This is a genomic window from Methylovorus menthalis, assembly GCF_020523625.1.
Lineage (GTDB): Bacteria > Pseudomonadota > Gammaproteobacteria > Burkholderiales > Methylophilaceae > Methylovorus > Methylovorus menthalis.
On sequence record NZ_JAJAQH010000006.1, the window covers coordinates 1,643,086 to 1,700,756 of the forward strand.

At 55.2% G+C, this 57,671-nt stretch carries 53 protein-coding genes and 1 tRNA gene (2 of these 54 only partly in view); 8 read left to right on the plus strand and 46 right to left on the minus strand.

Translation table 11 applies throughout. The features are described from left to right. From LG204_RS13635 to LG204_RS13690, 12 genes are all read right to left on the minus strand, one after another. Positions 1-560, minus strand: the beginning of a protein-coding gene (locus tag LG204_RS13635; RefSeq protein ID WP_230337785.1) for a sensor histidine kinase. Its footprint begins 889 nt before the window's first position; the window shows 560 of its 1,449 coding nt (coding positions 1-560); its start codon is at positions 558-560; the stop codon falls past the left edge of the window. A gap of 341 nt (positions 561-901) precedes the next feature. Beyond that, positions 902-1,432 carry an SRPBCC family protein gene (locus tag LG204_RS13640; RefSeq protein ID WP_230337786.1) on the minus strand — a complete coding sequence of 177 codons (531 nt, stop codon included), beginning with the start codon at positions 1,430-1,432 and terminating at the stop codon, positions 902-904. Next, positions 1,429-2,406, minus strand: a complete 978-nt coding sequence (locus LG204_RS13645) for a vWA domain-containing protein (protein ID WP_230337787.1) — start codon at positions 2,404-2,406, stop codon at positions 1,429-1,431. Before LG204_RS13645 ends, LG204_RS13640 begins: the two co-directional genes overlap by 4 nt. Beyond that, positions 2,403-2,990, minus strand: coding sequence for a tetratricopeptide repeat protein (locus tag LG204_RS13650; RefSeq protein WP_230337788.1), 588 nt, complete (start codon positions 2,988-2,990; stop codon positions 2,403-2,405). The genes LG204_RS13645 and LG204_RS13650 overlap by 4 nt, the downstream gene beginning before the upstream one ends. Beyond that, positions 2,978-3,967 carry a vWA domain-containing protein gene (locus LG204_RS13655; protein WP_230337789.1) on the minus strand — a complete coding sequence of 330 codons (990 nt, stop codon included), beginning with the start codon at positions 3,965-3,967 and terminating at the stop codon, positions 2,978-2,980. The genes LG204_RS13650 and LG204_RS13655 overlap by 13 nt, the downstream gene beginning before the upstream one ends. 20 nt (positions 3,968-3,987) lie before the next feature. Further along, positions 3,988-4,926: a hypothetical protein gene (locus LG204_RS13660; RefSeq protein ID WP_230337790.1), complete on the minus strand. Its 939-nt coding sequence runs from the start codon at positions 4,924-4,926 to the stop codon at positions 3,988-3,990. Continuing rightward, complete coding sequence (locus LG204_RS13665) at positions 4,923-5,867, minus strand: DUF58 domain-containing protein (RefSeq protein WP_230337791.1); 945 nt, start codon at positions 5,865-5,867, stop codon at positions 4,923-4,925. Before LG204_RS13665 ends, LG204_RS13660 begins: the two co-directional genes overlap by 4 nt. After that, complete coding sequence (locus LG204_RS13670) at positions 5,864-6,886, minus strand: AAA family ATPase (RefSeq protein WP_230337792.1); 1,023 nt, start codon at positions 6,884-6,886, stop codon at positions 5,864-5,866. Before LG204_RS13670 ends, LG204_RS13665 begins: the two co-directional genes overlap by 4 nt. Positions 6,887-7,009: 123 nt before the next feature. Beyond that, positions 7,010-7,294: a methanol dehydrogenase [cytochrome c] subunit gene (locus LG204_RS13675; RefSeq protein ID WP_015829568.1), complete on the minus strand. Its 285-nt coding sequence runs from the start codon at positions 7,292-7,294 to the stop codon at positions 7,010-7,012. Positions 7,295-7,376: 82 nt separating this feature from the next. Next, positions 7,377-7,850 (minus strand): cytochrome c(L), periplasmic, encoded by a 474-nt coding sequence (moxG, locus tag LG204_RS13680; RefSeq protein WP_230337793.1) that lies wholly within the window; start codon positions 7,848-7,850, stop codon positions 7,377-7,379. Positions 7,851-7,907: 57 nt separating this feature from the next. Next, positions 7,908-8,774: a methanol oxidation system protein MoxJ gene (moxJ, locus tag LG204_RS13685; RefSeq protein WP_230337794.1), complete on the minus strand. Its 867-nt coding sequence runs from the start codon at positions 8,772-8,774 to the stop codon at positions 7,908-7,910. Between the two features lie 121 nt (positions 8,775-8,895). Next, entirely contained in the window at positions 8,896-10,635 is a 1,740-nt protein-coding gene (locus tag LG204_RS13690; protein WP_328441965.1) for a methanol/ethanol family PQQ-dependent dehydrogenase, read from the minus strand. Between the two features lie 308 nt (positions 10,636-10,943). On the opposite strand from LG204_RS13690, the gene LG204_RS13695 reads away from it, so the two are divergent. Together LG204_RS13695 and LG204_RS13700 are read left to right on the plus strand one after the other, a co-directional pair. Next, on the plus strand, positions 10,944-12,284 hold the full coding sequence (locus LG204_RS13695) for an ATP-binding protein (protein ID WP_230337796.1): 1,341 nt from the start codon (positions 10,944-10,946) through the stop codon (positions 12,282-12,284). After that, positions 12,284-12,919: a response regulator gene (locus tag LG204_RS13700; protein WP_230337797.1), complete on the plus strand. Its 636-nt coding sequence runs from the start codon at positions 12,284-12,286 to the stop codon at positions 12,917-12,919. The genes LG204_RS13695 and LG204_RS13700 overlap by 1 nt, the downstream gene beginning before the upstream one ends. A gap of 185 nt (positions 12,920-13,104) precedes the next feature. Here LG204_RS13700 and LG204_RS13705 read toward each other — a convergent pair whose 3' ends face one another. Together LG204_RS13705 and LG204_RS13710 are read right to left on the minus strand one after the other, a co-directional pair. Continuing rightward, entirely contained in the window at positions 13,105-13,749 is a 645-nt protein-coding gene (locus LG204_RS13705; RefSeq protein WP_230337798.1) for a response regulator, read from the minus strand. After that, positions 13,742-15,094: an ATP-binding protein gene (locus LG204_RS13710; RefSeq protein WP_230337799.1), complete on the minus strand. Its 1,353-nt coding sequence runs from the start codon at positions 15,092-15,094 to the stop codon at positions 13,742-13,744. The genes LG204_RS13705 and LG204_RS13710 overlap by 8 nt, the downstream gene beginning before the upstream one ends. Positions 15,095-15,343: 249 nt before the next feature. Here LG204_RS13710 and LG204_RS13715 point away from each other — a divergent pair, with 249 nt between their 5' ends. Further along, positions 15,344-16,531, plus strand: coding sequence for a multidrug effflux MFS transporter (locus tag LG204_RS13715; protein ID WP_230337800.1), 1,188 nt, complete (start codon positions 15,344-15,346; stop codon positions 16,529-16,531). Between the two features lie 144 nt (positions 16,532-16,675). Next, entirely contained in the window at positions 16,676-19,129 is a 2,454-nt protein-coding gene (locus LG204_RS13720; RefSeq protein WP_230337801.1) for a GspE/PulE family protein, read from the plus strand. A gap of 116 nt (positions 19,130-19,245) precedes the next feature. Here the strand turns inward: LG204_RS13720 and LG204_RS13725 are convergent, their stop codons facing one another. Both LG204_RS13725 and LG204_RS13730 read right to left on the minus strand, forming a co-directional pair. Then, complete coding sequence (locus LG204_RS13725) at positions 19,246-20,754, minus strand: helicase-related protein (RefSeq protein ID WP_407664209.1); 1,509 nt, start codon at positions 20,752-20,754, stop codon at positions 19,246-19,248. A 115-nt stretch (positions 20,755-20,869) separates the two neighbouring features. Then, complete coding sequence (locus LG204_RS13730; protein ID WP_230337802.1) at positions 20,870-22,975, minus strand: TonB-dependent siderophore receptor; 2,106 nt, start codon at positions 22,973-22,975, stop codon at positions 20,870-20,872. Between the two features lie 170 nt (positions 22,976-23,145). Between LG204_RS13730 and LG204_RS13735 the strand changes: the two genes are divergently transcribed. Then, a complete protein-coding gene (locus LG204_RS13735; protein WP_230337803.1) occupies positions 23,146-24,315 on the plus strand; it encodes a PepSY-associated TM helix domain-containing protein in 1,170 nt (389 codons plus the stop codon). Between the two features lie 66 nt (positions 24,316-24,381). Here the strand turns inward: LG204_RS13735 and LG204_RS13740 are convergent, their stop codons facing one another. The 10 genes from LG204_RS13740 to thrS form a co-directional block, all read right to left on the minus strand. Beyond that, entirely contained in the window at positions 24,382-26,667 is a 2,286-nt protein-coding gene (locus LG204_RS13740; protein WP_230337804.1) for a TonB-dependent receptor, read from the minus strand. Between the two features lie 238 nt (positions 26,668-26,905). Beyond that, a tRNA-Pro gene (locus LG204_RS13745) sits at positions 26,906-26,982 on the minus strand. A 69-nt stretch (positions 26,983-27,051) separates the two neighbouring features. Continuing rightward, the gene (locus LG204_RS13750; RefSeq protein ID WP_230337805.1) at positions 27,052-27,462 is read right to left on the minus strand and encodes a MerR family transcriptional regulator; all 411 of its coding nucleotides are present in this window, start codon (positions 27,460-27,462) and stop codon (positions 27,052-27,054) included. After that, positions 27,443-27,745 carry an integration host factor subunit alpha gene (locus tag LG204_RS13755; protein ID WP_013441555.1) on the minus strand — a complete coding sequence of 101 codons (303 nt, stop codon included), beginning with the start codon at positions 27,743-27,745 and terminating at the stop codon, positions 27,443-27,445. Before LG204_RS13755 ends, LG204_RS13750 begins: the two co-directional genes overlap by 20 nt. A gap of 77 nt (positions 27,746-27,822) precedes the next feature. Then, complete coding sequence (gene pheT / locus LG204_RS13760) at positions 27,823-30,177, minus strand: phenylalanine--tRNA ligase subunit beta (RefSeq protein ID WP_230337806.1); 2,355 nt, start codon at positions 30,175-30,177, stop codon at positions 27,823-27,825. 5 nt (positions 30,178-30,182) lie between these two features. Then, positions 30,183-31,169 carry a phenylalanine--tRNA ligase subunit alpha gene (gene pheS / locus LG204_RS13765; RefSeq protein ID WP_230337807.1) on the minus strand — a complete coding sequence of 329 codons (987 nt, stop codon included), beginning with the start codon at positions 31,167-31,169 and terminating at the stop codon, positions 30,183-30,185. 161 nt (positions 31,170-31,330) lie between these two features. Continuing rightward, positions 31,331-31,693, minus strand: a complete 363-nt coding sequence (rplT, locus tag LG204_RS13770) for a 50S ribosomal protein L20 (RefSeq protein WP_067268088.1) — start codon at positions 31,691-31,693, stop codon at positions 31,331-31,333. Positions 31,694-31,704: 11 nt separating this feature from the next. Further along, complete coding sequence (rpmI, locus tag LG204_RS13775; RefSeq protein ID WP_013441551.1) at positions 31,705-31,902, minus strand: 50S ribosomal protein L35; 198 nt, start codon at positions 31,900-31,902, stop codon at positions 31,705-31,707. A 153-nt stretch (positions 31,903-32,055) separates the two neighbouring features. Next, positions 32,056-32,580 (minus strand): translation initiation factor IF-3, encoded by a 525-nt coding sequence (gene infC, locus LG204_RS13780; protein ID WP_015829557.1) that lies wholly within the window; start codon positions 32,578-32,580, stop codon positions 32,056-32,058. 42 nt (positions 32,581-32,622) lie between these two features. After that, on the minus strand, positions 32,623-34,545 hold the full coding sequence (thrS, locus tag LG204_RS13785; protein ID WP_230337808.1) for a threonine--tRNA ligase: 1,923 nt from the start codon (positions 34,543-34,545) through the stop codon (positions 32,623-32,625). A gap of 307 nt (positions 34,546-34,852) precedes the next feature. On the opposite strand from thrS, the gene LG204_RS13790 reads away from it, so the two are divergent. From LG204_RS13790 to LG204_RS13800, 3 genes are all read left to right on the plus strand, one after another. Then, entirely contained in the window at positions 34,853-35,464 is a 612-nt protein-coding gene (locus LG204_RS13790) for a DNA-3-methyladenine glycosylase family protein (RefSeq protein ID WP_328441979.1), read from the plus strand. Next, the gene (locus LG204_RS13795; RefSeq protein ID WP_230337810.1) at positions 35,461-35,715 is read left to right on the plus strand and encodes a hypothetical protein; all 255 of its coding nucleotides are present in this window, start codon (positions 35,461-35,463) and stop codon (positions 35,713-35,715) included. Before LG204_RS13790 ends, LG204_RS13795 begins: the two co-directional genes overlap by 4 nt. 247 nt (positions 35,716-35,962) lie before the next feature. Continuing rightward, on the plus strand, positions 35,963-36,214 hold the full coding sequence (locus tag LG204_RS13800) for a hypothetical protein (protein ID WP_013441546.1): 252 nt from the start codon (positions 35,963-35,965) through the stop codon (positions 36,212-36,214). A gap of 59 nt (positions 36,215-36,273) precedes the next feature. Here LG204_RS13800 and LG204_RS13805 read toward each other — a convergent pair whose 3' ends face one another. The 20 genes from LG204_RS13805 to LG204_RS13900 all read right to left on the minus strand — a co-directional run. Beyond that, complete coding sequence (locus LG204_RS13805) at positions 36,274-36,534, minus strand: DUF2789 domain-containing protein (protein WP_230337811.1); 261 nt, start codon at positions 36,532-36,534, stop codon at positions 36,274-36,276. Between the two features lie 62 nt (positions 36,535-36,596). Continuing rightward, a complete protein-coding gene (locus LG204_RS13810) occupies positions 36,597-38,954 on the minus strand; it encodes a serine/threonine protein kinase (RefSeq protein ID WP_230337812.1) in 2,358 nt (785 codons plus the stop codon). A gap of 124 nt (positions 38,955-39,078) precedes the next feature. Further along, the gene (locus tag LG204_RS13815; RefSeq protein ID WP_230337813.1) at positions 39,079-40,023 is read right to left on the minus strand and encodes a response regulator transcription factor; all 945 of its coding nucleotides are present in this window, start codon (positions 40,021-40,023) and stop codon (positions 39,079-39,081) included. After that, positions 40,007-43,462, minus strand: a complete 3,456-nt coding sequence (locus tag LG204_RS13820) for a hybrid sensor histidine kinase/response regulator (protein WP_230337814.1) — start codon at positions 43,460-43,462, stop codon at positions 40,007-40,009. The genes LG204_RS13815 and LG204_RS13820 overlap by 17 nt, the downstream gene beginning before the upstream one ends. A gap of 306 nt (positions 43,463-43,768) precedes the next feature. Beyond that, a complete protein-coding gene (locus LG204_RS13825; RefSeq protein WP_230337815.1) occupies positions 43,769-44,347 on the minus strand; it encodes a HupE/UreJ family protein in 579 nt (192 codons plus the stop codon). A 37-nt stretch (positions 44,348-44,384) separates the two neighbouring features. Beyond that, a complete protein-coding gene (gene ureG, locus LG204_RS13830; protein WP_230337816.1) occupies positions 44,385-45,011 on the minus strand; it encodes an urease accessory protein UreG in 627 nt (208 codons plus the stop codon). A 59-nt stretch (positions 45,012-45,070) separates the two neighbouring features. Beyond that, entirely contained in the window at positions 45,071-45,757 is a 687-nt protein-coding gene (locus LG204_RS13835; RefSeq protein ID WP_230337817.1) for an urease accessory protein UreF, read from the minus strand. Then, positions 45,747-46,244, minus strand: a complete 498-nt coding sequence (gene ureE / locus LG204_RS13840) for an urease accessory protein UreE (RefSeq protein ID WP_230337818.1) — start codon at positions 46,242-46,244, stop codon at positions 45,747-45,749. Before ureE ends, LG204_RS13835 begins: the two co-directional genes overlap by 11 nt. 61 nt (positions 46,245-46,305) lie before the next feature. Continuing rightward, positions 46,306-48,009, minus strand: a complete 1,704-nt coding sequence (gene ureC / locus LG204_RS13845; protein WP_230337819.1) for an urease subunit alpha — start codon at positions 48,007-48,009, stop codon at positions 46,306-46,308. After that, positions 48,006-48,314 carry an urease subunit beta gene (locus LG204_RS13850; protein ID WP_230337820.1) on the minus strand — a complete coding sequence of 103 codons (309 nt, stop codon included), beginning with the start codon at positions 48,312-48,314 and terminating at the stop codon, positions 48,006-48,008. Before LG204_RS13850 ends, ureC begins: the two co-directional genes overlap by 4 nt. A 51-nt stretch (positions 48,315-48,365) precedes the next feature. Then, on the minus strand, positions 48,366-48,668 hold the full coding sequence (ureA, locus tag LG204_RS13855; protein ID WP_230337821.1) for an urease subunit gamma: 303 nt from the start codon (positions 48,666-48,668) through the stop codon (positions 48,366-48,368). Between the two features lie 146 nt (positions 48,669-48,814). Beyond that, a complete protein-coding gene (locus tag LG204_RS13860; RefSeq protein WP_230337822.1) occupies positions 48,815-49,684 on the minus strand; it encodes an urease accessory protein UreD in 870 nt (289 codons plus the stop codon). A 96-nt stretch (positions 49,685-49,780) separates the two neighbouring features. Beyond that, complete coding sequence (gene urtE, locus LG204_RS13865; protein ID WP_013441533.1) at positions 49,781-50,470, minus strand: urea ABC transporter ATP-binding subunit UrtE; 690 nt, start codon at positions 50,468-50,470, stop codon at positions 49,781-49,783. A 32-nt stretch (positions 50,471-50,502) separates the two neighbouring features. Then, positions 50,503-51,246, minus strand: a complete 744-nt coding sequence (gene urtD / locus LG204_RS13870; RefSeq protein WP_230337823.1) for an urea ABC transporter ATP-binding protein UrtD — start codon at positions 51,244-51,246, stop codon at positions 50,503-50,505. Continuing rightward, positions 51,243-52,409: an urea ABC transporter permease subunit UrtC gene (gene urtC / locus LG204_RS13875; protein ID WP_230337824.1), complete on the minus strand. Its 1,167-nt coding sequence runs from the start codon at positions 52,407-52,409 to the stop codon at positions 51,243-51,245. The genes urtD and urtC overlap by 4 nt, the downstream gene beginning before the upstream one ends. Positions 52,410-52,420: 11 nt before the next feature. Next, a complete protein-coding gene (gene urtB, locus LG204_RS13880) occupies positions 52,421-53,338 on the minus strand; it encodes an urea ABC transporter permease subunit UrtB (protein WP_013441530.1) in 918 nt (305 codons plus the stop codon). Positions 53,339-53,469: 131 nt separating this feature from the next. Beyond that, the gene (gene urtA / locus LG204_RS13885) at positions 53,470-54,720 is read right to left on the minus strand and encodes an urea ABC transporter substrate-binding protein (protein WP_230337826.1); all 1,251 of its coding nucleotides are present in this window, start codon (positions 54,718-54,720) and stop codon (positions 53,470-53,472) included. An 80-nt stretch (positions 54,721-54,800) separates the two neighbouring features. After that, positions 54,801-55,148 (minus strand): FmdB family zinc ribbon protein, encoded by a 348-nt coding sequence (locus tag LG204_RS13890; RefSeq protein WP_230337827.1) that lies wholly within the window; start codon positions 55,146-55,148, stop codon positions 54,801-54,803. A gap of 41 nt (positions 55,149-55,189) precedes the next feature. Continuing rightward, the gene (gene fmdA, locus LG204_RS13895; protein WP_230337828.1) at positions 55,190-56,413 is read right to left on the minus strand and encodes a formamidase; all 1,224 of its coding nucleotides are present in this window, start codon (positions 56,411-56,413) and stop codon (positions 55,190-55,192) included. Positions 56,414-56,536: 123 nt separating this feature from the next. Continuing rightward, positions 56,537-57,671 carry the 3' portion of an OprO/OprP family phosphate-selective porin gene (locus tag LG204_RS13900; protein WP_230337829.1) on the minus strand. The gene runs 11 nt beyond the window's last position, so 1,135 of the gene's 1,146 nt are visible here — the last part of the coding sequence; the start codon falls outside the window, past its right edge; the stop codon is at positions 56,537-56,539.

Below are 57,671 nucleotides of genomic sequence, written 5' to 3' on the forward strand. Positions count from 1 at the left end.
TAAAACTGCGATGGCGTCTTGGTCAGCTCGGCTTCGGTAATGCCCAGCACGGCGTAACACGCCTCGCTCAAATAGATAAAGCCCAGCCGCCCCGGCCCCAGCAAACGAAACTGGAACACAAGGCCCGGCGTATTGGTCACAATCGCCTGAAAGCGCGACTCGCTGTCATCCAGCGCCTGCATGGCAGAGCGACTGACGCTGTTTTTCATGACCAGCATCCATGGCCGCCCTTCCGCCTCAAAAAACGACACTTTGATACTATCGCCCGCGCGGCGGGCTTTTTCACCATCCGCCTTGGGCAAGAATAAGGTGGCCACTGGCATTCCCTGCGGCTGCTCAATGCATTGCGCGCGCCATTGCGTCAGCTCATCTTCCGGCATTCCCAGCACCACATGCAGGGGCATTGCATGCAGTTGTGCCGCGGTGCATTGATAGCTGACCAGCGCCTGCGTACTGACGCAGGCCAGCTTCATGCTCTGCGCATCGACCAGATAGGCTTCATCCGACATACCCGACATCAGTGCGGAAAAAAATGGATTGGCTACCGTTGCCTCTAGCAAGACATCACCTGTTGTTTATGGATTGGTTTTTATGGGGATCGAGCCGCTTGCAGCGCAGTCAGCACAAGGCGTGCAAGCGATTTTAAGATAATCGCATCCACACAATTTCACAAGCGTTAATTGCGGAGGCGATAAGATAGACCGACGAGTGGCAAAAAAAAACCAGACCTGGAGAGCAAGTCTGGTTGAATTTCTATGGAGTATGCCTGAACATTGTGCGACACGCGAACCGTCATTACTGACATTTCAATTGCACTAGAGCATGTGTTGCATACTAAAGGTCGCCGCGCATTGTCACTACACTGGGCATCCCGAAAAACATCGGGAATTTTTCCCGAATGCTACTTGCCGCCCTCCACAAGTTGCTTCAGGCTATCGAGACCTTGACGGAAATAACTGCTCACGCCTTCCACTGCAGTCGCATCGTCCTGACCGGCAGGTGGCTCATTACCGGTAAAGGCACGGTAGAAACGGGCTTTCCAGGTAACAACGGTTTTTCCGTCCTTGCCTGGGGTCACTTCCAGGCGGCCATTCAACGAGCTGACCGGCAAGGCCTTGATATCCATGTCGCGGCCCATGCGGTAGGCATAGCGCATTTCGGCATCCGAGTAATCATCCAGCTCCTCTTCCAGCACACCGCCGCTCTTGAATGTCAGCGTGCGTTTGGCACCTGAAGCATTACCACCTTCGGAGGTGACTTTCTCCAGAGAGGGATTCCAGGCAGCCAGCGCGCCGAAGTCCTTGATCTTGGCCCAGACGGCGGCAGGTGCCGCGTTGATTTCCACCGTCTCCTCAGCCTTCTGCGGGGTGGGGCCATGCGCCCACGCCGCCAAGGGTAATACCAACAACAGTCCTGCAATCCATGATTTCATGGTTTTCCTTTCTTGAACAATGATGAAATAAAAGCGGGGAAATACGAGGCCAGCAGCAGGAGCAAGGCCAGCCCGGCAAATACGGGCCGGATATCGCTGGCAACCCACTGCCGGTGCAAGGTGTTCTGCCGCAGGGCATCCGCCAGCTGCGCTTTGTCCTGCAGATGCAGATAGTGCAGGCCGGTAATCTTGGCGAGTTCCTGCAGGCCTTTTTCATCCAGGGCCGACATATGCTCGGTATACGAACCTTCGGGGTGTGCGCCATGTGGCGCATTGCGTCCGTGATAGCCTTCCATTTCCAGCACGGACTGCACGTGGGACATGCCGAAAGTCGCAAATTGCATGGCATCTTCCGGTACCCAGTAGCCCGTAATGTTGTCGTTTTCATCGAGCTTGGGGATCGCTTGCCGCTGCAGACCGCCAACGCCGGCAATAATGCCGCTCACCTCGCCAGGTTTGCCGTCAAACACCGGCATGTAGCGCGGATTGGCAGGCGGTGCCTGCTGACCATCGGTCAGAAACACCAGTGTATCGAGCTTGAGCTTGCGGGTTTCTTCAATACCGCGATACAGACCGTGCGTGATGAAGGAATCCGCCGCCCAAGCCATGCGCCAGTCGAGCCGCTCCACCGCTTCATCCAGCACACTGAAATGCGCGCAGACTTCCATGGGCTTGAACAGCATGGAAACATCGCGCTCGGTAAACATGCCGATGCTGACCAGTGAGCCACAGGGCAGATGACGCAAGGCATCGCGCACCGATTGCCGGGCGAATGCCAGGCGGGCAACGCCACCGGGGCCACCATCGCGCACGTTCATGCTCTGCGTAATATCAATGACAAACCCCACCGAAAACACCTTACGTGGCAAAGGCAGCTGTGGATGCAGAAACACCGGCAGCATCAAGATACAGGCCGCCAGCAGCAGCGCCCGGCCAGGTGCCTCGGCAATACGCAAACGCCAGCCTTGCTTCACGGCATGCCCTTGGGGAAACCAGGAATGGTCGGCCAGGCACGCTCGGTGGTGGTCTTCAGCTCGGTTTCTTCCTGCGATTGCTCATTGCGGATGCCGGGCGTCAGGTCGGGGCTGGCACGCTGCGCCAGCTCCATGTTGTGCCGGGCATCCCACAGCTGCGGATCATGGCGCAGGGCATCGCGGTAGGCATCCTTGGCCATCGCCAGCAGGGGGGCGGCCTGGTTATAAGCCAGCGCACCCTCTTCACTCAACGCGCCTAGCGCTGTCGACAAATAAGCATTGCCCATGTTGTATTTAGCGCGTGCCTGCAACGTAGCAGAGAGGCGCGGATCCAGCCGGCCATACAGCTCCAGCGCATGCGTGCTATCGCCACGCCGGGTCAGCTGCCAGGCTTGCAGCATTTGCCCCTCGGGGGTCTGGCTTAGCCATGGGGCCTGCTTCTCGAGCGGCTCCTTGGGGTTAGCCAGCACCTGATTCACCTGGCTGGCCTGCAGCCATTGCCAGCCTTGCCAACCAGTGAGCCCCAGACCGGCCGCGAGCAGGCTCCAGGCCAGTGTCTCGCGCCACAAGATCATGCGTGCCATTGCGATATCTCCATTCGTTTTGCGCCATAGAGCAATGCCAGCAACAGCAGGGCTGCGGCATAGCAAATCCCTGCCAGATCGCGGCGTGGCTGTTTTTCAAAGTAATGCGAAGGCAGGTTGTGCATCTTGCCTACGTCACGCAAGGCGGCCTCCAGTGCGCGCGGGTTTTCCGCTTCGTAAGCCTGATAGGGCACACCCAGGGTCTTGAAATACTCATGCAGGAAATACTCGGGCGCGCTGGCGGCATCGTCGCCCTCCCCCGGCTGGACAAAAATGCTGGGGGAATTGGTACCGCGGATATAAATCCATGCGAGCGCTGCGTGCTCACTGGCAAACCAGCTGCGTATGCGATCCTGAGTCTGGCTGTCGATATGGGCGCCACCATCGGATACCAGCAGGATCAGCCGTGCGCCTGTCACCGGCTTGCCCTTGAAGTAATCAAGTGCCATGCCGAGGCCACGCGCTACCGCGGTAAACCCCATGCCTTGCGCTTCGGCACTATCCAGGGCCGCCTTGAGCGCGACCTGATCATGTGTCAGCGGCAGCACAAATACCGGCGAGGTGCTGAAGGTAATCAGGCCCACCAGATCCTGCTGGCGGCTCTCGATAAACTTGGCGAGCACTTCGCGGGCGGCTTTGAGTTTTGAGGGACTCTGGACCGCGTCGGTCGCCTGAATATATTTGCCAGCAAAGTCATCGTTCATGCTGGCACTGCGATCCAGCACCACCATGATATGGGCGCCATGCCCCACGCGCTCGATCTCGGACTGGCGCAGATGCAATCCCGCCATGCCCAGCACCAGCGCCACCACACAGAGCATGCCGATCAGCCGCAAAGCCCATGACAAGGCGCGCGACCAGCGATCTTCCGGCATCAAGAGCATGGCCGGATGGCGCAATACCGACTGGCCATGACGCCACAACGGCAGCAAGCCCAGCAACAGCAGCCATAGCACGGCTGGTGTATCAAACCCCATAGCATCAAACCCCAGCCCACTCACGGTTTGCGGCCTCGCTCCAGTGCGCGACAGGCGGCCAGCAATGTCTTGATCGCCGCCACATCCTCCGCACTCGCGGCATTGGGCGCCTCGGCAAAAAACACGCGGGCGGAGCGTGCATAAAACGCTTCAATCTCGGGACGCAAGCGCGCAAGCTCGGGGCGCAGTTTCAGCAAGATAGGCACATCGCTGGCAAACACCGTACGGCCCGCCGCCTGGTTAAATGCGTGATGCGCCACGGCAAAGCTTTGCGTCAGACTGAGCTTGCGGCCTTGGCGGCCACGCAGACGACGGCAAGCCGCCGTGAAGGGCCCGGCTGCCGCCCAGCGGAAAGGTGGTTTGTCGTGACGCCATAACAGCCAGAGCGCGGCTGAGAGCGTCAGCGCCAGTGCGAGCACGGTATGGCGCATGGGCCTCAAGGTGTCGCGTAATGGTGGCAGGCTATCGGGGCGCAAGCTGGTCTGGCTGGTATCGAGAATGACCGGCAGCAAAGGCGACACCATGACCTGCCGCTCGTGGATTTTGACCGGCAACACGGTCTGGCGATGGCGCAGGTTAACGGTAAAGGCAGGCAAGGGAATCGTGCGCGTCTCGCGCAGGGCCTTGAACAACTGCCAGCGCAGATGCAGCTTGAAACGGCCCTGCTCCGGGGCGTTTTCCTGCACATCCACCTCACGCAGCTCTATCCACTGTCCATCGCCGCTGCGCGGCAGGGTTTCTTCCACCAGCGTGGCGCCGGGCGGGGCGGTAATATCCACCACCTCATCAATCACGTCGCCTATAAAGTATCCGGCCTCGCGATAATGGCTTTCGACATGCACATCATTGGCGGCGTAGGCGCCAGCCGCCGAAAAAGCCCACATGGCCTGGCCGAACATCGCCAGCCATCCCATGCGGCGCCATCTGCTGAGAGACCACGGCTTGCATACAGGCATCATCGTGCCGACTCCATAAAATAATGTGTCAACGCCCGCGCTTGCAGGCGGTCGCTGATAAAAAACGGCAGGCGTCCCCATTGCGCACAGACTTCGGCAATGGCCTCACGGCGCGCTTCATAGGCGGCATTGATTTTTTGCTGCAGACGGGGACGACACCAGAGCAGGCGCTCCTGCCGCGTCTCGGCATCGCGAAAGCGGGCAAAGCCCCAGCGTGGCAAGGCACTGTGTTCGGCGCTGTTCCATAGCACCACGGGCACCACGTCATGCCCGCTCAGGCTTTGCAGCACCTTTTGCAGTTCAGGCAAGGGGTAATGGGCATCGGTCACCAGAAATACCAGTGCACGCTCGCGGCCGATCTCGGCGGCAGCAGAGGCCAGGCCATGAGCTCCACCTTGTGGGGCTGCCGCTTGCGCCAGTCGCTGGCGAATGGCACTGCCCTGCAGACGGCTGCACCGCGCGGGAATTTGCAGCTCGCGCACGATGCCATCGTTGCAGGCTATGAACCCCAGCCGGTCTGCCATACGCCAGGTAGACCAGGCCAGTTGCTCGCACAGGTCGGCAATCACCTCTATCTTGTTTGCGTCACCGTGATCAGAAGGCTTGGAACTACTCAAAGAATTTCCAGCGGAATGCTCACCCAGCGCATGGCTTGCCCCCTGCTCGCCCTGAAACGCCATGGAGGCCGACCAGTCGGCCACTACCCACACTGGCAGCGACACATTTTGCTGGTACATCTTCACCAGCAAGCGGCGGTAAGGATCACGGGCGGTGGCGCGCACATCAATACGGCGCGGATCCGGGTTATCCAGCAAGGGACCGTGCCCGCGAAAGCGGCTGCCGGAACCAGCAATACGGCCGACATGGGCACCAGCACGCAAGCCGTTGGCGCGCCATTTCACATAGTAGTGAATCAGCTCGGGGATAGAGGACAACAGACTCACGGTGCCGCCACTTGTGCCAATACGGCTTCCATCAAGGCCGGTGCAATCACATCGCGGTGCAGCTCGTGCACCGGCTGCAGAAACACGCGGTGCGCAATAATGTCGTAGAACACTTCGCGTATGTCTTCCGGCATCAGGTAATCGCGTCCGGCCAGCCACGCTACCACGCGCGCACCACGCATCAGCATGCCCATGCCGCGCGGGCTGGCACCCGCCAGCACCAGGCTGCCAACGTCAATACCGGATAACTGCACACCCACATCCTGTGGCTTGGCAGTCGCCTGCCACAGGGCGAGCGCATAATTCTGCAGCGCAGGGCTGGCCTGCACGTGCTTTTGAATGCTGGCGGCCACATCGTTCAGCTGGTCATACGGCAGGATGGCCGCAGGCACACTCTCGATAAGCTTGTCGGTATCCTGAAAGCGGGTATCAAACATCAGTTGCTTGCGAATTTCGTCGTCGTCTGGCGATTTCACCAGCACTTCCATGAAGAAGCGGTCGCGCGCGGCGCCCGGCAACTCGAAGGTTTCTTCTTTTTCCACGCGGTTGCGGTCAGCAAACAAGATGAAATGCGGGAAATAATATTCGCGGTTAAATGCCGTCACGCTGCGCTCGGCCATGGCGCGCAGCAGCAGGGAATGCACTTGCGGACGGGCCCGGTTGATCTCATTAAAGAAGAACACAGACAAGGCATCGCCCTGGCTCAGCAAAGGGCCGGGATCAATGCGCATCTGCCCGGCGTCGTCTATCCAGGTGTGGTAAATCAGGTCAGAAGGCATCAGGTCCACCGTGCCTTCCACGCGCTGATAGGCGCCACCAAGCGCTCGGGCTGCTGCGCGCAGCAGCGTGGTTTTGCCCACGCCGACATCGCCTTCAAGCAACACATGGCCACGGGCAAACAGCGAAATAAGCAGGGAGCGGACCGGGTGGGCCTGCCCCAGAACGACCGCATTCAAGGATTGTTCAAATGCCGTGGCGCGTTCACGCCAGTCGGCCAGAGCAGAAGGTGTCGGATTCATGGAACTCACTATCGGGTTAATCCGCGCAGGGCGGCAGAAGGGTCCGGGTATGCCAGGGTGGCACCGGAAAAAGCGGATAGCGCATGCTCTGCACTATCCGCTACGCCAGTTAAATCACTACTTTTACTTGACGTCGTATTTGAACTGACCTGTTTCTTTCAGGTTGGCAACGCGTTTGGCGTTACGCTCGTTCATGGCCTTGATGGCCTTTTCCTGCTTGCTGAGTTCGACGGGATCATGCTTGGGGTCGTATTTGGAACCAGCAATCTTGTCAGGGAAACCTGGCTTTGGTTCCCAGCAGTTACCAGGTTCCTTACAGTTTGTGCCATCGTAAGCAAAAGCACTGGATGAAAATACCAAAACCGCCACGCCCATCAGACCGTGCTTGAGCCAATTTTTGCTTTGCATTGCATTCCTCCTCATACCCGGCAGTTAAAGAACCCTTCGCGCGGCCAGGATCACATCGCGAAGGGAGTGATACAAAAGCAACTTAGTTATTCAGCCATTTGGCCTTGTCAGGATCGCCCTGATAAATCGAGCGCACCCAGCTCATGATCTGCAGCATCTCATCCTGCGTCAGACGGCCACGTTGCGGGCCCATCATGCCTTCGGCACCACCAAAAATAGTCTCGAACAAACCCTTGTCGGTCGCATTCTTGGGGTAGGTCCAGTAGTCATCGGACAACGCCGGGCCGAGCTTGCCTTCAGCCAAGTGACCATGGCAACCGGAACAGGCGGTGGAGAACAGACTCTCGCCCTTCTTGATGACTTCGGCATTGCCGTTGTAGGGGTTGACGCCGGTTTGCTTGAATTTCTTCACGGCATCGGTTTCCGTCTCGTTAAGGCCCTTGAAATCGAGCATTTCACCGGAGATGGTGCCGCGGAAGATCAGATCATCCGCGAAGACAGAGACGGTGGCCGCCAGAAGTGCGGAGACCAGAATCAGTTTGTGACGATTACGCATTGCATTACCCTTTATTGCTTATTGAAAAATCGTGCTTAAAGCCCACAGACGGCGGCATCAAGGCTTGGTCGTCGGCAACAGTGGGATACCTTCTGCCTTCAAGATGGCATCAATATCGCCCTTGCGCTTCACAAGCGCCTGCTCAATCTGCTTCAGCAGCTCGGTATCGCCTTTACGCACACCAACGCTCACCGAGAACTGGTGCGGCACGCGCTCGCCATTGGATTTCTTCGCGTTATCCACCACCAGCTTTTCCACCAGCGGCACGCTGGATTGCTTGACGTAACGGGAAGCAGCAGGTGCCCACAGCACGGCTACATCCACACGGCCGTTCACCACATCATTCACCACCCGCGACGGGTCATATTTGATGTAATGGTTACGCGGCGACTTGTAATTGGAGATCTCGGCCTTGTACTGGAACATGTCGACAAAACGCTCAATCTGCACCAGCATCACCTCTGGTGGCGTTTCCGGAATCCAGCCAATCTGGGTGGATGATTTTTTCAGGTAAGGACTGTTCCAGTCCGTCAACCCCAGGTCGCCCTTGTCTTTCTTGTAAACAAAGATGTAGCCGGAACGGTAGTAGGCTGGCGTCGTGGCGACACGGGGGTCGTTCTCATCAGCACCAATAATCACATCGCATTGATCCTTATCCAGCAGGTCACGCACTACATAGCGTGCATCTTTCCACCAGACGTTTTCCACTTTGCGGCCAAGTTCGCTGGCCAGCACATCGGCAATCCGGTTCTCAAACCCTTCTTGCCGGGTATTCGAGTAAGGAAGCTCATCCTCACCCGCACAAATTCGTAATGGACTGTCGGCTTTAGTCTTGATTTGCGCATTGTCTTGCGCCATGGCAGTCTGCCCGCCGAACGCGCTCGCCCAGATGGCGAACATCACACTCCACTTGATCAGTTTCATTGCTTTCCCTTAAAACACACCGTGATGATCTTTAAAACCGCACAGAACAAAGCTATCTGATAAAAACCGCCGGCACCCTACCATCGTGCCGGGCACCGGCGGCCTAATCACAAGGCCTGTATTACAGACCGAACACCATCACACCACCGCCCATCTGGGTGTAGCTTTGGAGTTCCTTGAAGGCACCTACAGCGCCCAGACCAGCACTTGGGTCAGTCAGGTCAAATACCAGACCTACACCAGGCCAGCCGCCTACACCGTAGTTGGTAGCGATGTATTGCTTACCCTTGTAGGCGTAGCTCATAGGCGCACCAATCGCACCGGAAGGCATCTTGAACTTCCAGATTTCCTTACCGTTGGTCTTGTCGAGAGCCTTGATGTTGCCGTCGAGTGTGTTGTAGAACACCAGGCCGCCCTTGGTAGCCAATGTGCCGCCCCAAACGGAGAATTTCTCCCACTTGGTCCACTTCACTTCGCCAGTCACACCATCCATGGCACGAACTTGACCCATTTCCTTCTTGGTTGGGCCGTTAGGGCCTGGGTACATAGCCAGCGTTGCACCAACGAAGAACTGACCTGCACGGTATGGCAGCATGAACGGCTCCCAATCCATACAAATGTGGTTCAGACCGAAGTAGAACGTACGGCTGTCAGGATCGTAAGCATCCAGACCTTGGTTGTGGAAACCCATTGCAGATGGGCAGATGTTGGTACCCTTGTGGTCCATGCGGGTGCTGAATTCAGGATCGCGCAATGGCAGGCCGGTCTTCAGGTCCACCTTCTTGAATACATTCACTGCAGGATCAACCTTGGCAGCTTGTACGATAGAGCCGGTTTGACGGTTCAGGGTGTACATGATGCCGTTACGGTCAACGTGGGTCAGCAGAGGCTGCGACTTGCCGTTAACTGCCTGGTCGGTCAGGATCATCTGGTTAACACCAGCGAAGTCCCACTCGTCATGAGGCGTCTTCTGGTAGCCCCACTTGGCAGCACCAGTATCCACATCACGTGCCCAGATGGTCATGGTCCACTTGTTGTCGCCTGGACGCATGGTTTCATTCCATGGTGCAGGGTTGCCGGAACCGTAGTAGAACAGGTTCAGCTTAGGATCATAGGCATACCAGCCCCAGTTGGTGCCGCCGCCAATTTTCCAGGCTTCGCCTTCCCAGGTCTTGGTGCCGAGGCCCATTTGACCGTAGTGAGGATTGTCCTTGTTGAAGTCCTTGGACAGGTTCAGCTCATTATCAGGACCGGTTGCGAACGAACGCCATACCAGCTCACCGGTTTTCTGATCATAGGCAGTCACGTAACCGCGCACACCCAGCTCAGCACCGGAGCAACCTACCAACACTTTGCCCTTAACGGCGAAAGGTGCCTGGGTAATGGTGGAACCCACTGCAGGATCACAGTTTTCCATCTTCCACAGTTCCTTGCCGGTCTTGGCATCCAGTGCAACCAGATGACCATCCAGCTGGGTCTTGAAGATGCGACCATCATCGTAGGCAAGGCCACGGTTCACGATGTCACAGCAGGCAACCGCCTTGACGGAGGCATCCTGCTTGGGTTTGTGCTGCCAGACAATCTTTTCTGGCTCAGCCAGGTTGAGGGCAAATGTATTGTTTGGAAACGGCGTGTTGATATACATCATGTCGCCAATCACCAGCGGTGCACCTTCATGACCGTGCAGCAGGCCGGTGGAGAACGACCAGGCAGCTTTCAGGTTCTTGACGTTACCTGTCGTGATTTGTGAAAGGCGGCTGTAATGTTGCCCCGTATAATCCCCAGTTTGCATCGTCCAGTTATTGGGATTGGCACCCAGCGCTTCCAGGCTATCAGCTGCCGCAGCTACTGACGGCAGCATGGCTGACAATGCCAATCCAGCAACTGCAAATCCAGTAGCTGTTATTCTTGCCTTCATCTTCGGAATCCTCCTCGTATGTTGATATAGTCCTACTCCCTCGCTACCACTGTCGTAGAGCGACGACGAACTATCTCAAACCTGCCTTTGCGGCACGAGGTGCGCCATTCACTTTTGCGCAGGGAAAAATTCACATATTCACAATTTGTAATACTTCATTACATTTTGTAACAATATAAGGATGAGCTCCCGGTCAGATTCGGGAGCCTGTCGCTAGGGCGCCAATGCAGCAAGGTTCATACTGAGCATTTATGCGCATCCCGTTCGCCCCCATTACCCTAGGCAAGCAGCTGGATAGAAAGAATGTCCTGCTCGAGTTTGCGATTGTCCCTTGCAGCTTCATCCTGACTTACCTGATTGCAGGCTACTTTGAGCTGTCTGAAATCTTCATCGACTGGACACTGACCAGTAACGACGAATACGACATTGATGAGCTGCCCTATGCGCTGGCCGCCGCGACGCTCGCCATGAGCTGGTTTGCCTGGCGTCGCTGGCAGGAAATCAAGCGCGAGGTGCGTAGCCGCAACCAGACCGAACAAGCCCTGCTGGCAGAGCGCCTGCAATTCCAAACGCTCTTCAATGAAAACCTGGCAGGCAATGCCGTCGTCACCACGCGTGGCGTGATCGAAATGTGCAATCCGGCCATGGCCTGTTTTCTGGAAATACAGACGCCTGAGCTGGCCGTGGGGAATAATCTCGCCGACTACTTGCAGCATGGTCCATCATGGTCACACCTGCTGGAGGTGGTCAAAGAACATCAAAAGGTGGATGTCGAGCAGCTTTGCGTCATTGGCGTATACGGCAAACGCACCTATGCCATGGCACGCATCCTCGGGCATTTCAGCCAGGATGGCAGCTTGCAGTTTCTGCATGTGTTTGCCGCCGATATTACCGAAATCAAAACAGCAGAATCCGAAATCTCCAACCTGCTCAAGGAAAATCATTTTCTGTTGCGGCAGGCACTGGAGTTGCAGGAAGAAGAGCGCCGCCATATTGCCCGCGACCTGCACGACGACATGGGGCAATACTTGAATGCGATCAAGGCGAACGCCACCAGCCTGGTCAATATGCCGGACCTGCCAGCCAACATCAGCGAAGTGGCACTACACATTATTTCGCACTCGGACCATATATACCGCTCGGCGCGCCAGCTCATTCATCGATTGCGCCCCGCCGCACTGGACGAGCTTGGCCTCAGTGCAGCCCTGCAGCATTTGATCGACACCTGGAAATACCCGGCCAATGGCACGCGCTATCAACTGGCAATAGACCATGAGATTGATCATCTGGATGACAAGCTGACCATCAATATCTATCGCGTGATTCAGGAGGCGATTACCAATGCGGCGCGCCACGCACAGGCCAGCCTGATCGATGTGCATCTCTTCATGCAGGGCGATAACCTGATGGTGGACATTACGGACGATGGATGCGGCATCTCGCTAGCCCAGCCGCACAAAGGCCTGGGGCTTGCCGGCATGCGTGAAAGAATCAAGGCGGTTGACGGTAAATTCGAGGTGTCCAGCGCCGCTGGCACAGGCACCCGGATTCGTGCGGTCATCCCCACAACCCAGATAAAGGAGATGGTGTAATGCAAGGTGCTGTAAGAGTGATGCTGGTGGATGACCATGCCGTGGTAAGACAGGGCTATCGCCACCTGCTGGAAAAATCCGGAATCAAGGTGATCGCCGAAGTGGATAGCGGCGAAGATGCCTACCGGGTTTACTCGGAGCACCAGCCGGAGGTGGTGGTGATGGATCTTTCCATGCGTGGCATGGGCGGGCTGGAGGCGCTGAAACGTATCGTTTCGCGTGATCGCAACGCCAAGGTGCTGGTATTCAGCATGCATGACGATGCCATATTCCCCACCCGCGCATTGCAGGCAGGGGCCAGTGGCTATGTCACCAAGTCGTCTGCGCCGGATGTACTGGTAGAAGCGGTATTTGCCATTGCCAATAACCGCAAATACGTCAGCCACGATATCGCGCAGGAAATCGCCATGCACAACATTAATGGCGGCGACATACTCAACAGCCTGAGCTCACGCGAGTTCGAAGTATTCAACCTGCTGGCACAGGGCCGCTCAATTGATGATATTGCCGCGGCCTTGTGCCTGGACTATAAAACGATCGCCAATGTGCAAACGCGCCTGCGCCAAAAACTGAATGTGGAAAACGCTGCACAGCTGATGCTGCTTGCCATCAAGCTCAACATCATCAAAACGTGAACATTTCCCGAATAAATCATGAAGCCCTCTCTCACGGCAAACGGGGCTCTTCTTTTACACTGAATGCAGTTGTCTCTCTCCACTGACAACACCATAGTTGATCGACCGGCATACCCTTGCCGGTCGTTTTTTTTGCCTGTTGCTTATGCTGTTCGCCATGTTGCCTGGCGAGCCATACATATGACTCAGCTATCAATCAACCCGTGCTTGATGGCAAAACGCACCATCTCCACCGGATTGGATAAACCCAGCTTCTGCTTCACCAGCGTGTGGTAATTCGCCACCGTTTTCTGGCTGATCTTCAATACCTCGGCAATCTCCTCGGCATTTTTGCCCTCGGCAAACAGCCGGAACACCTCGAACTCGCGCGGCGATAGCTGGCTGATCAGGTCACCATCGCCTATGACGGTTTGTAGCGCGATCTTCTGGGCGATGCTGGTGCTGATGTAATTCTTGCCACGCGACACTTCCACCACCGCCTTGACCAGCTCATCAAACGAGCCGGTTTTGGCGACATAGCCACGTGCGCCGCTCTTGAGAGTCTGCATGGCAAACGCCGCGTTTTCATGCATAGAGAAAATCAGCACGCGCGCCGTGCGATACCGCGCCAATATCCGTCGCATGGCCTCCAGCCCACCCATGCCCGGCATGGAGAGGTCCATCACCGTCACATCGGGCAGATACTCCCCAAATACCTGGTAAGCCTGCTCACCGCTCTCGGCCTCGGCCACCACTTTGATGCCGGAATGCTGCTCCAGCAAACGGCACAAGCCCGACCGTACGACAGTGTGGTCATCGACCAGCAAGACCCGGATAATTTCTTCACTCACCTGATAACTCCTGTTGATTAATCACCGGGATACTGACCATGATGGTCGTCCCCTCACCTGGCGCACTCTGCACATCCAGCTTGCCGCCCAGGCCCTCTACCCGCTCACGCATGCCCGCCAGCCCAAAGCCGGTAGGCGCCTTTTCCATCTCAAATCCACACCCGTTATCGCGTATCACCAGATGCAGGTGGCTACCCATGCGCTGCACCGCCAGGCTCACCGAGCCCGCTTTGGCGTGGCGGCTGATATTGGTCAGCGCTTCCTGCACCAGCCGGTAAATGGTGATCGGGATAAACTCGCCCAGTTCCTCCAGATCTTCGGCGATATTGATATGTATCGTCGCCTCAGGATGCCGCTGGCGCCAGTTGCCCACCAGGTCGGTCAGCGCGATATGCAAACCGAGCTTATCCAGGGTATCCGGCCGCAAGTGCTCCAGCATGTCGCGCACGATGGCCACCACATGGCGCGCCACCTGCACAATCGCTGCAGCGCTTTCCTTGATGCGCGGATTGGTTGACTCCGAATTCACGATCGCCGTGGCATCGGCATTGATCGCCGTCAGGCTCTGGCCAATTTCGTCATGCAGATCACGCGCCAAGTGCTTGCGCTCGTCCTCCTGCGCACGAATCAGCTGTTGCGACAAGCGATGGTTGCGCTCCACACTGGTTTCCAGCTTGTGTGCCATCAGATTGAATTTATGGCTGATACGCGCCAACTCCTTCAGCTTGAAATCTGGCAAGCGTGCCTTGAGATTGCCACGCTCAAGCTCATTCAGCGCGGCCAGCACGGTATCCACCGGGCGCAGGGCATGGCCCACCGCCCAGTACACCATCAGATTCACCAGCAGGAAAAATAGCGCCGACAGCACCAGCAAGTCCTGGGTATCGCCCCACACTTCGGCAATCTCGTAAGAAGGATCCGGCGTCACCACCAGCACACCTATCACCCGACCATTGACCTTGATCATGCGGCGCGACTGTATCCACTCACTCGACACCATGCCCATGGCACTGACAAACCAGCGCGGTGGCGTGTCTTCGTGATCCGCGTTGGCAGACTGGCTATTGCTGTCCACCAGCGTGCCGTTGTGATCATAAAACTCGATGCGCAAATGGCGGAGATTACTCAGGCTCTTGAGACGAAAGGAACGCAACTGCTGCGGATTGGAAAGCTGGGAGTAGTACAAAGCCTCGGCATCCAGAAGATAGAGCGCCAGCTTCGCTGTCGACTCCACCTCGGCGCGCACATCCTGCCTGGCATTCGCCACCATCAGCATGGTCCCGAGGGCCATGATCAGCACCAGCAAGGCAGTGATCATGAGATTTAGGCGTAACTTGAGGCTCATGGCATCCCGTCATGATGAAAACGGCTATTCTATAGTCTTACGTCCTTTCAACATCCGGGAAATTTTCCCGATTTCACCTGACGATCAATGGCAGGCCATTTGCATGTGATGCATCGCCCATTGCGCCGCCTTCGTTGCCAAATACATGTCGGGATCAACCACTTTTACATCTTCCGAGTTTCTGCATGACGCAAAAGAATGCGAAACTAGCGGCCGTTCATCCACTCCCCATCATCTCTACTCACCACGATGCCAATACTGACTATCATCCTTGCTGGTCTCGCCATGCTTGGCCCCTTCACCACGGATACCTACTTTCCCTTTTTCCCCGACATCCAGACGCATTTTGCGATATCGCAGGCGGCCGCTCAGCAAAGTCTCAGTGTGTACTTGTTCAGCTTTACTCTGATGATGCTGTTTCATGGGGCGATCTCGGACAGCGTGGGCAGAAAGCCCGTGATCATTATTTCGCTGGTCGGCTTTGTCATCACCTCGTGCGGCTGCGCGATGACAGACAGTTATGCACTGCTATTGGCAATGCGTGCCGGCCAAGGCTTTTTTGTAGGTGCCGGCACCGTAGTAGGACAAGCCATCATTCGGGACCAATTTGACGGGATTGAGGCACAGAAGCTTATTTCCAAGGTCACCATGCTTTTCGGTCTCTCGCCTGCGATCGCGCCCATGGCGGGCGGCTGGTTGCAACTATATTTTCCCTGGCCGTCGGCATTTGTCTTCCTGGCCCTGCTGGGAGTCATGCTGTTGGTGTTATGTGTTAGCCGATTGCCGGAGACCTTGCCGGTCGGACAGCGTCGCTCATTCCATCCGGCTAGCTTGCTTCGCAATTATTTCGCCATCGCCAGCGATGTGCGCTTCATGGCGCTTTCAATATGCATAGGGACAGGCTTTGGCGGTTTCCTGGTTTATGTGGCAGGCGCGCCAGACTTTGTATTGCATGTCATGCATTTGTCTGAGCAGCAGTTTGGCTGGCTATTTATTCCCATCGTGATCGGCCTGATCGCAGGTTCTGCCATGGCCGGTCGTCTGGTAAGCAGGCTACATGGCAGCACAATGATCGCGATCGCTTATGGCCTGCTGGCTATCGCGTCGATTGGAAATCTGATTTACAACCTCACGTCTTCCCCAGAACTGCCTTATGCCGTCATTCCTATACTGGTGTATACCCTGGGGTTGACCATGCTGCTACCCGGAGCCTTGACGCTGGCATTGGATATTTTTCCTGAGAAAAAAGGCATGGCAGCCTCCGTCCAAGGCTTTGTGCAATCGATTATTTTCACGCTGATATCGGCGTTTACCATTCCCCTGGTGCTCGGCAGCGCACTGCATTATGCCGTCGCCATGAGCAGCATGTTCGGGATTAATCTGGCGGCATGGTGCCTCTACAAATTCTGCGGCAGACGAAAGGGTATGCCAGACTGAACCCTACTATTGTCACCCTCGCCTTTGAGGCCTCTGGCAAGCCCGCAGTACCCATTTAAAATAAAAATAAATGCCCCCTTATGTGACGGGCATGGGCCGTGCTTTAATAAGCGGAATATATACGTACGTCTCACTAGGGGGAGTATGAAAGAATCAGTGATCGAGTGGCCCAAGCCACCTTATTTCAGTTTTGCTGCCGGCAGCGAGAGTCCAGCTCATGAAATCTGTCTGATCTATCTGTTTGATGGCAAGAAGCGCCAGGGGCAACTGCTTGAGTTCATGCCCGATGCCAATACCCTGATCTACCGCCCCGGCAAGGATAAACCGCAAGAAACACTGGCCTTGGATAAAATCAAGAGCATCCAGCTGTTGAAGCCGATGGAGCTGGTGCGTGACCAGGCTTTTCTCGAGGATAGAGCCGAAGAGCTGTTCCCCCCCTCCGAAAAACAAACTTATGCCATTGAGTATACCGATGGCGAAATGGTGGTGGGTTACACCTACAGCTATGTCAACACGCACCATGGCTTGTACATTTACCCGACTACGGCTGATTCCAAAATCATCCGTGGTTATTTCCCGCGCACCTCCATCAAGAGTTACAAGATCGGCCAGAAAATTGGCGAGATTCTGATTCAGGAAAATCTGGCCAGCAAAGATGCGGTGGAAGAAGCACTGAAACGCCAGGATGAATTGCGCAACCAGCGTATTGGCGATTACCTGTTTGAAAACCAGATTGTCACCAGCGAGGAGTTGCAACAGGCCATTCGCCATCAGGAAAGCCGCCCGATTCTTAAATTGGGGGAGGCGCTGCGCCAGCTGGACCTGATTACCGAAGAACAATTACAGGATGCCCTGAACAAGCAGAAGGAAAACCGCGGTATTCCGCTGGGACGCATTCTGGTGGACATGGGCATTGTTGATGAGCAGACACTCAAGGGCACCTTGGCTAAAAAGCTGGGGATTCCCTATGTAAGCCTGAGTAAATTCAACTTTGACCCGAATGCCATACGCCTGATTGGCGCACCCGTTGCCCGCAAACATCTGCTGATGCCGCTGTGCATGTATGAAGGTGCGCTGGTCGTGGCGTTTGAAGACCCGATGAACGTGAAGGCGATTGATGAGGTGCGCTTTCTTACGCAGATGAAAACCCTGCCCGCCATGGCTTCGCGCGAGGATATCGTCACCGCGATTGATAGCTTTTATGGTCGCAGCAGCAATTTCGAATTCAATAAAGGCAAGCAGGATGACATGCTGGATTTCGACCTGAAATCCAGCAATGTGGCGGGCATGCAGATTGATGACCTGGCGACAAAGCTGTTCAGCGAAGAAAACAGCATGCAGTACGAGGCTAACGAAGAGCCCGTGGCGGAGTCCGACAACACGCTGGTGCAGCTGGTCAATAAAATGATTCTGGACGCGTATCAGGATGGGGTGTCGGATATCCATATTGAAACCTACCCGGATCGGCGCAACACACACGTGCGTTTCCGCAAGGATGGCACGCTGGTGCAGTACCTGGAAATACCCTCCAACTTCCGCAATGCCTTGATCTCACGCATCAAGATCATGTCGCAGCTGGATATTTCCGAACGGCGCAAACCGCAGGATGGCAAGCTGGATTTCAAGCAGTTTGGCCCGGCCAATGTCGAGTTGCGCGTGGCGACCATCCCCACGGCCAATGGCCTGGAAGATGTAGTGATGCGGGTGCTGGCGGCCGCCAAACCCGTGCCGGTGGATAAGCTCGGGCTGGCACCGGACAAACTGGAGAACCTTAAAAAACTGATGCAGCGGCCCTATGGGCTGATTCTGGTCTGCGGGCCTACCGGCTCGGGTAAAACAACATCGCTGCACTCGCTGATGGGCTACATCAACACGCCAGAACGCAAGATCTGGACAGCCGAAGACCCGGTGGAAATTACCCAGCAAGGCCTGCGCCAGGTACAAGTGAATGCCAAGATAGGCTGGACCTTTGCTGCCGCCATGCGCAGTTTTCTGCGGGCCGACCCGGATGTGATCATGGTGGGCGAAATGCGTGACCAGGAGACGACCAAGATCGGCATTGAGGCTTCATTGACCGGTCACTTGGTGCTCTCCACCCTGCACACCAATAGCGCGCCGGAAAGTATTGTGCGTATGCTCGACCTGGGCATGGATCCCTTCAACTTTGCCGATGCGCTGCTGGCGATCATGGCACAACGCCTGGCCAAGACGCTATGCGATAAATGCAAGGAAGCCTATGAGCCCAGCCATGCCGAGCTGGAAGAACTGGCAGCCGAATTTGTCGATGGCACCAGCCACGGCGCCCAGCAGGAACTGGAACGCTTTCGCCAAGAGTTTGCGCAGGATGGAAAATTCACGCTTTATCGTGCGAAGGGCTGCAAAGCCTGCAACAACACTGGTCATCGTGGGCGACTGGGGCTATATGAATTAATGATCGTGACGCCGGAAATCAAGCGCATGATTCAAAAACGCGCGCCTGTCAGTGAACTGCTGGAGGAAGCCCTGAAGAGCGGCATGCTGACGCTGAAGCAGGATGGCATCAACAAAGTGTTCCAGGGCAAAACCGATATCGCGCAAGTGCGCGCCGTGTGCGTCTAGTTTTTTCTGGATGACCATGGGGCTGAGATACAGGCAGCCCGAACCATCCATAAGCTGAGCGGCGCCCTGCCAGGCCCGCTTGGCTTGATCCGGTCACTTCATGGCTATTCGCCTCTTTATCCATAGACATAGAGCTCCCGGCTGATATCGCCGTAGCCTGCCTGCGTCAGCAGCGCGCGCTCAATATAGCGACTCACCCGCTGCCGCAGCATGGGCACCAGTTCGCCATCAGAAAAGGTCTGCGGATACTTGAAAGCCAGCCAGGCATAGAGGCTGATATCCTGACTCAGTTGCTCGGCCTGCTCCAGATATTGCGGCCCGCTGCTATCCAGCCAAGCGATGTCTTCTGGCAAGCGCCTGCGCTTGTGGTCAGCATGAGCTTTCAAGCACTGAATGAAATAATCCATCTCGTGCCGCTTGTCGAAAGACACGGGCGCGCATGAGAAGCGAAACTTGTCGGCCAGCGGCATATGAGGTGCATGCTGGTCGATGAGATGCCCCAGCGCAATCTGCCCCTCGGCACTGGCAAGGTGAAAGAGAGTACTTTGCATGGTTTGGCGTGAAAATCGCTCCAGCAATTCCCCTATTCGCACCGTGTGCACCCGGTGTGAAAGCCGCGCAATATCCGGCCAATTGGCAGCGACTGGCAGTTGCTGCAATTCCGCACTATCCGAAGTCGTCAGCATATGCTGCAAGTGCAATAGCTCATCGGCCTCTACGGCAGCAACAAACCCGGTGGGGTAGATGCCATAGCGCCCAGCTCGGCCCGCGATCTGCCTGGTTTCAGTCGGGCCGATCAGGCGACTCGCCACGCCATCAAATTTATGTACGGTAGTAAATACCACGCGCCGGATCGGCAGATTCAGGCCCATGCCGATGGCATCTGTCGCCACCAGCACATCCGCCTCACCGCTGGCAAAGCGGCGTGACTCCGTGCGCCGCACTTCAGGCGACAAAGCTCCGTAAATAGAAGCCACGGACAAGCCCCACTGGCGAATGCGCGCACTCAAGGTCAGCACATCCTTGCGCGTAAAGGCGATCACGGCATCGCCCTTTTGCAGCTTGCCTTTCAGCCGCGCTCGGTTGTAACGTTCGCCGCAAATGGCGTGCTCTTCCAGGATTAATGGCGTCTTCCGCTCCAGTCGCGTCAGTTGCCATGGCTCATTCAACGACTCCAGCAAGGCCAGGCAGATGGGCGTCACAGCATCCGAACCGCACACAAACACCTGCTGCGCGGGGACACCCACCAATGCGGCAGTCCAGGCATAGCCTCTGGCTTCATCCTGCAGCATCTGAACTTCGTCTATGACCGCCACATCCACCACCTGATCCGGCCGCATCATTTCAACCGTGCACGCCGTATGCCGGGCGCCCGGCACCCAGTGCCGCTCTTCCCCGGTCACCAGATTACAGGGGACGCCAGCTTCCATGAGGCGATCACGCACCTCCATCGCCAACAGACGCAAAGGGGCCAGATAAACTCCCGATACCGCTTGCTGCAGCACCTGCAGTGCTTCATAGGTCTTGCCGGAATTGGTGGGGCCGAGATAAAAATGGAAATGGCGCCGCATGCCGCGTGCAACAGGGAACGATGCGGGGTAGTCATGCAAGGCGGAGGCCGACAAGGAGGTATCTCAATGAGGTAGTAAAAACTGCCCTCAATGTAGCAGAAGCTGCCCCATATGGAAACGGAGCCTGACCGAATGGCCAGGCTCCGCGGGATATCAGCTTAATGCTGGCTTATTTGAAAGCGTAGGTCGCGTTCAACATGATCATGCGCGGATCACCTGTGTAGCAGGCGCTCACGGTGGAACAAGAGGCAATGTATTCCTTGTCCGCCAGATTGCGTGCATTAAGGGCAAAGCGCCATGGTCCGGTGCGGTAGAACAGGGCTGCATCGTACACGGTGTAATGCGGCGTATAGAAAGTATTGAGATCATCCCCCGCCTGCTTGCCGATATAGCGTGCGCCAATGCCTATACCCAGGCCTTGCAGCCAGCGCCCCATGTCGTAATTGGCCCAGATATTGGCCATGTTTTTTGCCACCAGAATGGGACGTTTGTGCAGCGTGCCTGTCGTGCTTTTGGTGATTTCAGCATCAATATAGCTGTAGCTGCCCACGACATTGAGACGCGAGGTCAATTGCCCCGTGGCCTCAATCTCCACACCGCGATGCTGCTGCTCGCCAGTCTGGATATTGAATGCAGTGTTATTGGGATCCGTCGTCGTTACGTTCTGGCGCGTCAGGTCATACAGCGCCACAGTAATGCCAAATGCCTTGTTGGGCGTTTCGTATTTGACGCCGATCTCCCGCTGCTGGCCGGTTTCCGGCTTGAAGGCGGTACCATCCGCCTGGCTGCCGGTAACCGGCACAAACGATTCGCTATAGCTGATATAAGGCGACCATCCATTGCCAAAGGCATACAGCAAGCCGGCACGCCCGGTGGTTGCTCCCGGATTGGTGCGAGTCCTGCTGCCACTCAGACGCTTTTCCAATAGATCGGATTCATCGCGGCGCAAGCCCAGCACGAGATTCCAGCCATCGCCAAACTTGATGTGATCTTGCAGATACAGACCTTTTTGTTCGAGTTTGTCAGTACCGGTAGTCGCTGGCGCTGTGATGGCAGCACCAATGGTCGGGCTGTAATTCGGGTTATAGAGATTAAGCGCGGTAAGGGTAGAGCGTTTGTCCGTGCGCTTGCTGTCAAAATGCAGGTAGTCAAACCCCAGCAGCACATCATGGCGCAAGGCTGCCGTGTCAAACTGCATGTTGAGCTGATTGTCCATGGTCAGCATCTGGCCATGCACATCACGATACTGGATCTGGCGCGCATAGTTGAGCCCGTTGGCCGACAGCGATGTGGGGCTGGTAAAGGCCCCTTCCAGATCGTAATCGTTCACGCGCATGCTCTGCTTGAATTTGATGGATGGGGTAAACGCATGCTCAAACAGATAGCCCACTTGCGTCTGCTCGGTGCTGTATTTATCCACACCGGGCACACCGACAAACCGGCTGTATGATATCTGGCCATTGGGATTGGCAAGCACGGTACCGCGCGCAGGCAGGCCACGAATCGGCACAAAGTCACTCTTCTGATAGCTTGCCAGCAAGGTCAGGCTGGTCTTGTCGCTGATATCCCAGGTTAAGGACGGCGCAATATAGGTACGCTGGCGATCGACAAAATCTACCTGGTCATCGCTGGCGGATGAAATGCCCACCAGGCGATACCGGACGGTGCCGTCCTCATTCAATGCATCCGAAAAGTCGGCGGTCAGCTGCTTCTGATTGTAATTGCCAAGGCCTATGCCGATTTCGGCAATCGGCTTGTCGGTTGGCCGCTTCGTTACCAGATTAACCAGCCCACCCGGAGAAATTTGGCCGTAGAGCACAGATGCCGGGCCTTTCAGTACTTCGATACGCTCAAAGGCAAACGGCTCGTTCTGTATCCACATGTCGTTATCCATACGCATACCATCGCGCAGCACATAAGCACTCTGCACAAACCCGCGGATGGAAATATCATCCAGCCCACGCCGTCCGCGCTGCCCGGCATCCACGCCGGCGGTAAACCGCAAAGCTTCGGCCAGCGACTGCGCGCCCTGATCGCGAATCTGCTCACTGCCAATGACCGTCACAGACTGGGGAGTTTCTGATAAAGCGGCGTTGGTTTTGGTCGCAGTTTGCGAACGGCTCGCTTTGTAACCTTTCACGGGCCCAGTGGCCGACTCCTCCTGACGGGCACTCACGGCGACTTCCGGCAGCTCAGCCGCATCCTCCGCCACCTCGCCATAGGCAGACCAATACGGCATCATCAAGGCGCAAACAACGCCCCACTTTAATTTCATGACAGCTCCTGCGTGTAAATTTTCGTCCTGTATTATACATATCAAATGATAATTGATATCATTTACACTTTACGATAATCCACGCTACACCTCAGCCTCATTCATGCAGGTCTGCGGCAGGCATCCTCGCTATCTCCAATCGCGACACCAAAGAACAGGCCCTCGCACTCATGTCCAGAAAATTGTTTGTCCGCCTGCATCGTTATGTAGGGTTAATGATAGTGTTGTTTTTAACGGTTGCCGGACTTACAGGAGCATCGCTAGCCTTTTATCACGAGCTTGATGAATGGCTGAATCCGGACTGGATGCTGGTGACGCCCACGGCTTCCTCACCGGTGCCGCTAGCGCAACTTGCACGCAACGTCAGTCAGGCCTATCCCGACCATCGGATAGCTCGAATTGAGTTTCAGCACAGCACTGATCGCGCATTGATTGTGCGTATGGATAGCAAACAGACCGGCGACGAGGCCCCTCTTCCCATGCAGGTATTTGTTAACCCTTATACCAATGAAATTCTGGGCGCCCGCGAATGGGGCAAGGTAGATATCAGTCGTCAGGGCTTGATGCCATTCCTGTTCAAATTGCATGACACACTTCATCTGCCAGGAAAAGTCGGAAAATGGCTATTGGGGGGCGTCGCCATACTTTGGCTACTGGATTGTTTTGTTGGATTTTATTTGGCCTTGCCCCGACATGGCCTATTGCCCTCGCCCATACAGTTCATGAAAAAATGGGCGCCCGCCTGGAAAATAAAGTATCAGGCAAATGCCACCCGCATAAATTTTGACCTGCATCGTGCCAGTGGCTTGTGGCTGTGGCCGGTGTTGGCTGTCATCGCGTTCAGTAGTTTTTATCTCAATCTCAACCGAGAGGTGTTCAGGCCGGCGATGGGCATGATCATGCCCTTCAGCCCTCTTCCGGGTGATACATTGCCCAAAGTGAAAGATGGGAAGATTTCACTGGATTGGGATGCCGCTTATCAACGTGGCTTAGACTTGCGGCCCGTAGGAGCAGATGATTACCGGGTTGCCAATATTTCCTACTTGGCCAAGCAGAATGTCTACCGGTTGACATTTGATGAACGTCAACCGAATGCCTGGCTGACCTTCAAGCGTGAGCAGGTATTTTTTGATGCAAGCACAGGCGCACTGAAAGCCCAATACGGCTATGCAAAAGGCAAAACGGGAGATCGCTTGAGTATTCTGCAATATCCACTGCATACCGGGCAAATATTTGGCTTGCCAGGGCGCATTCTCATTTTATTCACCGGCTTGCTTACCGCATTACTAGCGTGGACTGGTGTCTTTATCTGGCTCAAAAAACGTCAAGGCCACAAATAGTCAGATTGCCGATGGATGGCTTGGGGTCAGCCATCCATCGGCAATCAACCCCAAGTACTGCTCCGATTAAAAGTCCACTGTGGCAGAGAAAAATGCCATGCGTGGTGTGCCATAGGTCAGGCCATTCACACTATCGCTAGTGCTGACGGTGGCCCAGTAATGCTTGTCGAGCACATTATCTACCGTGGCGCGTAGGGTTACGTTTTTACCACCCGAAACAAACCGGTAGCGGGCACCAAGATCCAGCCTCGCCCAATCTGGAATCTCCCGCGTATTGGCAGCATCTACATATTGATCACTGGTATAGATGGTACGTGCCGTCCAGGTAAAACCAGGTATGGCAGTAACATCCCACTCTATCCCGAGATTGGCATTCACTTTGGCTACGCCTGGTGCAGTATTGCCATCGTTGACGCCACCCAATGTCTTTTTCAATTCGCCATCCAGCAGTGTCACCCCACCCAATACACGGACGCCACTCACAGGCTCCCCATAAAGAGACCACTCTAAGCCAGTATTGTGCTGCTCTCCATTCAATCCAAAAATAAGGGTGGCGGGGTCGCGAAATGTACTGGGCCGCTCAATCCGGAACAATGCCAAGGTAGAAGTGAAGTTACCAAGATCCAGCTTGGCACCGACCTCAACCTGCTTGGTTTTGGCTGGAGGAAAAATATCTCCCGCATTGGCCGCATTGGTAGGCGCCATCGCGGTCTGTGTCAGCGACTCAATATAATTTCCATAAAGCGCCAAATGGTCGAGCGGCTTTACCGTAAAAGCGAACGTCGGGGTCAGTGCATCTTCGTCATACTTGGCCCGCACAGGCCCTGTCACCAGATACGTTTTATTAAGCACCGACTGCTTGCGCACCCCGATGGTGATTTGCAGACGGTCATCCAGCATGGATAAAGTATCGCTCAGGGCAACACTGCTCAAGTCGGTCTCAGCCGTACGTGGAGGTGTATTGGACATGCCAATCACGGCTGGCTCTATCCCATTCACCGGGTTGTAAATATTGGATGCCACCGTGCCTATTTCACTTTCCAGATTACCAAACTGGATACGATACAAACTGGTATTGAGATTCACCGTATGGTGAACCACACCAGTATCAAACATGGCGCGCACGCCTGCTTCTCCAGACACCGTATCCTCATGCCTTAGAAAACGATTCACGGTACTCGTATTGACCGTGGTGTTACCGGTCGTGGTAACAAAATTCCCCGCAGAATCCACCGCCACCGGCACCCGCAGAAAATCGTATCGTCCGCGACGAGCTCCCACCGCGGCATAGGCTGTGATAGCAGGTGAAAAATCATACTCGCCACGCACGGCAACTGTCGTGTCTATGGTATTGGCATAAGACCAGCGTTGGGCGAAGTTGCGGGTGACCTTATCGGCATCCGGCACGGCTGCCAGAACACCGTTCCGACTATTCAAGGTCACGCGCTCCATTGGCGCCGTGCCACGATTCTCGTAATGCCACACGTCCATAAACAGGCGTACATTTTCACCTCGAAAATCCAGCCCCAATGTCATGAGTGAACGCTCTATTTTCTGATCATTCGAGAATGCCGTCTTGCCATCCTGATATACCGAGTTCAGACGAATACCAAACTGATTATCACTGCCGAAACGCCGACCGATATCCACATGCCCGCCAAGAACCGAGCTTGAGGCATAGTTAGCGGTAACCTGGGTAATCGGTGCATCCGTCGCCCGCTTGGCAATCACATTGATCGCACCGCCAACGCCACCAGTAGGTGCCATGCCATTCAACAAACTATTAGGCCCTTTAAGCACTTCAACTCGCTCAACCCCCTCCAGTGGTACTGTGTAGTTGGGAACCAGCCCGAACAAGCCGTTTAGCGCCACCTCCCCATTCGATAGAGAAAAACCACGGATGGAGAACTGATCAAAGCGACCAAACCGGGGGTTGTTATTGCGAATGGATGAGTCGTTTTCGACAATATCCGCTAAGGTCGTCGCCTGCTGGTTCTGAATTAGCTCACGAGTATAGCTAATCACACTATATGGCGTATCCAGCACGGACTTATTGCCCAGCAATCCCACCCGGCCTCCTCGCGCTACTTGACCACCGACATACGCAGGCACCAACTCGCCCGGCAAAACCGTGTCTGCTGACTTATCAATAACATGGACAGTATCCAGTGTTGTCTCAGCCGGCGTTGCCGCTGTGCTCTGCTGTGCTTTCTTTTTATCCGTCAGCTGCTGCTCTGTCACCTCCTCTGCAGACCCACCCGCAGAAAATGCCAACAGCAATAAAGCACCCGCTGCCTTGCCTGAAACTTGTATGGGATTGACCGAACTGGTCAGTATAGAGAAACGAGACATTATTTTCCTTGCACATCATTGTTATTAAGAACTATTTACAAATAATAACAATTCTCATTAACAATGTCGATGATTAAGAATCCATCTTCAGAACGCCTGAGCTAGGCCGAGCGACAACAAAATTTGAAAATCCAAACGACTTGGAAAAACGGGATAGGAATGTATAAACGAGATATCGCGCTGAAATGATCGCGCGAATATGAAAAAAGGGGTTAGATATCTAACCCCTTTCGGATACTGGTCGGGACGGCAAGATTCGAACTTGCGACCACTTGCACCCCATGCAAGTACGCTACCAGGCTGCGCTACGCCCCGATGTCGCTAAAGCAACAAGGCCTGCATTATAGCGGATTGAGCTGTCTGGAACAAACAGGAAATTGGTTTTCAGTATGCTCGAAGCAGATCAAGCACTTCACGCAATTCGTTACGCAACAAACCGACATCCAATGACGGGTAGCCTGATGGTGCACTTGAGCGCTCGACTTGTTTTTCAACTACAGTTTCGGGGGGAGCCTCGACTGCTTGTGCCGCATCGTCAAGACGATTACGGGCGCCACTGATGGTGAAGCCTTGTTCGTAGAGTAATTCGCGGATACGGCGAATCAGCAGAACTTCATGGTGCTGGTAATACCGGCGATTACCACGACGCTTGACGGGTTTAAGCTGCGTGAATTCCTGCTCCCAATAGCGCAAGACATGTGGCTTGACGCCACATAGCTCGCTAACCTCACCAATGGTGAAGTACCGCTTGGCAGGAATCGGCGGCAACACAACCTTAGGCGCGGTCTCCGGCATAAGCCTCCTCTACCTTTAGCTTGAGCTTCTGGCTGGCATGAAAGGTCACCACACGGCGAGCCGTGATAGGGATTTCTTCGCCGGTTTTGGGATTGCGGCCTGGCCGCTCTGATTTTTGACGTAATTCGAAATTGCCGAAACCAGACAGTTTTACACTGTCTCCTGATTCCAAAGCCGTACGTATTTCTTCAAAAAAAGCTTCGACCATATCTTTGGCCTCACGCTTGTTTAGCCCAACCTGTTCAAACAGCAAATCAGCCAGATCGGCTTTGGTTAATGTCATGCAAATCTCCCAACTACTTTTCTTAACTTTCGCACCATCGCGACGCATTTTCTAAAAAGTGGCGCCCCATTGGCGTTCTAATTTCTTAATTCCGCACCATGTTTGGTCTTGAGCAATACTAGCAAATTACTCATGACGGCATCTGCCTCAGCGTCCGTCAAAGTTTTTTGAGTATCTTGCATAAGCACAAGAAATGCAAGGCTTTTTTTGTTTTCCGGGACGCCTTTTCCACGGTAAATATCAAACAATGCAATCTCGGAAACCAGGGTATTTTCGGCCTCATTCATGCTATCCAGCAGTGCCTGAACAGGCGTACTTTCGTTCACGACCACGGCAATATCACGCCGTACCGGTGGGAACTTTGGCACTTCTCGATACCTTGGCACTTTGACTGCCAGCAAAGGTGTCAGATCACACTCAAACACTACCGTGCTGCGCGGCAATTGATAATGTTGCTGCCACTTGGGGTGCAACTTGCCCAGCCAGCCAATGACCTTGCCATCCAGCAACACATGCGCAGATTGTCCGGGATGCAACGCAGGATGTGTCGCGGCCTGATACACAGCTCTACCCTGCGTCAAGGCATCCACTTGCGCTTTAACATCGTAAAAATCCACATCGCGCTCTTCCGCGGCCCATTGCTCAGGTTGGGCCGCCCCGTAAGCCAGCCCGGAGACGCGCATGGTTTCCCCATAGCCGGATTCGGCCTTCTTATATGCAGAGCCAATTTCAAACAGCTTGGCGCGCGCCTGCTTGCGGTTGAGGTTGTAAACCAGGGTCTGCAACAACCCACCCCACAAGCCGCTGCGCATGACGCTCATATTGCTGGCAATGGGGTTTTTCAGAACAATCGCGTCATCATTACCCAGCAAGTCACGCTCCCAGCTGGCGTCCACAAAGCTGTAGCTGACGATTTCCTGGTAGCCGCCAGCCACCAAGGCATCGCGCACCCAGGCCCGATTCAGTTCGCCCCCTGAGGCTGGCAGCATGGCCAATGTCGCTTGCGGTGCAATCGCGGGAATATGCTCATAGCCATGCAGGCGAGCTACTTCCTCAATGAGATCCTCTTCAATTTCGATATCAAACCGATAGCTGGGAGGCGTAATCTCGTAGCTACCATCCGATTCACGCGCCACGAAACCAAGGCGCGCAAATATGGCCGATACTTCGCTACGCTCCAGCGGAATCCCGAGGACAGAAAGCAGTCGCTCATAGCGCAATGTCACCGGCTTGCGCGTGGGCAAGGTGGCTTTGACTTCGACAATGTCACCGGGCTCACCACCGCAAATCTCAAGGATAAGAGCGGTTGCACGTTCTAATGCCTGACGGGTGCTGCCAAAATCCACGCCACGTTCAAAACGATACGATGAGTCAGTCGACAAGCCAAGACGGCGCGCTTTACCGGCGATCACGCCTGGAGCAAAGTATGCACTTTCCAGGAAAATATCGCGTGTCTCCAGTGACACGGCCGAATCCAGACCGCCCATGATACCGGCCAACGCCAGCGGGCCATGGGTATCGGCAATAACCAGCATATCCTGCTGCAACGTGGCCTGCTGCTGGTTCAACAACGTCAGTGCTTCCCCCTGTTTGGCGTAACGCACTTCTATATCACCCTGCAGCTTGGCAGCATCAAAGGCATGTAGAGGCTGGCCTAATTCGAGCAATACATAATTGGTAATATCGACGATGGCAGTGATACTGCGGATGCCACTGCGCTCCAAGCGCCTCTGCATCCAGATAGGTGTGTCGACAGCCGCATTTACACCACGAATACTGCGTCCACTGTAATACGGGCACGCATCTGCTTCACGCACCGCAATATTGACGCTGGTACTGGCGACAGCTGTTACTTGATCAATCGTGGGCAACTGCAATACAGCCCCTGTGATCGCTGCCACATCGCGCGCGATGCCGACGATACTCAGGCAATCGCTGCGGTTCGGCGTCAATTTCAGCGTAAACAACTGATCATTGAGCTGCAGGTAATCACGAATATCGGTACCTGTGACCGCATCTGCTGGCAGCTCCAGCAAGCCACTGCTCTCTTCCGCCAGCCCCAGCTCCTTGGCAGAACACATCATGCCAAACGACTCTACACCACGTACTTTGGCTTGCTTGATGTTAAAGCCCGGCAGAGCTGCGCCTACCATGGCGCATGGCGCCTTGAGGCCCACGCGCGCATTACTGGCACCGCAGACGATCTGCAAAGGAGCACCAGAGCCGACATCTACCGTTAACACTTGCAGGCGATCTGCATCCGGATGTTTTTCTGCCGTCAGCACCTCTGCTACCACAACGTGGCTGAACGCTGACGCCACGGCATCCATTGCTTCCACCTCGAGTCCGGCCATGGTTAAGGCATGACCGAGCTGCTCACTATCCATTGCCGGATTGACGTATTCGCGTAACCAAATTTCTGAGAATTGCATGATCGTTAACCAAACTGCTTGAGGAAGCGAAGATCGTTTTCGAAAAACAGGCGCAAGTCATTCACGCCATACCGCAGCATCGTCAGGCGCTCAACGCCCAGCCCAAAGGCAAACCCACGATATTTTTCACTATCGATGCCTACATGCTTGAACACTTCGGGGTGCACCATGCCACAACCGCCGATCTCCAGCCAGCCGCCATTCCAGCTCATATCCATCTCGGCGGAAGGTTCGGTGAAAGGGAAGAAGGAAGGACGGAAGCGCACTTCCAGATCTTCACGCTCGAAAAAGCGTTGCAAGAAATCCTGTACGACGCCCTTGAGATTGGCAAAGCTGATGTCTTCATCTACCCACAACCCCTCCACCTGGTGGAACATGGGCGAGTGCGTGGCATCGGAGTCCACGCGATACACGCGGCCCGGCGCAATGATTTTCAGCGGGGGTGTCTTGTTCTGCATGTAATGGACTTGCACAGGCGAGGTATGCGTGCGCAGCACATGCTGCTCATCCACATAAAACGTGTCGTGCATGGCACGTGCAGGATGATCTTCAGGAATATTCAGGGCGGTGAAATTATAGAAATCCGACTCGATTTCCGGCCCCTCGGCCACATCAAAGCCTATGGAATGAAACAGCTGCTCAATCCGCGCCAAGGTAAGTGAAACCGGATGGGCGCCGCCGCGATCATCGCGACGTGCTGGCAATGTCACATCCAGCGCTTCACTGGAAAGCTGACGCTCCTGCTCAGCCAGCAACAGCGTATCGCGACGCGCACGCAAGGCCTCTTCCACGCCCTGCTTGACGACATTGATGGCAGCGCCGGCCGCGGGCCGTTCCTCGGCGGACAATTTGCCCAAGCCCTTCAATGCGTCGGTCAAGGCACCACTTTTACCGAGAAAACGTGCCTTGGCCTGCTCCAGATCATTGAGATTGTCACACGCGGCAAAAGCGGTTTGTGCCTCGCTCAGGATGTGATCAAGATGTTGTGTCATATATTCTTGAGACCTTACTTGCATGTATCATGCATCAATAAATCAGGGCATTTTCATCAGCATTCAGGTGCATGAATCCCATCAGGAATCTGTATCGAAATGGCTGAGGGAAAAACCCAATAAAAAAGGAGGCACAAGGCCTCCTTTTTCAATTGCCGGACTTAAGCGGCAGCAAGGCCCGATTTTGCCAGCTCGGCAAACTTGGCAAATGCCACTTTGTCGAACACTGCCAGATCGGCCAATACCTTGCGATCCACTTCAATCGCAGACTTCTTCAGACCGTTGATGAAACGGCTGTATGTCAAACCATACTCACGTGCACCGGCGTTGATACGCGCGATCCACAAGGCACGGAATTGACGCTTTCTTTGACGACGGTCACGGTATGCATATTGACCAGCCTTCATTACCGCTTGCTTGGCAACACGGTATACATTCTTGCGACGACCACGATAACCCTTGGCAGCGTCTAAAACCTTCTTGTGACGTGCGCGGGCGATGACACCACGTTTTACTCTAGGCATGCTCTATCTCCTTATTGAGTTGGCATCATGGCGCGTACGCGCTTGACGTCAGTTGCGGAAATAATAGCCGTGCCGCGCAGGTTACGCTTCTGCTTGGTGGTCTTCTTGGTGAGGATGTGGCGCAGGTGCGAATGGGTACGCTTAACCTTGCCATTACCCAAGAACTTGAAGCGCTTTTTGGCGCCACTCTTGGTTTTCATTTTTGGCATTTTTTTCTCCTGAAGGAACAATAAAAAAGAGCGATCGGGCATGCCTTTAGCCGCGTCGCTACCTCTTGCTGCTTGATACTGGCACCATCAGACGCCAGCCATCATCAAAACAGCCCGCTATTATAGCGTAATAACGGACTGAAGTTAATGCTATTACTTCTGCTTCTTGTGCGGACCAAGCACCATCACCATCTGACGGCCTTCCATCTTGGGGAACTGCTCAACCACTGCATGTTCCTGCAAGTCGGCTTCCACACGCTTCAAAAGTGCGAGCCCAAGCTCCTGGTGGGTGATTTCACGGCCACGGAAACGCAAGGTAATCTTGGCCTTGTCGCCTTCCTGCAAGAAGCGGATCAGGCTACGCAGCTTGACTTGGTAATCGCCTTCATCCGTGCCTGGTCGGAATTTGACTTCCTTGACCTGCACCTGTTTCTGCTTGAGACGAGCTTCATGCTGACGCTTGCTTTCGGCATATTTGAACTTGCCGTAATCCATCAGGCGACAGACTGGCGGCTGCGCCTGAGGCGCAATCTCAACCAGATCAATATCCGCTTCTTCCGCTTTGGCAAAAGCCTCATTAAGACTCATGATCCCCAGCGGCTCGCCATCAACCCCCACCAACCGAATCTGTTGTGCTGTTATGTCACCGTTGATTCGTATTTCTTTTTCTTGAGCTATCGCAAATTCTCCAAATTAATCATTAAACAGCCATGCATAAATTTAAACCTTGGCGCCAACGTCCGCCTTGAGTCGTTCTACAAACGCGCTCACCGACATGGAACCAAGGTCTTCACCCTTGCGGGTACGCACAGCCACTTGTCCGCTTTGCATTTCGCGGTCACCTGCCACTAGCAGATAAGGCAGCTTCTGCAAGCTATGTTCGCGAATTTTATAGGTTATTTTCTCATTCCTCAAGTCTGAATCGACCCGGAAGCCGTTTTTCCTGAGTTCTGCAACCACTTCCTGCACATAAGCAGACTGGCTATCCGTGATATTGAGGACCATGGCCTGAACAGGGGCCAGCCAAGTTGGCATCGCCCCGGCGTAGTTTTCAATCAGAATGCCCAGGAAACGCTCCATGGAACCGACGATGGCACGATGCAGCATCACAGGGTGCTTGCGGGTGTTATCTTCGGCCACATACTCCGCGCCAAGGCGCTCAGGCAAATTGAAGTCCAGCTGTATAGTACCGCATTGCCACAGGCGACCCAGACTATCTTTCAGGGTAAATTCGATCTTGGGACCGTAAAACGCCCCCTCGCCTGGCTGCAGGTCAAACGCCAGGTTGTTTTCACGCAACGCTGCGGCCAGGGATGCTTCAGCCTTGTCCCAGGTTTCGTCGGCGCCTACACGTTTTTCTGGCCGAGTGGACAGCTTGACCAGCACATCGCTGAAGCCAAAATCCTTATAAGCCTGGTATAGCATGACAATAAAGTCCGCCACTTCCTGCTTGATCTGATCCTCAGTACAGAAAATATGCGCATCGTCCTGGGTAAAGCCGCGTACGCGCATCAGGCCGTGCAAGGCGCCGGATGGCTCGTTGCGGTGACAGGAGCCAAACTCGGCCAAACGCAAGGGCAAGTCGCGGTAGCTATGCAAGCCACTGTTGAAAATCTGGACATGACCAGGACAATTCATCGGCTTCACGGCGTAATCGCGGTTTTCCGAAGATGTCGTGAACATATTTTCACGGTAATTCTGCCAATGGCCAGACTTCTCCCACAGCGAGCGATCCATGATGGTCGGCGTTTTGACTTCCTGATAGCCATACTGGCGGAACAGGCCGCGCATGTATTGCTCCACCTCCTGCCAAAGACTCCAGCCGCGCGGGTGCCAGAAAACCATGCCGGGCGCTTCATCCTGCATGTGGAAATAATCCAGTTGCTTGCCGAGTTTGCGGTGATCACGCTTTTCCGCCTCTTCCAGCATATGCAGATACGCTTCCAGGTCTTCTTTTTTCGCCCAGGCGGTACCGTAAATGCGTTGCAGCATTTCATTGTTGGAGTCACCACGCCAATAGGCGCCAGCCACCTTCATCAGCTTGAACGCCTTGAGCTTGCCAGTAGAGGGCACATGGGGGCCGCGACATAGATCAGTGAAGTTACCCTCGGTGTAGAGCGACACATCCTGATCTGCCGGGATGGAGGCAATAATTTCCGCCTTGTAAGCCTCACCTATGGACTGGAAGTACGCCACGGCTTCATCGCGTGGCAGCACCTTGCGGGTAACCTGCTCATCCTTTTTGGCGAGCTCGGCCATTTTCTTTTCGATGGCTTCGAGGTCTTCCGGCGTAAACGGACGCTTGTAGGAAAAGTCATAGTAGAAGCCATTGTCGATCACTGGACCAATGGTCACTTGTGCTTCCGGGAACAGCTCCTTGACGGCATACGCCAGCAAGTGCGCAGTGGAGTGCCGAATGACTTCAAGCCCATCGGCATCCTTGTCGGTAATGATGGCAAGATCAATATCCTCTGCAATCTCGAACGAGGTATCCACCAAGCGAGGCTCTTGCCCAGGCAATGTGACTTTGCCTGCCAGTGCGGCGCGGGCAAGGCCAGCGCCTATGCTTTGCGCAACCGCAGCAACGGTGAGGGGGGCATCGAACTGTCGTTCAGAGCCGTCAGGCAAACGTATTACCGGCATAGTGATCTTTCAAGCTATTAAGGGAACTGCATATGCAAAAGTCGTTGATTTAACGGCTTTCCAGCGTATTGGAGCGGATGTCGCCCAACTGGAAATTATCGCACAAAGCGCAAAAACTGGACAACATCCATGGTCAATAGAATCATGCTAGGCTATTTATGTCACTTCTGCGGCAACTCAGACACCAGAATGGTGCCAAAATTGTTAATGCGACTGCGTCGCCGCGCGTCCATGACGAGATCATATGCAAATTGCAATACCTGAAAATAGGGATATAGAAGCCAGCCGTTTTCTGGCTGGGCTAGATATGGACTGGCAACGTCTGGTTACCCTGGCAGGCCCCTGCGCCATTCAGCGGCGTGAGCAACGCGAACCCTACGAAGCGCTGGTACGCGCCGTCGCCCACCAGCAACTCCATGGCAACGCCGCCGCTGCGATACTGGCCAGACTGATGGCAAACTTTCCACATGCTGGCTTTCCTAGCCCGGAACAACTTGCAGCTGCCGATGCAACAGAGCTCCGAAGCTGCGGTCTGTCCATGGCAAAAGTCACCGCCATTCGCGGCATTGCGGCAGCCACGCTTGCTGGTACAGTCCCCAGTGCGGTGCGCGCTGCAGAAATGAGCGATGAAGAGCTGATTACGCGCCTCACCTCGCTCAAGGGCATCGGGCGCTGGACGGTAGAAATGCTGCTGATCTTTACCCTGGGGCGCGATGACGTGCTACCGGTCGATGATTTTGGCGTGCGCGAAGGCTGGCGCCTGCTTAAAAATCTGCCGGAGCAGCCAAAACCCATAGCCTTGGCCGTGATTAGCGAACAATGGAAACCCTACCGCAGCATTGCTGCATGGTATTTGTGGCAGGCAGCGGCTCTTGGTAAAAGCGGCGCGCTGATATCAGACAAGGAGAAACTTCAATGAACGCTCAGACAGCACTTGAAGAGTTGAAGAAAGCCACTCGCCTGGCGATAGCCGGCGAATGGGATGCCGCACACAATATTGCCCAGGCCTCAGGTCATCCCGCCGCCCACTGGATTCATGCCGTGTTGCACAAGATAGAACCCGACGAAGGCAATAGCCGCTACTGGTATGCGCGGACAGCCCATCGTTATGAGGAATATGAAACGCCAGAAGAAGAGTGGCAGGCGATACTGGCGGCACTTTCTGAGTGACTTAAAAACTGGGTGAAAACTGAATGACTTAAAAAACCTGGGAACGCACAGATTGTCTGAAATGAAGGCGGGTAATGCTTGCTGCTCGACCTTGGTGTTCGACCAACATCGGCCTGCCCCAAGGATAAGACTGTTTCAATTGCTTTCATTTATTACATTTTTCTGTAACAAATGTCTGTCACAATGCAAATCGTTGGTTTTACCAAAGCCAACGATTTCTCAACACCAAAAATCCCAAAAGGACATCATGCTTATCAAGTTTTTCATTCTGTTTGCCATACCCTTTGTTTTCACCGCATTCAGCGCCGGTTTAGGCTGGTTTGCCAATGAGAGTGACGGCGCCATGCTGACTGGCACCACCGGTTTTGTGGTTTCAGCTGCCTGGGCTTTCTACAGCTGGGCAACATCGCCCCTTCACCGTCGCCAACCCATCAGCCGCCAGAGCGCAAATCGCTCCCCGGCCGCCACGGTCAAGATAGCCCGCCTTAAAGCGTGCTAAAACATAAAAAGGCAGCCTGCGCTGCCTTTTTTGTTATTCCACGGCCCCTTAATTAAAGCCTAATTCTGATCGGCGCCAGCCTCGCGCGCCGCATGCAGACTGGCATTCAATCTATCCACCACCTCCGCCCAGTCGGCATCTGCCTGAATGGCTTCGCGCAGAAATGCGGCCTGCGAAAGTGTCCAGAATGGCGCTTCGCTCAATGCCAGACCGGTATGCAAATGGCCATGGGTATTGATGAACTCGACAATCGACGCCTCATCCGAAGCCAGCCCTAGCTGCTCAAACAGTTGAGCCATTTCATGTGCGGGACTTTCCATATATCACCTCCCATTATTGATCTCATTGCCAGTGTGACCGCCATCACGCCATCGCGTTCGCATTACATTTTCTGGCGTATGGCCAGCACGGCCTGATTACGCAGGGTACGCAACAGGGAAAGCTGACGTTGCGAGATCTGCATGCTGTTGGCGGTAGGCATATCTGCATAAAACAGAGCAATAGGTTTGTCCTTGATCACGATAGGCAATAGCAGCAGGCTGCCTGTGGTCACCATGGCGCGATACCACGCGGGAATTTTATCTGCGATATTCGGGGCGTTGATATCGGCAATGGAGAGGTCAGCCGCCTTGCTGAGCGCAATCTGAAACACATCGGGCGCCGTATTGATGGGAAAGCGAAACTTCGGCAGCATGGCTTCGGCATCCTTGCCAAAACCAAACCGGGCCGCCATCACATTGTGCTTGGCATCGCGTACACAGATAATCGTGCGCTGAAACTCCATGCCGCGATGCATGGTTTCAAGCACCATTTGCATGATGTCATTGAGCTGATGCTCTTCCACCAGCGTATTGGTCACGTCCTGAATACCCGCCGACAAGATGGCATCGGCGTCGTGCCGCTCGGCATTGACGTCACCCTCATCGGCAATATGCCCCATATCCAGCCGCGTGATACCCGCCATGCTATCCACTTCGGGAACCAGTTCTTTGGTGACAACGTCTTCTTCCCCGGCCCATTGGCGCATCTTTTTCATCAAGGCACTTTGCGCGAGATTGATGCTGATGATCCCGGCTCGGGCCGACATTTCTGCCAGACTGGACTCAATCGCCCCACGCAATTGCAGCTCGGTAATCGCCACCGCATCCTTGTAGCGCTTCATGATCTTGCGTATGCCCTGGGTTTGCTGCTCGGCGTTGCCATGCGCAATCACGGCACAGAGCTCATTGGCCAGATTAACAGTGACGGTCAGGGTTTCGAGTTCACCATAGGGCTTGATCACGTCGCCCACCAGCCTTTGCATGCCCGCCAGCAAGCGCGGCGGGAAGTTCCAGCTCCTGGCGACGCCCACACCCAGTTCGCTGTACCCCATGCCAAGCACCTTTACCGCCGCCTTGTCTTCACTATCCCCTTGCTCCACCAGCCGCGCCACTTCCTGGCTTTCTTCAAAGAAGTAAAACGTCGCCAGCAATTTGCCCAGATTGCGAAACATGGAGCAGATCATGGCCTCTTCGGCATCGCGTATATTGCGACCGGAAGAAAATTGCGCGGCCAGTATTCCGGCAAAATAGGATGACAGCACATCATCCTTCAGCTGCGCGGCCTGTGCCTTGTTCTGTAAAAACTCGAACAGGATCAAGGTCATGGCCACATTGCGTACGGTCTCAAAGCCTAGAATCACCACCGCCTTGGAAATCGTGTTGATTTTGCCGCCAAACTGGCCGTAGGTGACTGTATTGACCAGTCGCAGCAGCTTGTTGGTCAGGGCAAAGTCCTGCAGGATCGTCTTGGTGAGGATATTGGTACTGGCTGATTCATCATCCACCACGCGATTGATCTCGCTCAGGGTAGACGACAAAATCGGGAAATCACTCTTGCTCTGCATTCGCCGCAGCAGGAACTCCAGCGTACTGTGCTTGCTGTCGTGCGCGGATTTTTGATCCTCGCGCGTCGGGTCCAGATACTGCTGCAAGGCCTGGTTCATGGCCGCAGCATTGGCATAGCGGTCATCCGGATTTTTTGCCAGCGCTTTCAGGATAATGGCCTCCAGCTGGGCATCCACATGGATATTGCGCTCGGAGGGTGCCGTAGTGGCGTCGTGCAGGGTTTTGCGCAGCACCTCATGCACATCATCGCCTTCCACCGCCGGCTTGCCGGTCACCAGTGTGTACAGCAGCATGCCCAGAGAATAGATATCCGCGCGCAGTGTAACTTTTTTGCCGGTAACCATTTCAGGGGCCATGTAATGTGGCGAACCATCAATACGCCCCGGGCTGGGCTGACTGATGCTGCGTGCTATTCCAAAATCCATGATCTGCGGCTGGCCGCTGGCGGTGAGCATGATATTGGCAGGCTTGATATCCAGGTGCAGCACACCCTGCTCATGCGCATAGGCAAGCGCATCCAGCAGGCTGCAGACAATCTGCACCGCACGGGTCAATGGCAGTGCAGGCTCCGCCTGCAACAGCTGCGCCAGCGTCTGCCCTTGCACATAGGCATACACCAGATAAGGCGCGCCATCATGTTCGCCCGCATCAAAAAGCGTGACGATATTGCCATGCTGCAACTTGCTGACGATGCGCGCTTCCTCAATCAGCGTGCCCATGCCCTCTTGCGTGGCATGCAGGGTTTTGATCGCGACATCGCGCCCAAGATGGCTGTCACGCGCAAGGTAAACGATGCCTTGTGCGCCCTTGCCCAGCATGCGCACGATTTCAAAACGGCCAATCTTTGCGGCCATATGCTCTCCACCCACAGAAGACGCCATGCCGCAAGGGCAGGCGCAGTCACCATTTATTGATTTACTGGATTTTTTATCCTGGTCCAACATAGCATATTCGGCCTTAAAGCCAAACGAGGAAACACTATATCTTGAGTTTACTTCTTGCCAGCGCAGATGCGGCGGTGCGGGTTTCTACCCCGAGCTTGGTGAACACGTGTTCGAGATGTTTGTTGATGGTACGCGGACTGGTACCAAGGATGTCGCCAATATCGCGATTGGTCTTGCCCTGAATAGCCCAGTACAGCACTTCGGACTCGCGACGGGTGAGTCTGAACGTCGTCATCAGCGCGTCAATCTTGGCGGCGTCCGATTCTTCATGCAGCAGGATCACCCACTGGTCATCGTTATCGATTTCAACCAAGGTAAAAATCAGGCGGCCACTACCTTGCGGAATGGTCAGCGTCGGCTTGTTGAGCCCGACGATGCCACCTTCAAACAGCTCTTTCAGCCAGCGCACCAGCTCAGGCGGCATGGTGGCGCTGTATTCCGGCATGGTCTCTTCACCAAAGTAGCGCTCCATCCACTGCCGCGCCAGCGGTGTCTGCCAGACGATCTTGCCTGTGCCCGGTGTCACGGCGATCGCCGCCTGGCCGAAGGCATCGAGCACGCCACGCGTCTGGTGCACCAGACGCGATGTTTTCAGATGCGCGCTGATACGTGCCAGCACCTCCGCCGTGCGTATGGGTTTGGTCACATAATCGGTACCACCCGCCTCAAATCCAGCGACAATGTTTTCAGACTCGGTGAGCCCGGTCATGAAGATCACCGGGATATGCCGTGTCGCCAGTTCCTGCTTGAGTCGGCGACACACCTCAAAGCCATCGAGGCCAGGCATGATGGCATCCAGCAGAATCACATCGGGCTGCGCCTGCGCAGCCGTGGCCAGCGCCGTTTCGCCATCCTGGGCAATCAGCACCATAAAGCCGGACTCATCCAAGGCATCGTGCAATACCGCCAAGTTGTCCAGCACATCGTCAACGATCAGAACGACCGTCTGCGTGCTACGGTCATCACTCGCTTTTTTCATGGAGACTCACTTCTTCCAGTATTTTTCGCATGGCGTCGAGCTGAAACTCTTTCAGCAGCCGCTGCATCAGGGTCACAAAGGGGCCGTATTGTGGGCCCAGCAAGGCAATGATTTCCAGTTTTTCTGCTACACCGCGTACAAAACCGATTTTCAGGAATGACTGCAACTCATGCAAAAATTCAGGGGGCGGGAATAGCAAAGGCTCCTGCGGCGGAGGGCTAGGCTCATTCACACTGTTTTCGCCACGTGTCACCCATTCCAGGCCCAGTCGGTTACCCATCCAGCCTAGTAGTTCAAACACATTCACCGGCTTGAGAATAATGTCTTCGGTCGGAATCCCAGCCGTGTTTTCCAGCCCCTTGTCGAAGGCATTGGCCGACACGATACCGATGCAGACATCGGACTGATGCACCTTGCGAATGATGTAGCTCGCCTCCCAGCCATCCATCACCGGCATCGCCAGGTCCATCAAAATGAGATCCGGACGGAAATTGGGATAAATCTCCAGACACTCGCGACCATTGGCCGCCTGGGCCATTTCAAAACCTAGTGGCTCAAGAATGTTAATGATCAGCTCGCGGTCCACATGCTCGTTATCCACCACCAGTACGCGCCGGCGTGGGCCCTGGTACGCTACCGGCTGTGCAATGATCACCGACTGCATCTCGTTGCTACTGTGAATTTGCGGAAGGAACAGGCGTATCTGGAACACCGTGCCACTACCCACCACGCTGCGGACACTCAGCTCGCCTCCCATTAACTGCGTCAGCATCTTGCTGATGGTCAACCCCAGGCCTGTGCCAGCCACCGTGCTGTTGTTGGCGGCACTACCGCGGGCAAAGGGCTCGAAAATTTCATCCAGCTCCTCTTTCAGGATGCCGGGGCCCGTATCCTCGATCTCGATGACAGCGAGCTCGCGCGCATAGCGCAACCGGAACACCACGCCGCCCTGCCGGGTGAATTTCACGGCATTGCCCAGAATATTGATCAGAATCTGGCTCAGTCGCTTCTGGTCGGCGCGCACCATGTCTGGCAAATCGCCGGTGAGTTGATAGCTGAAGGTCAAGCCCTTGTTACGGGCCTGCAGCTCGAACATGTCAACCACTTGCTGGATGAACTCGGGCAAGCGCAAAGGCTTGATATCAAAAGTGAGCTTGCCGCTCTCGATGCGAGCAATATCCAGTGTGCCCTCAATCAGTGATAGCAGGTGCTCACCACTGCGCCGAATCACGCGGATAGCGGGCTGGCGCGCGGCGGGAATGGAAATATCGTTATCCAGCAACTGCGCATAGCCAAGAATACTGTTGAGCGGCGTGCGCAACTCATGGCTGATACCGGTGATATAACGACTCTTGGCCTGATTAGCCTGCTCGGCCACCTGCCGCGCCAGTTGCAGCTCAGCGTCGGTTTGCCGGTGCAGCTCGATTTCGCGCAGCAGCAAGCCGGTCTGGCGATTGGATTCTTCCTGCGCCACGCGGCGGCTTTCACTGGTGAGTACCAGCCACCAGGCGATCACAGCACTGGCAAACACCAGCGCAGCAAAGACCTTGAGGAAGGCCAGTCGCAAAGGCCCGAGCAAAGCGGCAGCAGCACTTTTCTCCAGGATCAAAGTTTCGTGGAAATAGATAAGCCCGAGCAAAGCACCCAGAAATGCCAACGTCACGCCCATCAGCAGCAGATAGTTACTAAGGCCACTCTGCAAATAGGACCACAAGGCTTTGGGGAACACAAACTTGAGCATGTCCTGCCACTGCTCGGAGAAACGCGCCTGTGGTTTGCAGGCATCATTGCAGCGGGCATCCAGACAGCAGCACAGCGAGCAGATGAAGCCCTGGTAAGCCGGGCAGTTGGCCATGTCGTCTGTTTCATAATCATTGCCACAGACAGAGCACTTGGCAATGCGCATGGGAATGCTGGATTGCGGCAAGGTAAACTTGAATGGTTCACGGGCAATGTAATAACGGCCGCGCGTCGCCCAGGCGATGAGCGGCGATGCCAGCAAGGCGGTGAATAGCGCGATAAAGGCCGAGAAGGCTTGTGCCTGCTGCCCGAAGGTGCCGGAAAATGCCAGAATGGAAAGCAGGGAAGACAGCAGCATGGCCCCCACGCCCACCGGATTGATGTCAAAAAGATAGGCGCGTCGGAACTCAATGCCCTTGGGGCTCAGGCCCAGCGGTTTGTTGATCACCAGATCGGCCACCACCGCCGCGATCCAGGCAATCGCAATATTCGAATAAAGGCCCAGCACCTGCTCCAGCGCCTGGAACACATCCAGTTCCATCAGCATGACGGCGATCAGCGCATTGAACACCATCCACACCACGCGCCCCGGGTGGCTATGCGTAAGTCGCGCAAAGAAATTGGACCAGGCGAGCGAACCGGCATAGGCATTGGTCATGTTGACCTTAACCTGCGAGATCACCACAAACAGCGTCGTGACACCAAGCACCAGCTGTGGCGACGAGAAGACGTAATTGAAACCGGCCATGTACATATGGGTGGGATTGATTGCCTGCTCATGACTGACGCCCTGCTCGATCACCAGATATGCCAGCAGCACGCCACCGAGCATTTTGAGTATACCCAACAATATCCAGCCCGGCCCCGCCAGCAAAACACCGGCATGCCATTGCCATTTGTTCTTCTCGGTTTTTTCCGGCATGAAGCGCAAGAAGTCCACCTGCTCGCCAATCTGCGGGATCAGGGCGATACCCACAGCAATGGCGGCACCAAACATAAGGAAGTTGAAATCGCCATGCAAGCCGGAGCTGCCGCTATAGGCATGCAGGCGATTGAGGATATCCGGGTCTTTATAGATCACAAAAATGAAAGGCAAGGCCAGCAGCACCAGCCATATCGGCTGGGTGATCATCTGGATGCGGCTCACCAGCGTCACGCCGTGGGTCACCAGCGGTATCACCACTAGCGCGCTGACCATATAGCCTATCCACAGGGGCAGATGAAAACACAGCTCCAGCGCATAGGCCATGATGGCGGCCTCAAGCGCAAACAGGATAAAAGTGAATGAAGCGTAGATGAATGAGGAAATGGTAGAGCCGATATAGCCGAAGCCCGCGCCCCGTGTCAGCAGATCCATATCCACGCCATATTTGGCAGCGTAATAACTGATCGGTAGACCGGTCATGAAGATGATCAGGCCGACAGCCATGATGGCCCAGAAAGCATTGATGAAGCCATAGTTGACGGCAATGGTGCCGCCTATGGCCTCCAGCACCAGAAAGGAAATGGCGCCGAATGCGGTATTCGCCACCCGCAGCACCGACCACTTGCGGAAGGAACGTGGAGTAAACCGCAAGGCGTAGTCTTCCAGGGTCTCGTTGGCGACCCATGTGTTGTAGTCGCGGCGTATCTTCACGATACGCTGCGTCGCCATGGATTCGCCGTTCAATGCCCCGTCTGTGACTCTTCCGTCTGCCATCTAAATCCCGTCAATTTGCGCAGCGATGCCCGCTGCTGCTTTGTTATTTGTCTGGCACAAACCTGCCCCACTTCATCTTACGCAAGCCAAAAACATTTGGCACTGCGTCAAATGACGTATTTGAAAGATAAGCACGTCACATGCCTATCGCCCGCATAGTCACTGTTTTATAACACCAAAACCACGAAAATCGGGAGATCAACAGCAAGAGAAAGAGATGAATCAGTTAAGAGCAATCCAAGGATTGCGGTGGTAAGCGGGAAAAACCAACGCCCGCCCGGACGGGCAGGCGTCTTTTCAAACGATTCAGGCGAAAAGCATCCAGCCGCCAGCCAGTGCAATGATGCCGCCGATAGCATCCTGCAACCTTGCAGACAATGGCATGCCGCGTGAGGCCAGCAACAAGCCGCCAGCATGCAGCAAGGCAGTGGCCGCCAGCATGGCGGGCAACACCACCAGCGCAGAATGGGTCACCAGTTCAGCACCGTGCGCCACGCCATGCAGCAAGGCAAACAGGGCCACCAGCGTCACCTGCCACAGAGGCTTCAACACCACATGCAGGGCGATCAAGAGCCCAATGGCCATGACGCTGGCGGCGATGGCGGTTTCCATGGCAGGGAGAGTAAGCCCGGCCATGCCTGCCAGCGCACCCACCAGCATGACCAGCAAAAATGTCAGCGGCAATTGCCAGCGGGCGGCGCCGCCAAGACGCCCAGCCCACAGGCCCACAGCCAGCATCACCATCAAGTGATCCCATCCGGTAAGCGGATGCATGAAGCCCGCGGCGGCGCTCTCCAGACCATGGCCGGGATGTGCCAGCGCCAGCGTGGGGGAAAGCAGCAAAGCCATAGCGGCCAGGCCAGTTTTTTTACTTACATTTTTCATCGGAGACTCCTGGTTATAGCGTTAGCATTCTGTGCAATTACTGCATCAGCCCTTGTTTTTCAATGAAGCGCACAATATCTTCCAGGCCTTGCCCGGTCTTGAGATTGCTGAACAGGAATGGCCGCTCGCCGCGCATGCGTTTGGCATCGCGGTCCATGACCTCCAGCGATGCGCCTACCATGGGGGCGAGATCAATTTTGTTGATCACCAGCAAATCAGACTTGGTAATGCCGGGGCCGCCCTTGCGCGGGATCTTCTCTCCGGCCGCCACATCAATCACGTAAATCGTGAGATCTGACAGCTCTGGGCTGAAGGTGGCAGCGAGGTTATCGCCACCGCTCTCGACAAACACCACATCCAGTGGCGCAAAGCGCTGACTGAGTTGCGCCACCGCTTCCAGATTCATGGACGCATCTTCGCGGATGGCGGTATGCGGGCAGCCGCCGGTTTCAACGCCGATAATGCGATCCGGGCTCAAGGCTTCGTTGCGGGTCAGAAACTCGGCATCTTCCTTGGTATAAATATCATTGGTGACGACGGCAATGTTGTAGACATCGCGCAAGCGCTTGCACAGCGCCAGCGTGAGTGCGGTTTTGCCCGAGCCCACTGGTCCGCCTATGCCGACGCGCAGCGGTTCGGTCGCGTGTTCTGTTGATGTGGTCATGTCTTGATTTCCTTGCTTTGATCTAACTGTTTATTGCGATGGACATGGCCATCTCCCCATCAGGAGCGAAATAGCCTTGTATATTGTGTTTCATGGCGGCAGCCAGCAATGCTGAGCCCGGGGCAGAAGTTGCTGATGTCCTCGTCCGGCAATGCCATGGCACTCGCCACCAGCGCGGGCAATCGCCCTCCCAGTTCCAGCAGGATTTTTTGCCCGGCCACTTGCCCCAGCGGCACCGCCTTCATGGCAGCGGATACCTGGTTTTCCAGCCAGGACCAGGCATAAGCATGCAATGCCTGCTGAGGCGAAATCTGCCATTGATCGGCAATGCCGGCATATACCGTGATAAACGCTGGTGTCGGCATGGCCTGCAAGCGCGTCAGCCAATCCCCGGGCAGACTCTCAAATTCACTCAGCAAGCGCACCAGTGAATAGCCCATCTGGCGACTTTCGGCATGCGCCTCGGCAGTATCGCGCCCGGCCTGATAAAACGCATCCCACTCACTGACCGCTGGCTGATTACTCGCCGCCCATGCCTGCATCAGGCGGTGCAAAAGCGGTAGCTCAAACTGCCCCTGATACATGGTCAGCACAGCCCCTATCCAGGCCTCGGCAGTGGCTTTATCAGTGACATCGCCGCACTCAATCGTCCACTCAAGGCCTTGCGAATAACTATAGGCCCCCACCGGCAGCATGGGGCTTGCCAGCTGCAACAAGCGGGAAAGCGCCAATGCTTTACCCGGCATGGCGTTTCAGCCGCATGGGCGGGCGCAGGTTAGCGCCAGTATCGTCATCATGGGAATGGCGGTGACCACCGCCATACGCCCCGGCCTCGGGTTCAAATGGCGCATGCAATTCATGCACCGTCACATTCAGCCCCAGCAGCATGTCTTTCAATACGTGATCCTGCTCAAGCCGTAACCAGCCCTCCCCCACTTGCAGGGGCACATGGCGATTACCCAGATGATAGGCAGCACGGGTCAGTGTCGGTGCATCGGGTGCGGTAACATCCATCACTGGCTGCTCAGCCGCTAGCACTTCAATAATGCGACCATCTTCAGCGCGCAGGCAATCGCCGCCACGCAGGATGGTGCCGCGCTCCAGCAGCAAGGCCGCCTCCTGGCCGGATTGCAGGGTGACGCGCAGGCGGCTTTTCTGGCGCCGGTCAAAGGGCAATGCCACCCTGTCATCAATATGGTCGTGACCAATGGCCCGTTCAAATATGTTCAGCATCTCGCTCATTCAACCTGAGGTTCTTTCTGATGCACGCTCACCATCATCTGCACTCGCGCAGCTAAAACAGGAAATAGCGCTGAGCCATGGGCAGCACGGTGGCGGGCTCGCACACCAGCAGCATGCCATCGGCGCGCACGGCATAGGTTTCGGTATCCACATCAATCGTTGGCATCCAGCCATTGTGGACCATGTCTTTTTTCTTGACGTCGCGGGTGCCACGCACGGCCACCAGCGGCTTTTGCAGCCCCAGCGCCGCCAGTTGCGGATTATGCAGCGCCGCTTGCGAAACAAAGGTCACCGAGGTTTTGAGGCCACCGCCGTATGCGCCAAACATATGGCGATAGTGCACAGGCTGTGGCGTAGGGATAGACGCATTGGGGTCGCCCATGGCGGCCGCGGCAATCATGCCCCCCTTGAGGATAGTGGAAGGCTTGACGCCAAAAAACGCCGGACGCCACAGCACCAGGTCGGCCAGTTTGCCGACTTCAATCGAGCCGACTTCATGGGCAATGCCATGTGTCAGCGCGGGGTTGATGGTGTATTTGGCGATATAGCGTTTCACGCGGAAATTATCGTTGCGTGCTGTATCTTCAGCGAGTGCACCACGCTGCACTTTCATTTTGTGCGCGGTCTGCCAGGTACGGATGATAACTTCGCCGACGCGGCCCATGGCCTGCGAGTCGGACGACATCATGGAAAAGGCACCGAGGTCATGCAGGATATCCTCGGCAGCAATCGTCTCGCGGCGTATGCGACTTTCGGCAAAAGCGATGTCTTCCGCAATGGCCGGATCAAGGTGATGGCACACCATCAACATATCCAGATGCTCATCGATGGTATTGACGGTATAAGGCCGCGTCGGATTGGTGGACGACGGCAGCACATTGGCAAAGCCTGCCGCCTTGATGATGTCCGGCGCATGGCCGCCACCCGCACCTTCGGTGTGGAAGGTATGGATGGTGCGGTCCTTGAAGGCCGCAATCGTGGTTTCGACAAAGCCCGATTCATTCAGGGTATCGGAGTGGATGGCCACCTGCACATCCATGTCCTCGGCCACGCTCAGGCAATTATCAATGGCGGCTGGTGTGGTGCCCCAGTCTTCATGCAACTTGAGGCCAATCGCCCCCGCTTCCACCTGCTCCACCAGCGGCTGCGGCACGCTGACGTTGCCCTTGCCAAGGAAGCCCAGGTTCATGGGGAAGGCATCGGCCGCCTGCAACATGCGATGGATATGCCAAGGGCCCGGCGTACAGGTGGTGGCAAAGGTGCCGGTCGCAGGCCCGGTGCCGCCGCCTATCATGGTGGTCACGCCCGACATCAGCGCTTCTTCAATCTGTTGCGGGCAAATGAAATGGATATGCGTATCAACGCCGCCTGCGGTCACGATCATGCCTTCACCGGCAATCACTTCAGTAGCAGCGCCTATGGCAATGGTGATGCCGGGCTGGATATCCGGATTGCCCGCCTTGCCGATGGCCGCAATGCGCCCGGCCTTGAGACCGATATCGGCCTTGATGATGCCGGTGTAGTCCACTATCAGGGCATTGGTAATCACAGTATCCGCGACTTCGGCAGCGACGCGCTGGCCCTGGCCCATGCCGTCGCGGATCACCTTGCCACCGCCGAACTTCACTTCCTCGCCATACAGGGTGTAATCCTTCTCCACCTCTATCCAGAGCTCGGTATCGGCGAGCCGCACGCGGTCCCCCACGGTGGGGCCAAACATTTCAGCATAAGCCTGCCGCGAAATCTTTACACTCATTTCAATGCTCCCATGACCTTGCCAGCAAAGCCGTAGACCTTCCTGTCACCCGCCAGCGCTACCAGTTGCACAGTGCGTGTCTGCCCTGGCTCAAAGCGCACAGCGGTGCCCGCCGCAATATCCAGCCGGAAGCCGTAGGCGGCCTGGCGGTCAAAGCTCAAAGCTTCGTTGGTCTCGTAAAAATGGTAATGCGAGCCTATCTGTATCGGGCGGTCGCCGGTATTGGCAACATCCAGCGTCACCGTGGCGCGGCCATCGTTAAGCACGATCTCGCCTGCTTCTACCTGCATTTCACCAGGAATCATGGTTATTCCTCATATTCTTGTTAGGCTTTGTGACTTGCGCTGAGTAAGGCATCAGGGAATGGGATGATGGACCGTGACCAGCTTGGTGCCATCAGGAAAAGTCGCTTCTATCTGTATCTCGGGGATCATCTCCGGCACCCCTTCCATGACATCATCCCGGCTAAGCAGCGTAGCGCCATAGCCCATTAATTCGGCTACGGTCTTGCCGTCACGTGCGCCCTCCATGATGGCGGCCGAAATATAAGCTATAGACTCCGGGTAATTGAGCTTGAGGCCGCGCGCCTTGCGACGCTCGGCCAGCAGCGCGGCAGTAAAAATCAGCAACTTATCTTTTTCTCTTGGGCTTAATTCCATAGTGACTCCATAATGCGCGTGACTTAAAACGCGCCTGACTTCATTCTCTCAGCATCCCGCCAACTCATCTTGCTTACCTGGACCTCTGCGCCATGGCTGAAAGCAGGCGATAGCATCAGTCCAGTTTAATTCATCCGCAGCCCGGCTCAGGTATTCCAGATACGCGGTCGCACGGCTTCGCGCTGACCATACCAGGGACGCAACAGCTGCCACAAGGCTTCAAAATAATGTCGGGCTTCCTGCGCCGAATCTCCCAGATAGCGTGCCGCCACCACTTCGGGCAACGCAGTAACACCAATGCGCGCTGCCGACGTCAAGGCCAGCGCCTGGCATTCCGCCAGAATATCCTTGGGCAGGCTGCCAGCCGCCACAACAAAACTGCCATTCACCACCGCGCCATGGAGCCCAACCGCCGAGCGCATCAGCAGCGCCTGCGGCTGAAAATTAGCACGCTCCAGCCAGAGCAGCCGTCCATCGCGGCGTATGCTGAAGCGCTGGCGCAAGGCTCCCTGCTGCCATTGCTCGCCGCGCGCCTGACGCCCAAAACACTGAATATCCCATCCGGCAAAAACAGCCTGACCAGTCAAGTGAATGTCGGCATCGAAATGCACATCAGCGCCATCAAACAATATATTTTCCTGCGGCAGCCATTCCAGTTGGGCCTGGTCAGCCAGATGAAACTGCAGCGTCTGACTGGCGCGACGGCCGCCGGACTTATACCACTTGCCTGCACCAGGGGTAGTCAGCAAGGCCTGCGATTGCGGCCCCAACGTAGCTTGCAGTGTCAGCTGATCGCCACCGGCAACACCTCCCGGCGGATGCACGATAATTCCATGGCAAAGATCAGGTCCTTCCGGATGCAGGCTTTTCTGTATCACCAGCGGCCCCTGATGGGAACGGCGAACCAGGGTGCTGCGTTGGTGGCTGACGGCAAACTCCAGCTCCAGCCTGGCCTGCCAGCCTGCGGCATAAGCGCCTGACATGGCGGTGACCGCCTCACGGGAAATCTGGTTCATACCGCATGATGACACAAAAAAATGGAAAAACGGACTGCGAAAAGGGCCGACTGGCAGTCTGAAAGGGCCTGCCAGTCGGGGGATACTCCCGGTCGCTCACACCGAGAGGTAACTCTTGATCTTGGCCGCATCCACTTCTTCACGCTTGTTTTCGTGGATGAATTTACCTTTGTCGATCACGATGATGCGGTCGGCAATTTCCATGGTGAAGCTGAGCACCTGCTCGGACACGATGATGGTGATCTCGCGCATTTTGCGGATTTCATTCAGCACCTTGGCAATGTCCTTGATGATGGAAGGCTGTATGCCTTCGGTGGGCTCATCCAGCAGCAATACCTTGGGGTTGGTCACCAGCGCACGGGCAATCGCTAGTTGCTGCTGCTGACCACCGGAAAGATTGCCGCCCTTGCGGTTACGCATCTCGAACAACACCGGGAACAAGGCATAGATATCCTCGGGGATTTCCCGCGTTTTGGATTTCTCCATGCCGGTCATGATGTTTTCCTGCACCGTCATGGTGGGGAATATCATCCGCCCCTGCGGCACATACGCGAGGCCCTTGGCGACACGTTCGTGGCTTTCGTTGCCATTGAGGTCTACACCATCCACCGTTGCCTTGGCGGCCTTGCTGGGCAGTATGCCCATCAGCGATTTGAACAGCGTGGTCTTGCCCATGCCATTGCGGCCCATGATAGCCAGGGTTTCGTTGCGCTCAGCCTTGAAGCTGAGGCCATGGATCACCTGGCTCTGGCCATAACTCACATTCAGGTCTTGAATTTCAAACATCGTCTGTCTCCCGTGACGTAATGGCTCAACTGCTAGTGGCCCAAATACACTTCAATGACCTTTTCATCGGCCTGCACCTTGTCCATGCTGCCTTCGGCCAGAATCTTGCCCTGATGCAGCACGGTGACCTTGTGCGCGATCTTCTTCACGAACTCCATGTCGTGCTCAATCACGATCACCGAGCGGTTCTGGCAGATACGATTCAAGAGCTCTGCGGTCTGATCGCGCTCCTTGGCGCTCATGCCGGCCACCGGCTCGTCCAGCATCAAGAGCTCAGGCTCCTGCATCAACAGCATGCCGATCTCCAGCCATTGCTTCTGGCCGTGGCTGAGTAAAGCGGCTTCCATATCCAGAAAATCCTTCAGCAGGATTTCTTCCGCCACCTTGTACACCTGCGTCATCACATCGTCCGAGCGCTTGAACAGCAGGCTGCCCCAGACACTGCGACCACGTGGATACGACACTTCCAGATTCTGATACACCGTCAGGTTTTCATAGATGGAAGGCGTCTGGAACTTGCGCCCCACCCCGGCCCGCACGATTTCATGCTCGGCCAGCTTGGTCAGTTCCTTGTTCTTGAACTTGATCGAGCCCGAGGTGGATTTGGTCTTGCCGCAGATCAGGTCGAGCACGGTGGTCTTGCCGGCGCCGTTAGGGCCGATCACCACGCGTAGCTCGTTCTTGTCGACGTACAGGTTCAGCTTGTCCACCGCCTTGAAACCGTCAAACGATACGGTCAGGTCTTCAATTGCCAGGATAAAGTCAGTATTACTCATGCTTCAGCTCCCAGTGTGGTGCTTGCCTTGCCATGGCTGGCATGGGCGTCAGTCTGCTTTTGTTTTTCCTCAGCCACCCAGCGCTTGAGGAATGGAATCTTGCGTGCATGTTTCTGGTAAATACCAGCTAGGCCATCCGGGAAGAACATCACCACGGCGATGAACAGGCCGCCCATCAGGAACAGCCACAATTCCGGGTAGGTTTCCGAGAATACAGTCTTGCCGTAGTTAACCAGCAAGGTGCCATAAACCGCGCCTATCAGCGACATGCGACCGCCCACTGCGGCGAAGATCACCATTTCAATCGAAGGTACGATGCCGACAAACGAAGGTGACATGAAGCCCACTTGCAGGGTGAACATGGCGCCACCGATGGCCGAGATCATCGCTGCCACACAGAAGGTGAAGATTTTGAAGTCGGACACATCGTAACCAGAGAAGCGCACACGCTCTTCCTTGTCCCGCATGGCCAGCAACAGCATGCCGAACTTGCTGGTGAGGATGTAACGCGACAGGAAAATGCAGCCGAACAGCAGAATGGCATTCACATAGTAAAGAATGTACTTGGCGCTATCGGTACGGATATCCCAGCCCAGCATGGTCTTGAGATCGGTAATGCCGTTAACACCGCCGGTGAAGCCTTGCTGGCCGACAATCAGGATGCTCAGGATCAGTGCAATCGCCTGGGTAATGATGGCGAAGTACACACCACCCACACGGCGTTTGAACATGGCAAAGCCGATGATGTAGGCAAAGATGGTCGGCACGATCAGGATCGCCAAGATGGTCAAGGGCAAGCTTTTGAACGGCTCCCAGAACCACGGGATGGCCGTCAGCTGATTCCAGTCCATGAAGTCCGGAATGCCTGGCGTGGTCTGAATCTTGGTACTGATGGGGTCAGAAGCCTCCAGTTTCAGGAACATCGCCATACAGTAACCGCCCAGGCCGAAAAACATGCCCTGCCCCAGGCTTAGGATGCCGCCATTGCCCCACAGTAGTACCAGGCTAAGTGCCACGAAGGCGTAAGTGAGGTATTTACCCACCAGGTTGAGCCGGAAAATATCCAGCCCCAACGGCAGGATGACCATAATCAGCAGCGCCAGCAGGGCAAGGCCCAAGACCCCCTGCTTGCCGCCCAACAATTTATCGGAGAGTGTTTTCATGAGTGTTTCCTTTACTTACGCACTTTGGAAGCGAACAGACCTTCAGGACGCATCATCAGAATGCCGACGATGGTGAGCAAGGTAGCCACCTTACCCATGGAACTGGTCATGAAAAACTGCAGTATCGATTGCGCCTGGGCAATACCGAAGGCAGAAGCAATGGTACCGAACAGACTGGCCGCACCGCCAAACACCACCACCATGAAGCTATCTACGATATAAAGCGTACCCGTAGTAGGACCGGTGGATGCGATGGTGGTAAATGCAGCACCGGCAACCCCGGCAATGCCACAGCCCAGCGCAAACGTCACGCGGTCAACCTTTTTGGTATTGATGCCAACAGCACCTGCCATGACACGGTTTTGCACGGTAGCGCGGACACGCAGGCCCCATTGCGAGCGGAACATGAAGAGGAACACACCGAAGGTGACGACGGCAGCAAGCCCCATCACGAATACTCCGTTAATCGGGATATCAATATCAGGTGTAGGCTGGAAAGAACCCAGCAACCATTCCGGCAATTCAGCACTCACTTCCTTGGCGCCGAAGCTGGAACGGAAAATCTGCTGCATGACCAGGCTTAAACCCCAGGTCGCCAGCAAGGTATCCAGCGGTCGCTTGTAGAGATGCCGGATCAGAGTGAATTCAACCAGGTAGCCGATAGCGAAAGCCAGTACAAAGGCCACGATAATGGCGAAGATAAAGTAGTAATTAACGAAGCCGTAGGCGACGGCCAATTTGGAGAGCATGACGGTGGTATATGCGCCTATGGTCATGAACTCGCCATGCGCCATATTGATCACCCCCATTTGCCCGAAAATGATAGCGAGACCTAGCGCCATCAGTAACAGGACGCTGAACATGCTGAGGCCGGCGAAGCCCTGCATCACCATGATGTTTCCTATTTCCGCCATTGAATATCCGAACATGATTAGGCCTCCACTTGTATGACTTGCCTGAAAAATTCACTGCACAATTTCACAAAACTTCCCATTGCTTGAACTGTTTTTGTTACCGCTCACCAATACGGCCCCTAAGGGCCGTATGGTTTACGTGAAGCTTATTGGTAGCCCTTTGGGAACGGATCTGGTTTGATCAGCTCAGATTCGTACACCACATCAGCCTGGCCATCAGCGCGCCATTTACCGATACGCAGCTTGCTCCAGAGGTGATGGTTAGGATCGACCTTGACGTAGCCTTCTGGCGCTGTCTTCAGCTCGTAGCCTGGCAATGCAACGACTGCCTTGTCCACGTCGAAGCTGCCAGCACGTTCAACTGCAGCCTTCCACAACCATGGGCCGAGGTAAGCAGCCTGGGTCACGTCACCGATAACGGCTTTCGGGCCCCACATTTTCTTGAAGTCAGCCACGAATTTTTCGTTGTTCGGGTTCTTCAAGGTTTGGAAGTACTTCATGGCAGAGTAGAAGCCAGCCAGGTTTTCACCACCGATACCCAGAACTTCATCTTCCGTTACCGAGATGGTCAGCATGGTCTGCTTGCTGGAGTTCAAGCCAGCTGCGTTCAATTGCTTGAACCAAGCCACGTTACTGCCGCCTACAACCGCTGCGTAGATGATGTCAGGCTTCTTCAGCTTGATTTTGTTGATCACGGAACCAAACTGCGTATCGCCCAGCGCGATGTACTCTTCACCTACCACTTTGCCACCCAGATGCTGCTCGATGTGCTTGCGGGCAATCTTCATGGAAGTACGTGGCCAGATGTAGTCAGAGCCAATCAGGTAGAAGGTTTTTGCCTTCTTTTCCTTGGCGATCCAGTCCAGACCAGCAAGAATCTGTTGAGTCGCTTCCTGACCGGTGTAGAACACGTTCTTGGATTGTTCCAGGCCTTCATAGAAAGTTGGGTAGAACAGCAAGCCGTTGTCTTTTTCAAACACTGGCAGCGCGGCCTTGCGGGAAGCGGAAGTCCAGCAACCAAATACGGCCGCTACCTTGTCGTTTTCCAGCAATTTCTTGGATTTTTCAGCAAAGGTTGGCCAGTCGCTGGCGCCGTCTTCCTGAATGATTTCAATCTTGCGGCCCAGCACGCCACCCATTTCATTGATCTGGGCAATCGCCAGCTTTTCAGCCTGGATAGAACCGGTTTCACTGATGGCCATGGTGCCGGTAGCTGAGTGCAGAATACCGACCTTGACGGTCTTGTCGGTCACGGCCAGCTTGGTGGTGTTCACCTTGGCAGTAGGAAAGTCCTCGGCAAATGCGCTGCCCATACCGGAAACCATGCTGACCGCCAGCAGTGCGCCGGTCAGGGCACCCACTTTAGTCATGAATCGACGTCTATCATTGGTACTCATAAATTTCTCCTAGTTGAAAGTGAAGCTAACCTTATCTGCCCTACGAAAAACTGCTTGCAGCAAAGGCGGGGATAAAGGGGCTAGTGCCCCAGCATCCACGGCCTTGCCGTTTTTTTGGTTTGCATCTGCAAACCGTTGTTACCACCTGCTGATTTCTCTTTGGTGGCGCCGCCGGATGGCTTGCAGGTATGAGAACCGGTGCACCCGCAACTGGAGCGACGGCGTACGCCTGGCTCATGTGCGGATTTTTCATTGCGCTCGTGGGCGCTGCGCTGTGCCTTCCCCAAAATGGCCAGGTTAGGTGCTGACAGAATCCGCTCGCCCATGCCGCCACAGCTTTCGCAGACGGCAGGCAGGCTGGATTCGGACATTTTGCGCAGTGCTGAAAACACGCCACAACTCTCACAGTGGTACTCATATACAGGCATACCGGCTTCCCCTTTATTTACGATAATCCGCTACGTTCTGATCAGCTGGCTTTCGCCAGGTCAGGCCCGCTGGCAACCATGAGTTTCGGTCCATCGGCATTCGGCTTCAGGTCGAAGTCAAAAATCTCGGTCGGCAACCACAAGGTGGCGCACGCATTCGGGATATCCACCACGCCACTGATATGGCCTTCAACCGGGGCTGTCCCCAGAATCGACAAGGCTTGTGCACCGCTGTAACCAAACTTCTTCAGGTATTCGATGGCATTGAGGCAAGCCTGACGGTAAGCCACATGCACATCCAGGTAATGCTGCTTGCCCTGCTCATCTACCGAAATACCTTCAAAAATCAGGTAATCGCGATAATTGGGAGTCAATGGGCTAGGCTGGAACACAGGGTTCTTGATGCCGTATTTCTTGACGCCATCCTTGATCAGGCTGACCTTGATATCGAGGTAACCGGCCATTTCAATGGCGCCGCAGAAGGTGATTTCGCCGTCGCCCTGCGAGAAGTGCAGGTCGCCCATGGAAAGACCGCCATCCTTGACGTATACCGGGAAAAACACTTTGGAACCCTTGGTCAGGTTCTTGATGTCACAGTTACCGCCGTGGTCGCGTGGCGGCACGGTGCGCGCACCTTCCATCGCAGCCGCCTTGGCAGCTTCACCAGTCATCTTGCCCATAACGGCAGCCTGCGCATTGGGTGGCAAACCAAGTGGTGGAACACGATCAGGGTCAGTTGCAATCAGCTCTCCTTCGCGCTTGTTCCAGGTATCCAGCAATTCACGCGATGGCAGGCAACCGATCAGGCCTGGGTGCATGATGCCGGCGAACTTGACGTTAGGCACATGGCGCGATGTGGTGTAAATACCGTGAAAATCCCAGATGGACTTGCGTGCTTCAGGATAATGATCGGTCAAGAAACCACCTCCATTTTCCTTGGCAAACAGGCCGTTAAAGCCCCACTGATACTCATCCAGTGTGCCCACATCCAGAATGTCCACCACCATCAGGTCGCCTGGTTCCGCACCTTCGACACCAATCGGGCCACTCAGGTAATGCACTTGCAAGAGATCCACATCACGAATGTCGTTTGCGCTGTCGTCGTTCTTGATCTGACCGCCGGTCCAGTCCATGCACTCCACCCGGAATTCATCCCCAGGCTTCACCATGGCAATCATGGGCAAATCAGGGTGCCAGCGATTGTGAATCTGGCCGTCCTGTTCCCATGGCTTTTTATCAAGATCGAGTTTTACAAGGGTTTTCATAGCTATCCTCAACGTTTGTTAATGCCCCACACACTGCTTTCGGGGCGCTTTCCGCTACGATCAGGTCCAGCATCGCGGCGGTCCGTTGCGCACCGGTGTCCCGATGCGCATCCCCTTTAACAGTTAGAATTGCAGTTGCAGACCAACAGTGAACTTGTTCACCGTGTCGAATGTTTCCGTTTTGTTGTTAGTGTAAACAGCGCTCAGACGAGCATTGTGGGCATCAATGATGTAGTTCAGACCCAGGTCGTATTCCTTCACATCCAGGCTGGCAGAGCCGTCACCATTGAATTTCTGATAGCGAACATACGGCTGGAACTTACCCCAGCCCACAACGTCAGGGAACATCCAGGCAGCCAGGCCGAGATAGGCTTTACCAGCCTTGACTGGAGTAGTCCCAGTACCTGCCCCAGCAATAACCGCTTCATTGCTGAAGTCGTAGCGGTAAGCCGCACCTTCCAGGTTAAGCACACCAGCGGTGAATACCTTTTCGAGTACGCCGTCGATGTTGTAGGCAACGTAATCATCTTTTGTAGTCGCAGAACCCACTGCATCTTTCTGGTACATACCGACCAGAGCCAGCGACAAGACATCCTTGCCGTAATAAGTGCTGCTGGTGTAATAAGCTGGATCAAGACCTGCGCTCCAGAAGTCATATTGCAGACGGCCTGCATACATCAGAGCATCGCTACGGTTAGGATCAGTTGCATTGGTACCAGCATTGTTGGATGCATGGTTACCTTCGTAGGTACCTACTGAGTAGACCAGATGTTTATCCAGCAACTTACCCCAGGCAGTCACACCTACGTCACGGCCGGTGTTCTTGTTCTGGTACTGCGAAACCACCCCTGGATAGCTCCATGCAGTCAGGTAGTAAGGACCATCCAGATTGGCGCGGTCAGTCGGTGGCAACATTTGACCAGCCCACAAGTTGAATTCAGGCATGAATTCGAACTGGGCAATGGCATCGATCATCTTGACCGTGTCATCGGCGTTCTTTTCAGTATTGAATGTCCCCTTGATATACTTGTTCAGCGAAGCACTGGTATAGAGACGAATACTGTCCAGGTTGAAATCCTTGCTGCGAGAAGTACCGTTAGGAGCAGAATCTTCCTCACTGGTAAAACTGGTACGCATACCCAGACCGACGGTGATGGACTTGTCATCACCAAAATTGATGGTGCCACCTGCCTGTGCCTGCATGGCAGGAACCGAAATAGCCGTTGCCGCAGCCACTGCCAGCAAACACTTGTTAAGC

What these genes read in the sequence shown, in the direction of transcription:
- LG204_RS13640 (WP_230337786.1), bottom strand. Translation starts at nt 1,432, where the DNA reads ATGAAATCATGGATTGCAGGACTGTTGTTGGTATTACCCTTGGCGGCG.
- LG204_RS13650 (WP_230337788.1), bottom strand. Translation starts at nt 2,990, where the DNA reads ATGGCACGCATGATCTTGTGGCGCGAGACACTGGCCTGGAGCCTGCTC.
- LG204_RS13655 (WP_230337789.1), bottom strand. Translation starts at nt 3,967, where the DNA reads ATGGGGTTTGATACACCAGCCGTGCTATGGCTGCTGTTGCTGGGCTTG.
- LG204_RS13660 (WP_230337790.1), bottom strand. Translation starts at nt 4,926, where the DNA reads ATGATGCCTGTATGCAAGCCGTGGTCTCTCAGCAGATGGCGCCGCATG.
- LG204_RS13670 (WP_230337792.1), bottom strand. Translation starts at nt 6,886, where the DNA reads ATGAATCCGACACCTTCTGCTCTGGCCGACTGGCGTGAACGCGCCACG.
- LG204_RS13675 (WP_015829568.1), bottom strand. Translation starts at nt 7,294, where the DNA reads ATGCAAAGCAAAAATTGGCTCAAGCACGGTCTGATGGGCGTGGCGGTT.
- moxG (WP_230337793.1), bottom strand. Translation starts at nt 7,850, where the DNA reads ATGCGTAATCGTCACAAACTGATTCTGGTCTCCGCACTTCTGGCGGCC.
- moxJ (WP_230337794.1), bottom strand. Translation starts at nt 8,774, where the DNA reads ATGAAACTGATCAAGTGGAGTGTGATGTTCGCCATCTGGGCGAGCGCG.
- LG204_RS13690 (WP_328441965.1), bottom strand. Translation starts at nt 10,635, where the DNA reads ATGCTGCCGTCAGTAGCTGCGGCAGCTGATAGCCTGGAAGCGCTGGGT.
- LG204_RS13695 (WP_230337796.1), top strand. Translation starts at nt 10,944, where the DNA reads ATGCGCATCCCGTTCGCCCCCATTACCCTAGGCAAGCAGCTGGATAGA.
- LG204_RS13700 (WP_230337797.1), top strand. Translation starts at nt 12,284, where the DNA reads ATGCAAGGTGCTGTAAGAGTGATGCTGGTGGATGACCATGCCGTGGTA.
- LG204_RS13710 (WP_230337799.1), bottom strand. Translation starts at nt 15,094, where the DNA reads ATGAGCCTCAAGTTACGCCTAAATCTCATGATCACTGCCTTGCTGGTG.
- LG204_RS13715 (WP_230337800.1), top strand. Translation starts at nt 15,344, where the DNA reads ATGCCAATACTGACTATCATCCTTGCTGGTCTCGCCATGCTTGGCCCC.
- LG204_RS13720 (WP_230337801.1), top strand. Translation starts at nt 16,676, where the DNA reads ATGAAAGAATCAGTGATCGAGTGGCCCAAGCCACCTTATTTCAGTTTT.
- LG204_RS13730 (WP_230337802.1), bottom strand. Translation starts at nt 22,975, where the DNA reads ATGAAATTAAAGTGGGGCGTTGTTTGCGCCTTGATGATGCCGTATTGG.
- LG204_RS13735 (WP_230337803.1), top strand. Translation starts at nt 23,146, where the DNA reads ATGTCCAGAAAATTGTTTGTCCGCCTGCATCGTTATGTAGGGTTAATG.
- LG204_RS13740 (WP_230337804.1), bottom strand. Translation starts at nt 26,667, where the DNA reads ATGTCTCGTTTCTCTATACTGACCAGTTCGGTCAATCCCATACAAGTT.
- LG204_RS13750 (WP_230337805.1), bottom strand. Translation starts at nt 27,462, where the DNA reads ATGCCGGAGACCGCGCCTAAGGTTGTGTTGCCGCCGATTCCTGCCAAG.
- LG204_RS13755 (WP_013441555.1), bottom strand. Translation starts at nt 27,745, where the DNA reads ATGACATTAACCAAAGCCGATCTGGCTGATTTGCTGTTTGAACAGGTT.
- pheT (WP_230337806.1), bottom strand. Translation starts at nt 30,177, where the DNA reads ATGCAATTCTCAGAAATTTGGTTACGCGAATACGTCAATCCGGCAATG.
- pheS (WP_230337807.1), bottom strand. Translation starts at nt 31,169, where the DNA reads ATGACACAACATCTTGATCACATCCTGAGCGAGGCACAAACCGCTTTT.
- rplT (WP_067268088.1), bottom strand. Translation starts at nt 31,693, where the DNA reads ATGCCTAGAGTAAAACGTGGTGTCATCGCCCGCGCACGTCACAAGAAG.
- rpmI (WP_013441551.1), bottom strand. Translation starts at nt 31,902, where the DNA reads ATGCCAAAAATGAAAACCAAGAGTGGCGCCAAAAAGCGCTTCAAGTTC.
- thrS (WP_230337808.1), bottom strand. Translation starts at nt 34,545, where the DNA reads ATGCCGGTAATACGTTTGCCTGACGGCTCTGAACGACAGTTCGATGCC.
- LG204_RS13790 (WP_328441979.1), top strand. Translation starts at nt 34,853, where the DNA reads ATGGACTGGCAACGTCTGGTTACCCTGGCAGGCCCCTGCGCCATTCAG.
- LG204_RS13795 (WP_230337810.1), top strand. Translation starts at nt 35,461, where the DNA reads ATGAACGCTCAGACAGCACTTGAAGAGTTGAAGAAAGCCACTCGCCTG.
- LG204_RS13800 (WP_013441546.1), top strand. Translation starts at nt 35,963, where the DNA reads ATGCTTATCAAGTTTTTCATTCTGTTTGCCATACCCTTTGTTTTCACC.
- LG204_RS13805 (WP_230337811.1), bottom strand. Translation starts at nt 36,534, where the DNA reads ATGGAAAGTCCCGCACATGAAATGGCTCAACTGTTTGAGCAGCTAGGG.
- LG204_RS13810 (WP_230337812.1), bottom strand. Translation starts at nt 38,954, where the DNA reads ATGGCCGCAAAGATTGGCCGTTTTGAAATCGTGCGCATGCTGGGCAAG.
- LG204_RS13815 (WP_230337813.1), bottom strand. Translation starts at nt 40,023, where the DNA reads ATGAAAAAAGCGAGTGATGACCGTAGCACGCAGACGGTCGTTCTGATC.
- LG204_RS13820 (WP_230337814.1), bottom strand. Translation starts at nt 43,462, where the DNA reads ATGGCAGACGGAAGAGTCACAGACGGGGCATTGAACGGCGAATCCATG.
- LG204_RS13825 (WP_230337815.1), bottom strand. Translation starts at nt 44,347, where the DNA reads ATGAAAAATGTAAGTAAAAAAACTGGCCTGGCCGCTATGGCTTTGCTG.
- ureG (WP_230337816.1), bottom strand. Translation starts at nt 45,011, where the DNA reads ATGACCACATCAACAGAACACGCGACCGAACCGCTGCGCGTCGGCATA.
- LG204_RS13835 (WP_230337817.1), bottom strand. Translation starts at nt 45,757, where the DNA reads ATGCCGGGTAAAGCATTGGCGCTTTCCCGCTTGTTGCAGCTGGCAAGC.
- ureE (WP_230337818.1), bottom strand. Translation starts at nt 46,244, where the DNA reads ATGCTGAACATATTTGAACGGGCCATTGGTCACGACCATATTGATGAC.
- ureC (WP_230337819.1), bottom strand. Translation starts at nt 48,009, where the DNA reads ATGAGTGTAAAGATTTCGCGGCAGGCTTATGCTGAAATGTTTGGCCCC.
- LG204_RS13850 (WP_230337820.1), bottom strand. Translation starts at nt 48,314, where the DNA reads ATGATTCCTGGTGAAATGCAGGTAGAAGCAGGCGAGATCGTGCTTAAC.
- ureA (WP_230337821.1), bottom strand. Translation starts at nt 48,668, where the DNA reads ATGGAATTAAGCCCAAGAGAAAAAGATAAGTTGCTGATTTTTACTGCC.
- LG204_RS13860 (WP_230337822.1), bottom strand. Translation starts at nt 49,684, where the DNA reads ATGAACCAGATTTCCCGTGAGGCGGTCACCGCCATGTCAGGCGCTTAT.
- urtE (WP_013441533.1), bottom strand. Translation starts at nt 50,470, where the DNA reads ATGTTTGAAATTCAAGACCTGAATGTGAGTTATGGCCAGAGCCAGGTG.
- urtD (WP_230337823.1), bottom strand. Translation starts at nt 51,246, where the DNA reads ATGAGTAATACTGACTTTATCCTGGCAATTGAAGACCTGACCGTATCG.
- urtC (WP_230337824.1), bottom strand. Translation starts at nt 52,409, where the DNA reads ATGAAAACACTCTCCGATAAATTGTTGGGCGGCAAGCAGGGGGTCTTG.
- urtB (WP_013441530.1), bottom strand. Translation starts at nt 53,338, where the DNA reads ATGTTCGGATATTCAATGGCGGAAATAGGAAACATCATGGTGATGCAG.
- urtA (WP_230337826.1), bottom strand. Translation starts at nt 54,720, where the DNA reads ATGAGTACCAATGATAGACGTCGATTCATGACTAAAGTGGGTGCCCTG.
- LG204_RS13890 (WP_230337827.1), bottom strand. Translation starts at nt 55,148, where the DNA reads ATGCCTGTATATGAGTACCACTGTGAGAGTTGTGGCGTGTTTTCAGCA.
- fmdA (WP_230337828.1), bottom strand. Translation starts at nt 56,413, where the DNA reads ATGAAAACCCTTGTAAAACTCGATCTTGATAAAAAGCCATGGGAACAG.